The following is a 57,671-nucleotide window of genomic DNA, read 5'->3' as shown; positions in this document are numbered from 1 at the left end:
CGCTCAAGCGGCTTCCTGCATATTGAAATTTATTGAGTACAAATCGTTTTTAAGGAGAAAAAAATGAAATGTCATCGCGTTAATGAGCTGATTGAACTACTGCACCCAGCCTGGCAAAAAGAACCCGATTTAAATCTGGTGCAATTTTTACAAAACCTTGCACAGGAGGCGGGGTTCGAGGGGCAGTTAAATGAACTGACTGATGATATCCTTATTTACCATCTAAAAATGCGTGATGCAGATAAAGAACAAGTCATTCCCGGTTTGAAGAAAGACTATGAAGAGGACTTCAAGACCGCTTTGCTTCGTGCCCGGGGAGTAATTAAAGACTAGTGGAAAGGAATAACACGTTCATGATGCTAACTATTGCACGCGTATCTTTTATGTTGTCTCTGACCCGTTGTGGCTGTGATGAATAGTTCGGTATTTAATTTCCAGACGCTGTTCCCTGCTCTGATCGTGGATGCCTTGCTGGATGTTGGGCTGCGTGTTGATTCTGGCCTGACGGCGTTAAACAGCTATGAAAATCGGGTGTATCAGTTTGCGGATGAAGATCGTAAACGCTTCGTGGTGAAATTTTATCGCCCGGAACGGTGGAGCGCGGCGCAGATTCAGGAAGAGCATATTTTTGCCCAGCAGTTGGCAGAAGATGAAGTCCCTATTGTCGCGCCCATTTTGCTTAATGGTCAGACTCTGAACGTCTACGAAGGATTCCATTTTGCCGTATTCCCTAGCGTAGGTGGTCGGCAGTATGAAATGGATAATGAAGACCAGCTAGAGTGGGTCGGCCGTTTTCTCGGAAGGATTCATCAGACGGGGCAGAAATCGTTATTTACCGAACGTCCAACGATGGGGGTAAATGAATATCTGCATGAACCTTATCGGCTGTTGGAGACATGTCCGCTAATACCGAAAATACATCGACATGATTTTTTACAAGCGACCCGTCAACTGATTGATACAGTTGGAAATTATTGGCATAACGACTGGCGACCACTGCGTCTGCATGGAGATTGTCACCCAGGAAATATTCTGTGGCGAGATGGCCCGCTATTTGTAGATTTGGATGATGCCCGCAATGGCCCGGCAATACAGGATTTATGGATGTTGTTGCACGGTGACCGTCGTGAACAACGTATTCAACTGGATATCTTGTTAGAAGCCTATAGCGAATTTGCGGAATTTCAGGAGAAAGAGCTCGCACTGATTGAGCCGCTTCGTGCGATGCGGCAGATTTATTATTTAGCTTGGGTGGCTCGTCGCTGGGAAGACCCTGCTTTTCCGAAAAATTTCCCCTGGATGACGGATGCTGATTTTTGGTTGAAGCAAACGGCAATATTTATTGGGCAAACTCAGCTGTTACAGGAACCTCCTCTGCAGCTAATGCCAATGTACTGAAATTAAATGGAGAGAGTGAAATTTATGAAAAGATTATGGCTTGCGCTGATTGGCGTCGTTCTGGCATTTAGTGCTTCTGCCGCAGAGTTTTCTGACGGCAAACAATATGTAGAGTTAGATAAACCTGCGACGCAAGAACCTCAGGTTCTCGAGTTCTTCTCGTTCTATTGCCCGCACTGCTATCAATTTGAACAGGTTTACCATGTTCCAGATGCAGTAAAAAAAGCACTGCCAGAAGGGACGAAGATGACACGTTATCACGTGGGCTTCCTGGGCCCATTAGGTAAAAATCTGACTCAGGCCTGGGCTGTGGCCATGGCGCTGGGCGTAGAAGATAAAATTACCCCGCTGATGTTTGATGCCGTTCAGAAAACACAGACCGTACAAAAGCCTGAAGATATTCGTGAAGTCTTTGTTAAAGCTGGCGTGAGTGCGGAAGAGTTTGATGGTGCTCTGAATAGCTTTGTTGTGAAATCTCTGGTTGCCCAGCAGGAAAAAGCGGCTGCAGATTTACAATTACGCGGCGTTCCAGCCATGTTCGTTAACGGTAAATATATGATCAAGAATGATGGTCTTGATACCAGTTCAATGGATGGATATGTAAAACAGTACGCTGACGTAGTGAAATTCCTCATTACCAAGAAGTAATCATTTAATAAGTCATGCGGGTAAAGCCGCATGACTTTATACCTTCCCGCTGTTCATCCTTCTTATCTTTATATCACCCTAATCCCCAATGGCTATTTATATTTTTGTTTATATCCACAAATTGGATGACGGTTTACTGTGCCTTAAAAATAAACACTTTATATTATAACTTCATGAAATTAATGAATATAAAAAAACTCCTCGAGATAACAGAGGAAATTAATAATTAAGTGGATAAAATTATTCACAAAGTTATCCACAGGAAGATCTTGCGAGGATCTATGCAAAATTAGCCAATATCTTACGTTAAGGATCGTCTCTTTCCCTGACCTATGGCATGCTTAGCGCCATGACAGACAACAACGATCACGGCAGGCTATGGCTCAGATTGCAGAAAACCCCTTAATACTGGTAGACGGTTCATCCTATTTGTATCGTGCTTATCACGCCTTTCCACCGTTAACAAACAGCGCGGGAGAAGCAACCGGTGCAATGTATGGCGTACTGAATATGCTACGCAGTTTGCTGCTGCAATATCAGCCCAGCCACGTTGCCGTTGTTTTTGATGCGAAAGGGAAAACGTTTCGCGATGAGCTGTTCGAAAACTATAAGGCTCATCGCCCACCTATGCCGGAGGATCTGCGCGAACAGATAGAACCTCTGCATCAGATGGTGAAAGCGATGGGACTGCCGCTTTTGGCGGTTTCTGGCGTAGAAGCGGATGATGTGATCGGCACGCTCGCTGTTCAGGCGGAAAAAGCAGGTAAGCCAGTGCTGATCAGTACCGGCGATAAAGATATGGCACAGCTGGTGACGCCAAGTGTGACGCTCATTAATACCATGAATAACAGCATTCTTGGCCCACAGGAAGTGTGTGATAAATACGGTATTCCTCCAGAGCTGATTATCGATTTCCTTGCGCTGATGGGAGATGCGTCGGATAACATTCCCGGCGTACCCGGCGTGGGTGAAAAAACGGCGCAGGCGCTATTGCAAGGTCTTGGTGGGCTGGATTCGCTGTATGCCAATCTGGATAAAATTGCCGAGCTTTCTTTCCGTGGTGCGAAAACCATGGCGCCGAAGCTGGAGCAGCATAAAGACGTGGCCTACCTCTCTTATCAGCTTGCCACCATTAAAACGGATGTTGAGTTGGAACTCAGTTGCGATCAGCTCACTGTTAACGAGTTGGATGTGGATGAGCTGCATCGTCTTTTTTCCCGTTATGAATTCAAACGCTGGCTATCAGATGTTGAATCAGGTACCTGGCTGGAAGGGAAAAACAGCAGCCAGCCTGTTCAGGCTGTGAGCAAGGCGGTGGTTGAGCAGGTCGTTGAAGAAGATAACGCCCCTACGCTTTCTGCCGACGGTTATGTCACGATTCTTGATGAGAAAACGCTGCTCGATTGGGTTGAACGTTTAAAACAGGCTGAGGTTTTCGCTTTTGATACGGAAACCGACGGGCTGGATACGCTTACTGCTAACCTGATTGGTCTATCATTTGCGATTAAACCGGGTGAAGCGGCTTATTTGCCGTTGGCACATGACTATCTGGATGCACCGGAACAGCTGGATCGCGACAAGGTGTTGGCTTTGTTCAAACCGCTGCTGGAAGATGAGAAGCTGTTTAAGGTTGGTCAGAATCTCAAATTTGATAAAGGTGTGATGCAGCGGTACGACATCGATTTACGCGGTATCGCGTTTGATACCATGTTGGAATCCTACGTGCTCGACAGCGTGGCGGGCCGCCACGATATGGATAGTCTGGCCGAACGCTATCTGAACCACAAAACCATTACCTTTGAAGAGATCGCGGGTAAGGGGAAAAATCAGCTGACGTTTAATCAGATCGCACTGGAACAGGCTGGGCCTTATGCAGCCGAGGATGCGGACGTCACGCTGCATCTGCATCAGAAGCTGTGGGGGAAACTGCAGCCGCATGCCGACCTGTGTCAGGTCTTCCAGACTATCGATATGCCGCTGGTGCCAGTTTTATCCCGCATCGAGCGTACAGGCGTGCTGATCGATCCTGCGATTCTGGCGGAACACTCAAAAGAGCTAACAACCCGTCTGGCAGAGCTGGAAACACAAGCGTATGAGCTGGCGGGCGAAGAGTTCAATCTCTCATCGACCAAGCAGCTACAGGGCATTCTGTATGAAAAGCAAAAGCTGCCGGTTCTGAAGAAAACGCCAAAAGGCGCGCCGTCAACCAATGAAGAAGTGCTGGCTGAACTGGCGCTGGATTACCCTCTGCCGAAGCTGATCCTGGAATATCGTGGGTTGGCCAAGCTGAAATCTACTTACACCGATAAGCTACCGCTGATGATCAATCCGGCGACAAAGCGTGTGCATACGTCTTATCACCAGGCCGTTACTGCGACCGGGCGTTTGTCTTCCAGCGATCCGAACCTGCAAAATATACCGGTGCGTAATGACGAAGGGCGCCGTATTCGTCAGGCATTTATTGCGCCGAAGGGCTACAGCATTGTGGCGGCGGACTACTCGCAAATCGAACTGCGTATCATGGCGCACTTATCTGGTGATAAAGGGCTGTTGAACGCGTTTGCGAACGGGCTAGATATCCACCGAGCAACGGCGTCAGAAGTGTTTGGCACTGCGCTGGATAAGGTGACATCAGAACAGCGTCGCAGTGCGAAAGCGATCAACTTTGGTTTGATCTACGGCATGAGCGCGTTTGGTCTGTCGCGTCAGTTGAATATTCCCCGTAGCGAATCGCAGAAATACATGAACCTGTATTTTGAACGTTACCCGGGTGTGCAGGATTACATGGAGCGAACGCGCCAACAGGCCGCGGAACATGGCTATGTGTCCACATTGGATGGTCGTCGTCTCTACCTGCCAGATATCCATTCTCGTAATGCGATGGCGCGTAAAGGTGCAGAGCGTGCGGCGATTAACGCCCCGATGCAGGGCACTGCTGCTGACATTATTAAGAAAGCGATGATCGCGATTGACGATTGGCTACAGAAAGACGCGCCGCAGGTGAAAATGATCATGCAGGTTCACGATGAGCTGGTTTTCGAGATCCATGATTCAGTTATTGAGGAATCCATTAGTAAAATCAAAGCATTAATGGAAGGCTGTATGGAATTGAATGTTCCGTTGCAGGTTGACATTGGTTCGGGCATGAACTGGGATGAAGCACATTAATGGCCGATTCTTGTGCTATTTCTGTAATTAAATAACAGTATTGTGTGACCTGGTTTAACTTTGTGTAATCGATAACCATTTTCTATGAAAGTAAACAACAAAAAATCCTTTGTTCCCGTGAAAAAATAGGGTAGAGTTAAAGACGTAGGGTACAGAGGTAAGATGTTCTATCTTTCAGACCTTTTACTTCACGTAATCGGATTTGGCTGAATATTAGCCGCCCCGCTCAGTTTTGAGCGGGGCGTTTTTTATGGAGCTTATCCAGGTTTTTTGCCCTCAAAACATTTTTACCACTTAACACAGTGGTAGCTACGTTGCTAGCAGCAAGGTGTCAGGCGGTTTCGAGGGTGAAAATAACGTCTCTGGTGGGCGATCATTGCGGGAAAGTGGGGCGTGATGCGAGCGATGATACTCTGCACCACGCGAAAGAATTATTCTGCTTCTTGTTCTTCTTCAGCGTGTTCCAGCGTGCTGAACCAATTATCCAATTTCTGCCGTAGCTTATCGACACCGAGTTTTTTCAGTGATGAAAACGCTTCGACCTGAATATCACCCATAAATGGCAAGACAGCCTCGCGAACCATATTCAACTGTGCCTTGCGTGCGCCAGAGGCCAGCTTATCGGCTTTGGTCAGCAGCACTAAGACTGGAAGCTCGACATCGACTGCCCACTGAATCATTTGCTGATCGAGATCTTTCAGCGGATGGCGGATATCCATTAGCACAACCAGCCCCTTCAGGCTGTTACGCTTTTGCAGATATTCACCGAGCGCACGCTGCCATTTGATCTTCATTTGCTCGGGCACTTCGGCATAGCCATAGCCGGGGAGATCGACCAAACGCACGCCGTCGGTCACCTCGAACAGGTTGATCAACTGGGTACGGCCCGGCGTTTTACTGGTTCGTGCCAGGTTCTTCTGATTGGTCAGCGTGTTTAGCGCGCTGGATTTTCCGGCGTTAGAGCGCCCAGCAAAGGCCACTTCAATACCGCTATCTGTTGCCAGATGGCGAATATCCGGGGCGCTGATGATAAAACGCGTCATGTGGTAGTTATATTGCTGGGTCACGATGGTTATCTCTATCTGGATCTCTGTCTGGTTGGGGATTATACCTGTAACTGACAATAAAGGCGGGTTTATCTGCCTCAAAGCTCAGTCGTCTGATGTGGACGCTTTTTTATTCTTGGGCTTTCTGCTAGATTCCGCCGCACTTCCCTTATATCTGTGTACCTGAGAACAACATTATGAACCGACCTGTCAAAGGGGTTGCCGATAAGGCAGGAAAACCCAAAGTAAAAAGAAAGACTCGCGAAGAGTTAGAGCGCGAAGCGCGTGAGCGTAAGAAAGATAAAAAGCATCGCGGTCACGCGGCGGGCAGCCGAACTCAGGAAAAAGCGTCCACCGATCAGCGTTCTGGTCAGCGTAAAGTCGCCGATCCACGTATTGGTAGTAAAAAACCTGTACAGCTTGGCGTGTTAGACAGCGCCATCGAGAAATCGAAGCCTAAGTCGAAGCCTTCTGCTCCTGTGGAGAAAGTCGTTGCTGCCAAGCCGAAAATGTCACCGGAAGAAGAGCTGGAAATGTTAGAAAACGATTCACGTCTGGATGCCTTGTTGGATCGTCTGGATAGCGGTGAAACGCTGAGCGCCAAAGATCAGTCATGGGTTGATGAAACGCTGGATCGCATTGATATCCTGATGGAAGAGCTTGGCATTGAGCTGGGCGATGATGATGAAGAAGAGCAGCAGGAAGATATGTTGCAGCTTTTGAAACGTAATAACCCGAAAGACGCGTTCTAATCAATGAAATGGCTGTTTCTGTTCCTGATATTGCTGGTTGCGTTTTATCTGCTCTGTCTGTTCAGTAAACTATGGCTATTGTCGAAGCGTAAGCACCGTTTGCATCGCGCCCTGTTTAACGGGCGTATGAATCATGCGCGACGCCCAAGACAAAAACGCCGGGAGCGTTTTTGAACGTCACAAGGTGACGGCCCTTAGGGCGAGTCTCAGGGATGAGACGAGTAACAAAACGCCGGGAGCGTTTTTGAACGCCATTGTCGGCGATCTAAAGGAGGGGAAGGATAACCCACCGAGTAAAAACTGGAAGGAGTGAGCGAATATGTTGATACCGTCCGTTGACTGGGATCTGGCCCTGATTCAAAAATATAACTATTCCGGGCCGCGTTATACGTCTTATCCCACAGCGTTAGAATTCAGTGAAGCTTACGATGATCCGGCGTTTCAGCAGGCCATCGCCCGTTATCCCCAGCGACCGCTGTCGCTGTACATCCATATCCCTTTTTGCCATCGGCTGTGCTATTTCTGCGGCTGCAATAAATTGGTTACGCGGCAGCAGCATAAAGCGGATGAGTATCTTGATGTGCTGGAGCAGGAAATTCGCCAGCGTGCGCCGCTATTCACCGGACGAACGGTGACGCAATTGCATTGGGGCGGCGGTACGCCAACCTACCTGAATAAAGCACAAATCAGCCGACTGATGTCACTGCTGCGTGAGCTGTTCTCTTTTTCCGAGCAGGCTGAGCTGTCGCTTGAAGTCGATCCACGAGAAATTGAGCTGGACGTCCTCGATCATTTGCGCGCTGAAGGGTTTAACCGCCTGAGTATGGGCGTTCAGGATTTTAATAAAGACGTTCAGAAGTTGGTCAATCGTGAGCAGGATGAAGATTTTATTTTTGCCCTTATTGAGCGGGCAAAGGCGCTGGGTTTTACCTCAACCAATATCGATTTGATTTATGGCCTGCCGAAGCAAACGCCGGAAAGCTTTGCCTTTACGCTACAGCGCGTTGCGGAATTAAGTCCGCATCGGCTTAGCGTCTTTAACTATGCGCATTTACCGAGCCTGTTCGCGGCACAGCGCAAGATTAAAGAAGCGGATTTACCGAGCGCGGAGCAAAAGCTGGATATTCTGCAACAGACGATTGGGTCACTGACGCAATCGGGCTACCAGTTTATCGGTATGGATCACTTTGCTCGCCCGGACGATGAATTGGCGGTGGCGCAGCGCGAAGGGAAGCTGCATCGCAATTTCCAGGGCTATACGACGCAGGGCGATAGCGATCTACTTGGGATGGGAGTGTCAGCGATTAGTATGATCGGTGATAGTTATGCCCAGAACCAGAAGGAACTGAAGCAGTATTATGCGCAGGTCAAAGATAAAGGAAATGCCCTGTGGCGCGGGCTACAATTGACGCGTGACGACTGCCTTCGCCGCGATGTGATTAAGACGCTCATTTGTAATTTCCAGCTTAGCTATGCGCCGATTGAAGCAGAATATGCGATCGATTTTAAAACCTACTTTGAGCAGGATTTAGCGTTGCTGGCTCCGCTGGTGGCTGATGGGTTGGTGGAGAGTCAGGAAGATGGACTGGTGGTGACGCCGAAAGGACGTTTGCTGATCCGCAATATCTGTATGTGCTTTGACGTCTATCTGCGTAGCAAGCTCAGAACGCAGCAGTTTTCCCGCGTGATTTAGCTTCCTGAAAGCGCCTTACTGGAGATATGTGGCTATTCCGGGAGGAGAAAAGGCTTTAATGACAAGGAGATCGCATGTTTTCAGATAAAGAGATTGCCAGAGAATATAGGGATAAGGCACTTAGCCTCGCTAACCTCATGTATAACGAGGTTAAGGCATTACAGGGCAAAGTGCCTGAAGACGAGCACAAGAAATTTCGTGGCATTGTAGGTAATGGGATTGTGGACGTATTCGATAAGCTGATTAAAGAAATTGAAGCGATGCATCCTGACCTGAAAGTGGCTGATATGCCAGCCTATGCGGACGCCGAAAAACGTAAATAAAAAACAGCCAGTCGGTGCAAACATCGACTGGCTATTCTTGAACGCTTATTGGATCAACTAAAGAAGTTAATCAGTGCAGCACACAAAACGGCGGCAATAGCAGCCTGCGGCGAATGGCTTGCCGCGGAGCCAATTTCAGCGCCATGTGTTGCAACGGAAATCAATGAATCCAGCATGGTGTTCCTCCCGAATCAGCGACACGATCATACTGCTGACTCGAGGCAAGTAAAGTACAAATTAATGACAATTTCGTGCGCCAGATTGTATTTTTTATCACCAGTTTGTTTGTTAACAATTGAGCAATAAAAAAGCAATCTTGCTACTCCATTCCCAGCTCTTTTAATTTACGCGTCAGGGTGTTTCTGCCCCATCCCAGCAACCTTGCTGCTTCCTGTTTATGCCCCTGTGTATGCCGTAGTGCTGTCGTCAGCAATGTCCTTTCCATTTCCGGCTGTGCCTCCGCCAGCAAGTTTTGATGACCGGAACGTAGCGCGCGATCGGCCCATTGTGCCAATAGCGTGGCCCAACTGTCCGGCAGAATATGCACGGTGGAATCCGGTGCCGTGGTCTCGAACAGTTCAGGCGGCAAATCCTGAATCAGCACTTCCTGACCAGCGGCCATGACCGTCAACCAGCGACAGGTGTTTTCCAATTGACGCACGTTGCCGGGCCACGGTAAACGAGTTAGCGCTGTTTCCGCTTCTGGATGCAGATTCTTCGGCTCGACACCCAGTTCTTTGGCCGTAGCCTGCAAGAAATAACGCGCCAGACGAGGGATATCTTCCCGGCGTTCACGCAGCGGGGGCAGGTGAACGCGAATCACGTTCAGGCGGTGAAACAGATCTTCACGAAACTTGCCTTCCTGCACGCGTTGTTCAAGATTTTGGTGTGTTGCCGCGATAATGCGGACATCCACTTTCACCGCTGCATAGCCGCCGACGCGATAAAACTGTCCGTCTGCCAGTACGCGCAACAGGCGTGTTTGCACGTCCAGCGGCATGTCGCCGATTTCATCCAAAAATAGCGTTCCGCCATCGGCCTGTTCAAAGCGGCCCTGACGAATCTGGTTTGCGCCCGTAAACGCGCCTTTTTCATGGCCGAACAGTTCTGATTCAATCAGATCTTTGGGAATGGCGGCCATATTCAGAGCAATAAAAGGGGCTTTGGTACGCGGGCTGTGGCGATGTAGAGCGTGTGCCACCAGTTCTTTACCGGTTCCCGATTCGCCGTTAATCAGCACGCTGATCGATGAGCGAGACAGGCGGCCGATGATGCGGAAGACATCCTGCATCGCGGGCGCTTCGCCAATAATGTCCGTTGTCGGGCCATTGATCGGCTGGTTACGTACCGGCTGCTGCTGCTCCAGATAATGGCTGATCGCGCGCTCAACCAGCGCAACGGCTTCATCAATATCGAACGGCTTCGGCAAATAGTCGAACGCACCCTGTTGGTAAGCGCTGACGGCAGCATCCAAATCGGAATGTGCCGTCATAATGATGACCGGGAGCATCGGGTGGCGCTGTTTGATTTGCTGTAAGAGTGCTAATCCATCCATCCCAGGCATGCGGATGTCGGACAGCAGAACGTCGGGGGTTTGTGTTGCTAACGCATGCAATACCTGATTTCCGTTCTCAAACGTTGCGCAGGTTAAACCCGCACCAGCAAGCGCGCGCTCAAGCACCCAACGGATGGAGCTATCGTCATCGACAATCCAGACTATCCCTCGTTGCATTGTGAACCTCACTGGCGAATGGGCAGGTAAACCGAGAATTCGGTGTGTCCTGGCCAACTGTTAAATTCAATTTTACCAGAGTGCTGGTCGATAAGACTGCGGGCGATGGAAAGCCCTAAACCAGTTCCCCCTTCGCGCCCGCTCACCATCGGGTAAAACAGGGTGTCTTGTAGTTGAGCGGGTACGCCGGGGCCGTCATCTTCCACGTCAATACGGGCGGCGAGACGATAGCGCACGCCGTGTAACGTGAGCTGAAAAGCCGTGCGGGTACGAATCGTAATCGTCCCGCCTTCCTCGCCCAGCGCCTGTAGCGCATTGCGGGTAATATTCAGCAGTACCTGTTCAATCTGGTCAGGGTCGTGCGTCAGCTCTGGCAGACTGGGGTCATAGTCTTTCACCAGCGTCACGTTATCTGGCTTTTCCAGTGACACGAGCTGACAAACGCGTTCGGCGACCTGATGAATGCTTTGGGTGACGTGCAGGCCGGGCTGCTGTGGCCCGAGCAGGCGATCGACCAGATTACGCAGGCGATCCGCCTGTTCGATGATGACCTTGGTATATTCCGTCAGCGCCGGATCGGGCAAGGCCTTTGCAAGCAGCTGCGCGGCACCGCGTAATCCGCCAAGGGGATTTTTTATCTCATGCGCTAAGCCCCGGACTAAATCACGGGCAGCCTGCTGTTGTGCATGTTGAAGCTGTTCCTGACTGAGACGGCGCTGATTATCCATCGGCGCCATTTCCAGCAGGATAAAATCGTTTTGTACCCGCTGAGCGGTGAGCGACATGATGTGCGCTTTACCATCTACGACGATGGTGACTTCGTTATCTGTAAAACCTTGCCCTGAATCCAGACTTTCACGCAGTAAATCGATATTCAGAGAAAAATATCCCAGCAAATCGGGCAGCGGTGTGCCGGATAATTTACGCGAGCTTTGTGCCAGTAATTGCTGTGCTGCCGGGTTGGAATAGTGAATCGCCAGATCGTTATCCAGCAATAAGATGCTGTTTATCAGAGAATTTAGGATCTGCCCAGCATCGGGCAGCGTGCCTGTTGCCATAACGCAGACTCCCGCACCGTCGTGGTGCATTGTAGTGTGAATGATGGATGTTACGTCGCAACGGCCAATGCCGGCGGTGAAAAAAGCCCATCCGAAGATGGGCTGAAGCGTTTCCACGGCAACAAGAACAAACTTCTTAGTATTCTGTTGTTTATCGGTCATGGTTGGGTATCAGCACACCCAACCATGCTGTCGTTATTAAACGCTGTCGTTATTAAACGCTGTCGTTATTAAACGCTGTCGTTATTAAACGCTATAGTACAGTTCGAACTCAACTGGGTGCGGCGTCATACGAACGCGGTCAATCTCAGATTTACGCAGTTCGATGTACGCTTCGATAGCGTCATCGGTGAACACGCCACCACGGGTCAGGAACTCGCGGTCTTCGTTCAGTGCAGCCAAGGCCTCGTCCAGAGAACCTGCAACTTTTGGAATCTCTGCTTCTTCTTCTGGAGGCAGATCGTACAGGTTTTTGTCCATAGCATCGCCAGGGTGGATTTTGTTGATGATGCCGTCGAGGCCAGCCATCAGCAGTGCAGCGAAGCACAGGTATGGGTTAGCTGCTGGATCCGGGAAGCGCGCTTCGATACGACGTGCTTTCGGGCTGGCAACAACCGGAATACGGATTGAAGCAGAACGGTTACGGGCAGAGTAAGCCAGCATAACTGGGGCTTCGTAGCCTGGGACCAGACGCTTGTAGGAGTTGGTGGTTGGGTTCGCCAGGGCGTTGATAGCTTTAGCGTGCTTGATAACACCGCCGATGTAGAACAGAGCCAGTTCAGACAGGCCGCCGTATTTGTCGCCAGCGAACAGGTTAGTACCGTCTTTGGACAGAGACATGTGGCAGTGCATACCAGAACCGTTATCACCGAACATAGGTTTTGGCATGAAGGTCGCAGTTTTACCGTAGGCGTGAGCCACGTTGTGCACGACATATTTGTAGATCTGAATTTCGTCAGCTTTTTTGGTCATGGTGTTGAAGCGGGTAGCCACTTCGTTCTGACCTGCGGTTGCCACTTCGTGGTGGTGAGCTTCAACAACCAGACCCATTTGCTCCATGGTCAGACACATAGCAGAACGGATGTCCTGTGATGAATCGACGGGTGGAACTGGGAAGTAGCCGCCTTTCAGACCTGGACGGTGACCTTTGTTACCGCCTTCGTATTCTTTACCGGAGTTCCAGTAAGCTTCGACGTCGTCGATAGCAACGTGAGAACCGGACGTGCTGCTGCCGAAACGGATGTCATCGAACAGGAAGAATTCTGGCTCAGGCCCGAACAGAACGGTATCGGCAATGCCAGAAGAACGCAGGAAATCTTCCGCACGTTTCGCGATAGAACGCGGGTCGCGGTCATAACCCTGCATGGTGCCTGGCTCAAGGATGTCACAACGAATGATCAGCGTAGAATCTTCGAAGAACGGGTCGATCATCGCCGTGCTAGCATCCGGCATCAGAACCATGTCTGACTCGTTGATACCTTTCCAGCCGCCAATGGAAGAACCATCAAACATTTTACCTTCTTCGAAGAAGTCGGCATTAACTTGATGAGCCGGAATGGTGACGTGCTGCTCTTTACCTTTAGTATCCGTGAAGCGTAAATCAACAAACTTCACTTCGTGCTCATTCAGCATCGTCAAAACATGTTCTGCGGACATACTTGGTTCTCCCGATTGGTCATTTATCGTCGTGGAACGAATATCGTTGTGGATTGATGTTGTTGCCGTGAGTAGACTAAAGCTAAAAGTGTGCCAACTTTTTAAATGTGTGCAATGTGTTGCTACTTGGGGCTTTCTCACGGAAATTCACTGCACCATTATAGTTTAAAGCACCAAAATGGTGCTTTTTATGTGAATTATTGCACTTATTTGGTGCATTTATGTTCTCTTGTAGCGCTTTTGCACCGTGAAAGGGATCACAAAGCAGGCAGCTCTAGGTTGTTTATCATAGATGTTTGTGATCTTGTTTAGTCCCTCGATTAATACGTGTACAATAGCGCGCTATTTCTAAATGCCTGAGGCAAAGCTGTGATCGAAAATTTGCGTAACATCGCCATTATTGCGCACGTTGACCATGGGAAAACCACCCTGGTTGACAAGCTGTTGCAACAATCCGGAACGTTCGGTGAACGTGTCGAAGCAACCGAGCGTGTAATGGACTCCAACGATTTGGAGAAAGAGCGTGGAATTACCATCCTCGCAAAAAATACCGCCATTAATTGGAAAGACTACCGCATTAACATCGTCGATACCCCGGGACACGCCGACTTCGGCGGCGAGGTTGAGCGTGTTATGTCGATGGTTGACTCGGTACTGCTGGTTGTTGATGCGATGGATGGTCCGATGCCGCAGACGCGTTTCGTGACCAAAAAAGCATTTGCCAACGGTCTGAAACCGATTGTGGTTATCAACAAAGTTGACCGTCCTGGCGCGCGTCCTGACTGGGTTGTCGATCAGGTATTCGACCTGTTCGTGAACCTGGATGCGACTGACGAGCAGCTGGATTTCCCGATCATTTATGCTTCTGCGCTGAATGGTATCGCGGGTCTCGACCATACCGACATGGCGGAAGATATGACCCCGCTGTATCAGGCGATTGTCGATCACGTTTCTCCGCCTCAGGTTGAGATGGATGCGCCGTTCCAGATGCAGATTTCTCAGCTGGACTACAACAACTATGTTGGTGTTATCGGTATCGGCCGTATCAAGCGCGGTAAAGTTAAGCCTAACCAGCAAGTGACTATTGTTGATAGCGAAGGCAAAACCCGTAACGGTAAAGTCGGTAAAGTTCTGACTCACCTGGGTCTGGAGCGTATCGACGCGGCTGAAGCGGAAGCAGGCGATATCATCGCGATCACTGGTCTGGGCGAGCTGAACATTTCCGACACCATCTGCGATCCGCAGAATGTCGAAGCGCTGCCAGCACTGAGCGTCGATGAACCTACCGTTACCATGTTCTTCAACGTCAATACTTCACCATTCTGTGGTAAAGAAGGTAAGTATGTCACGTCGCGCCAGATTCTGGAGCGTCTGAACAAAGAGCTGGTACACAACGTTGCCCTGCGCGTTGATGAAACTGAAGACGCTGATGCGTTCCGCGTTTCTGGCCGTGGTGAATTGCACCTGTCGGTTCTGATCGAAAACATGCGTCGTGAAGGCTTTGAACTGGCCGTATCACGTCCAAAAGTTATTAACCGCGTTATCGACGGCCGTAATCAGGAACCGTTTGAAAACGTGACGCTGGACATCGAAGAACAGCACCAGGGGTCAGTCATGCAAGCCATGGGTGAGCGTAAAGGTGATGTGAAAGACATGATTCCAGATGGCAAGGGTCGTATCCGTCTGGATTACCTGATCCCTGCTCGTGGTCTGATCGGTTTCCGTACCGAATTCATGACCATGACGTCTGGTACGGGTCTGCTGTACTCCACGTTCAGCCACTACGATGACGTGCGTCCGGGCGATATCGGCCAGCGTCAGAACGGCGTGCTGATCTCTAACGGTCAGGGTAAAGCCGTCGCGTTTGCGCTGTTCAGCCTGCAGGATCGCGGTAAGCTGTTCCTCGGACACGGTGCAGAAGTGTATGAAGGCCAGATCATCGGTATTCACTCACGTTCTAACGATCTGACAGTAAACTGTCTGACCGGTAAGAAACTGACCAACATGCGTGCATCGGGTACTGATGAAGCTACAACACTGGTTCCGGCGATCAAAATGTCTCTGGAACAAGCGCTGGAGTTCATTGATGACGACGAACTGGTTGAAGTTACGCCACAGTCTATCCGTATTCGTAAGCGTCACCTGACCGAAAACGATCGTAAACGCGCCAGCCGCGGCAGCAAAGACGTCTAATTTCAGACGGATTTGTCTGTTACGCAACAGGGCACCTTCGGGTGCCCTGAATTTTATGCGCTTTCTTCCACTTTAACCTTTCCTTATATTTCCTCCCTGTTCAGTTTCGCCATTTCCCGCTACAGTGAAAATCCTACGATTACGTCAGGAGGTGGCTGCCATGCTGTATATCTTTGATTTAGGTAATGTCGTCATTGATATTGATTTCAAAAGAGTATTAGGCGTCTGGAGTAATCTGAGCAGTGCGCCGCTTGCGACGTTGCAAGAACGTTTTGTGATGGGGGAAGCATTTGAACAGCATGAGCGGGGCGAGATTAGCGATGAAGAATTTGCGACCAGACTGTGTCAGGAAATGGGCATCGCCCTGAGCTTCGAGCAATTCACCGCTGGCTGGCAGGCTATCTTTGTCGCATTGCGTTCTGAGGTTATCGACATCATGCAGCGCCTGCGTCAGGAAGGGCATCGTGTGGTGATTCTGTCGAATACCAATCGCCTCCATTGTTCACACTGGCCGGCGTTGTTCCCAGAAGTGGGGGCTGCGGCCGACAGAATCTATCTGTCACAAGACATTGGACTACGTAAGCCGGAATTGGCGATTTATCAGTATGTCCTGACACAGGAAGGCGTGACGCCAGAACAGGCTGTCTTTTTTGACGATAATGCCGCGAACGTCGATGCCGCACAGAGTTTAGGCATTCACAGCATTCTGGTGACCGATCGTCAGGTGGTGCCGGATTTTTTCGCTATGCAGGCAACGACAGCTAAAGCATGATTGATATCGCAGGGGCGGACACGGCCTCTATTGGGAATGATGACATCAGGAGTAGTTGGGTTTTATGATTGCGCTAATTCAGCGAGTATCCAGCGCCAGCGTTACGGTAGAAGGCAGTGTGGTTGGGGAAATCGATAAAGGTTTGCTGATCTTGCTGGGCGTTGAGCAGGGCGATGACGAACAAAAAGCCACGCGACTCTGCGAGCGTGTGTTGGGTTACCGCATATTCGGTGACGATAACGGGAAAATGAATCTCAATGTTCGTCAGGCTGGCGGCAACGTGCTGGTGGTTTCGCAATTTACGCTGGTGGCTGATACGCAGCGTGGTATGCGACCTGGGTTTTCTCGCGGCGCGCATCCCTCTGAGGCTGACCGTCTCTATCAGTATTTTGTCGGACAGTGCCGTGAGCAAGGCGTGCACACGGAAACAGGGCAGTTTGCGGCGGATATGAAAGTGGCATTGGTGAATGACGGCCCGGTGACGTTCTGGCTACAAACATAGCGTTCTACAAACATAACATTCTACAAACATAACATTCTACAAACATAGTGTTGCAGGCTCCGCCACGGTTATCGCGCTGCGTATCAGTTTGTCAGCGGTCTGATTTTATGAACCCCGATGCAATGGGGCATCTCGGTATAGAGGAAGGGTTATGTATCATCTGAGAGTACCTGAAAGCGCAGAAGAACTGGATGCGTACTATCAATTCCGCTGGGAAATGCTGCGTAAACCTCTGCGCCAGCCGTTAGGCTCCGAGCGTGATGCCTATGATGCCTTGGCACATCACCAAACCGTGGTGGATGAGCAGGGAAGGCTGGTCGCAATTGGCCGTCTTTCCATCAATGCGGATAATGAAGCGGCCATCCGTTTCCTGGCGGTTCATCCCGACGTGCGGGGGAAAGGGTTAGGCACGTTGCTTGCGATTACTCTGGAGTCCGTGGCGCGTCAGGAAGGCGTCAAGCGCGTGGTCTGTAGCGCCCGTGAAGACGCAATGGATTTCTTCTCCAAGCTGGGTTTTGTTAACCAGGGCGAAATCACTGCACCACAAACGACGCCTGTGCGGCACTTTCTGATGATTAAACCGGTGGCGACGCTGGATGATATTTTGCACCGCCCTGACTGGTGCGGACAGCTACAACAGGCCTGGTACGAGCACATCCCTCTGAGTGAAAAGATGGGAGTGCGGATAAGCCAGTACACCGGGAAAAAATTTATCACCACCATGCCTGAAACGGGCAACCAGAACCCGCATCACACGCTTTTTGCCGGCAGCATGTTTTCTCTCGCGACGCTCACCGGTTGGGGACTGATCTGGCTGCTGCTGCGTGAGCGGCACCTCGGCGGAACAATTATTCTGGCGGATGCGCACATTCGTTACAGCACACCGGTGAGTGGCCGACCGAGCGCAGTTGCTGATTTAGGGTCGCTGAGTGGCGATCTTGATCGTCTGGCGCGTGGGCGTAAGGCACGCGTGCAGCTAAATGTCGAGCTCTTCGGTGATGACAGTAAAGGGGCGCTATTTGAAGGGGTATATATCGTGCTGCCTGCTCAACCGGATGCGCCACTGGAAGCAGGCGGGTCGGAGGTGGATTAACTCGCAGTGACCATATTATGATGGCCTTCCTATCGGAACATCACGCTGCATGTTAGCCTGCAGCATTTCGCCATAATAATACACGTGATTCTGACTGTGTGATGTTGCTGACAAAGTCCGTAGAGCGGGAGTAACGGATAGATCGTAAAGACGCTGCAAGTACGTCCATGTAAGCTCGGCTTGCGCCATCCCTGGCGCAAACGCTTTACTCTTCTATTCCGTTACTCCCGTTTCCATTTGGTAAATAGATTTGCCAACGGCCTGGCCCCGTGTATTGAAAGCGCAATCATTCTTGCGCTTCTGTCACGGTTCCCTGATGCATTTGCTGTCTGATTGGGCGATCGTTGCTATCCACACCCTGCAGCGTACCGTTTAGCGTTGGCTTCAGCGGCGTATCGGCGGCAAGCCGCCCATTCAACTGTAATTGCAGATTCGTGTTGCCTGTCGGTGCGGTTGCGGGTTCTGGCCATCCCCAGCGCGTCAGAACATCCAGCGGTACAGCGCGCCCTGTCAGAGACAGGGAGAAATTGCGTGCTGGTTGCTGGCTGATAGTCGCTTTGGCGTCCAGCATGCCATTTTGCGTAAATGCGCTAAGTTCGTTAATGGCGATCTGGTTATCGTCAGCCACCAGTGCCAGTGAAGGACGACGCACATCGACTTTATTGAACGTCGCGTCGCTGGCATTAAGATTCAGCGATCCTGCCCATATTCCCCACTGGTGGTTGCGAGCCAGCAACAGATTACTGCCGTAGCTATCCAGCGCGGTCAGTTGGAAGGGGAAATCAGGGTTGATATCAATCAGCAGGTTGCGATTCGCCGTGAATTTTTGCACATTCACTTCTGCCAGCCAGGATGGCAATGTTGCTTGCCAGCGCTGACGCCAGTCGCCGGGGAGCGTGTATTCCATTCCTGCGACAACAAACTCATTCAGCTGTAAACGGTGGTTACTACGCTGCCAGTTGCCGTTGGTTCGCAGCAGACCCCCTTCCCAGCGCGTAGAAAACTGCTTGATGTTAACGCCCATCGGTGACAAATCCAGATTCACGATAGGGTCGATAAGGTGCATGTTGCCGTTCACAATGTCGGTTGCATTGAACGACAGCGTTCCCCCTTCGCTCTGCCAGTCATTCTGCTTAAATGTGACATTTTGCAGGGCAACATCCAGGTCAATAAACGCCCATCCCGGCCCTTCAATACGGGCATCAATCAGATCAAAACGGTCAACGGTAACAGAAGGCAGTTCGGTCACGGGTTGCCAGAAGGCCTCCGGCGTTCTCTGTGTTTGCAAACGGACATTGCTGAGTCGGAGGTTACCGATCTGCCAACTGCCGTCTTCCGCGCGGCTGGCGTTGCCCGTTAGCTGCCCTTGAGCAATATCTGCACCAAAATTGCTCAAAATCAGCTGGTTATGGTTGATTTCACCCTGAACCAAGACCTGGCTGGCGGGAATATCGTTAAGTTCGAGTGAACGGGCGCTGAGCTGGAACTGCCCCTGCTTGCCCAGTAGATAGCCCGCCTCGGGTTGCCACGGCGTCATCCCGCCGTTGATCTGCTGGCCATTCAGGCACCAGTCACCGTCTTTTGCCTGCAGTGCCATCGTGCGCAGTTGGAGTACATCGGCTTCGATAGGAAGTGTGGCTGACTGTGAGGAAAGATTCAGCGTACCGCCTTCTAATTCCAGACTGGCAAAATGGCGTGGTTCGGTAAGTTGACGCACGCTAAACCCGGCTGAAACCTGCCTGGCGGTGAGCGTCGGCGGCTGGTTTTTCTGACCAAAACTGACATCGGTGAGTTGGATATGATCGGCTGTTGACCAATCATGATTGATTTTTCCCAGTGACAACTGGTAGTCGGTGTTCTGGTTTACCCAATTACTCACCCAGCCTGCCGCCCAACTGGTTTGCAGCAATACGTATACGACCACGAGCGCTAAAAAGGCCAGCAGCAGTAGGGTCAGCAATAATTTCCCGATAAATTTCATCGTGTCAGTCCATGCCAATCGTCAGGGAGAACTGTTCTTATGCCGCAATTTCCCTGAAGGCTCAATAGGTAATGCTGTTACAGACAGTAAAAAGCGAGCGGTGTTGCATCACCGCTCGCTTTTACATGAACTGAACAGAAATTATTGCGGGTTGGCGCTATTTTTCTTCGTGAGGGAAAACCAAATTCAGCACGATTGCGGTAATCCCGCCAGCGGCAATACCGGAAGACAGTAATGTTTTAATCCAATCCGGCGCGAATTGCAGAATCAGCGGCTGCTGAGACACGCCAAGGCCAACGGCCAGCGACAGCGCAATAATCATGATTGCGCGACGGTTCAATGGCTCACGGGACACAATGCGCACACCGGAAGCGGCGATCGTACCAAACATCACGATAGTGGCGCCGCCCAGAACCGGCTCTGGAATATGCTGTACAAATCCACTAACGGCAGGGAACAGCCCCAGTGCGATCAGCATCAGTGAAACCACGAAGCCCACATAGCGGCTGGCAACACCGGTAAGCTGGATAACGCCGTTATTCTGGCCGAAGCAAGAGTTAGGGAAGGTATTGAATACGGCGGAAAGGCAAGAGTTCAGACCGTTTGCCAGCACGCCGCCTTTTAAGCGTTTCATGTACAGCGGGCCTTTGACCGGCTGCTCAGACACATCGGAGGTCGCGGTGATGTCGCCGATGGTTTCTAACGATGTCACCATGAAGACCAGCATCAGTGGGATCAACAGGTTCCAGTCAAAGCCTAAACCGTAATACAGCGGTGTTGGCACCATGATGGCCGTATCGTGTTGCGAAGACGTATTTTCCGGCAGCATTCCCATCATCCAGGCGCCCAGATAGCCCACCGCCATGGCAATCACCAGTGAGGCAACACGCAGATAGGGGTTACGTTGGCGGTTCAGCAGAATGATAGCCAGCAACACCACACCAGCCAGCAGTAAATTCTTGGGTGCGCCGAAGGTGTTATTCCCCATTGCGGCATAGCCGCCGCCGATAGAAGTCAGGCCAACCTGAATCAGCGACAGACCAATGATCATCACCACAATGCCGGAAACCAGCGGGGTGATGATGCGGCGGGTTAAATGCAAAAAACGTGAAAGAATGATTTCGGTGAAGGACGCGACCATCAGTGTACCGAACAGCGCCGCCATCATGGTGGGAACGTCTGCGCCCCCATTTTTCAGCGCCAGTCCACCCATAATCAGTGGTGTCACGAAGTTAAAGCTGGTGCCTTGAATAGACAGCAGACCAGAACCGACGGGTCCCCAGGTTTTAATTTGCAGAATAGAGGCCAGGCCGGAGGCGAAAAGCGACATGCTGATGATGCGCTGCGTATCCTGAGCGGGTAAACCCAATGCCTGACAGATCAGTAGCGCGGGGGTAATCACCGCAACAAACATGGCCAACAGGTGCTGGCTGGCGGCGAACAGCGTTTGCGGCAGCGGCGGCCTGTCTTCAAGACGATAGATGAGTTCACTGCGCTGAGGTGCGGCAGCGGCTTCTGTTTGGGACGTTTCCGTGGTGGTAGTCATGATGTAAGTTGGCGTTCCTGAAACGACAAAGAGCGCATTTTAATGATCTCTTTTCTGAAAGCAAACGTTTGCTAGCTCATCTTTTCGATATGAATTTTGTCTGAATGAGCAAGACCTTATTATTTAAGGGGATATACCCGTCATACTTCAAGCTGCATGTGCGTTGGCCGCGTTCAATCACCCGAATCACTTACTTGAGTAAGCTCATCGGGATTCCTTCGCTTGCCGCCTTCCTGCAACTTGAATTATTTAGTGTATAGTTTTAAAAAATGAAGAAGCGCTGCTGCGATTAGGCGTTGGTGTAGCGTGCGCGCTCGGGTAGCCAGCGTTCGATTAGCGCAATGGCATGCTCGGGATAGTGCTCATGCAGGTGGCGCGCAACGCGCTGTACCTGCGGAATCAGTTCCTGATCGCGCAAGAGATCGGCCACTTTGAACTCGGCATTGCCGGTTTGTCGCGTCCCTAATAATTCGCCTGGCCCACGAATTTCTAGATCGCGCTGAGCGATCACAAAACCATCGTTGCTATCGCGTAGAACCTGAAGCCGTTTTTGTGCGGTTTTGCTCATCGGCGTTTTGTAGAGCAGCACGCAGTGGGATGCCACCGCGCCGCGTCCGACGCGCCCGCGCAACTGGTGCAGTTGCGCCAGGCCCAGGCGCTCCGGGTTTTCAATGATCATCAGGCTGGCATTGGGTACATCCACACCGACCTCGATGACGGTGGTCGCCACCAGCAGTTGCAGTTCGCCCTGTTTGAAGGCCTGCATCACCGCCTGCTTTTCCTGTGCTTTCATGCGGCCGTGAACCAACCCAACCTTGAGATTCGGCAGAGCAGCCTTCAACTCTTCGCTGGTGGCTTCTGCTGCCTGTGCTTCCAGAAGATCGGATTCTTCGATCAGCGTACATACCCAATAGGCCTGCCGCCCTTCCTGCTGACAGGCATTATTCACGCGCCCGATGATGTCGCTGCGGCGTGAATCCGGTATGGCGACTGTGGTGACGGGGGTTCTGCCCGGCGGCAGTTCATCAATGACGGACGTATCCAGATCGGCATAGGCCGTCATCGCCAGCGTGCGGGGAATTGGTGTGGCGGTCATAATCAATTGATGGGGATGAAAGCCCTGTTCTTCGCCTTTTTCCCACAGCGCAAGGCGTTGATGCACGCCAAAGCGGTGCTGTTCATCAATAATGACTAACGCCAGCCCGTTGAATTTCACCTGCTGTTGAAAAATGGCGTGCGTTCCGACCACCATGGAAACCTGACCGCTGGCGATGGCATCCTGCTGCGCCTGACGCGCTTTTCCTTTTTGTTTGCCAGCCAGCCAGCCTACTTCAAGCCCCAGCGGTTCAAACCACTGACGGAAGTTATGAGCGTGCTGTTCGGCCAATAGCTCTGTGGGTGCCATTAGCGCGACCTGTTTGCCATTGGCAATAGCACGTAATGCGGCCAGCGCGGCGACCAGCGTTTTCCCTGAGCCCACATCGCCTTGCACCAGACGCATCATTGGGAAGTCTTTCGCCATATCCACTTCAATCTCCGCCACAACACGATCTTGAGCCTGTGTGGGTTTAAACGGCAGAGCGGCGAGCAGGCGTTGCTTAAGGCCATCTTTCTCCTGTAGCGACGAGGCTTTATGTCGCTGCTCCCCAGCCCGCACGGCGAGCATACTCAGGTTATGCGCCAGCAGTTCTTCCATAATCAGCCGCTGCTGCGCTGGGTGCTTACCGTGTTCCAGCTCGCTGAGCTGCATATCCGGCGGGGGACGATGTAGCGTGCGCAGCGCGTCCGGCAGGCTAATGAGCGATCGGCTCAGGGATTCAGGCAGCAACTCATCGATGGGGTTTGCATCGAGCAATGCCAATGCCTGATCGGTAAGTTTGCGGAGCGTGGCCTGACGAACGCCCTCTGTGGAGGGGTAAACCGGCGTGAGTGATTCCTGTAACTCGACCTGCGTACTATCCCCCTGAACACGATATTCAGGATGGATGATCTCCGCACCGATTTTACCGCGCTTGATTTCGCCATAAGCGGTAACGCGCTGTCCCGGTGCGAGGCTGTTTTTCATCGCGGCGCTGAAATTGAAGAAGCGCATGGTCAGCATGCCGCTGCCGTCGCTGATCTGGCAGGTCAACATGCGACGGCTGCCAAAGGTGATGTCGTTGCGTAGGATTTCACCTTCCACAGTGGCATACATACCGGGAAGGAGGTCACCAATAGGATAAAGATGCGTACGGTCTTCGTAGCGCAGAGGTAAGTGCAGCAGGAGATCCTGCACGGTTTCCAGCCCGAGTCGCGCGAACTTCGCTGCCTGACTTGCACCCACGCCGGTAAGTGTACTCAGCGGTTGGGTGTTAAGCAGGCGGCCTTTCATCAGCACTCCGACGATTGCATCGCGGCCCACCACGGGGTATCCGCGACAATTTGACCCTGATGGTCGATATGAGGGCGAGGCAGCCCTTTACGTTTTGCGACGCGTGCCAGTACCGGATAGCCCCCTTCAAACAGCAGCCGCTGCTGCTCTTCTTCATCCAGCGGGCTGTCTTCGCGCTGATACATGCCTGCTATCTGGCGCTGGCGCTGCGCTTCATACAGGATCAACGCCGAGGCTACGGAGACATTCAGCGATTGCACCATGCCAGTCATCGGAATGATGATATCCCGATCGGCCAGTTTGAGTGCTTCGGCAGTAATACCGGTTTTTTCTTGTCCGAGCAGAATGCAGGTCGGGCGGGTGTAATCAATTTCCCGAAAATCGACCGCGTGCTCAGACAAATTGGTCGCCAGAACCTGCATGCCCTCGGCTTTCAGGTGACCAACCGCATCACCGATATTGCGATGGGTTTTCACCTGCACCCAGCTATTACTGCCCGCAGCCGAGGAAACCAGCGTTTTCATCCGGCTGGTGGGCCAAATCGCATGGACCTGGTGCACGCCGACGGCATCCGCGGTACGGATAACGGCAGAAATGTTATGGGGCTTATGCACCTGCTCCATGCAAATTGTCAGATCGGGCTGACGGCAGTTGAGCATCTCTTTTATGCGTGCATAACGTTGAGGGGTCATGACGATTAATTTCGGTTACGGTTAACTTTGATGACATCCGGCATGACGCGAATTTTACGCATAATATTGGCCAGATGAACGCGATCGAGAGTAGTGAGACGGATAAAGGCGCTGTATACGCGGCCGTCTCTCTCTTCCGTATTGATGCTCTGAATATTGGAGTTAGCGGCGTTGATCGCAGCCGTCAGGTTCGCCAGCGCGCCCTGATGGTTGAACATATCGACTTTGATTTCGGCGATGAACTCTTGTTCCGTCACCTTATCCCATTCTACCGCCATGAATTTTTCAGGTTCTTTCTGATAGCCGCGAATGTTACGACAGGATTCATGGTGAATAACCAACCCTTTACCGGGGCTGACGTGGGCGATGATCGGATCGCCAGGGATAGGGCGGCAGCATTTGGCAAAGGAGATCATGACGCCATCCGCGCCTTTGATCGGCAACTTGCGCAGCCCGGTTGTTCCCAGTTCCGATTGTTCGTTCAGCAGATTTTTCGCCACGACGACGCTCATGGCATTACCCATACCAATTTCCGCCATCAAATCGTCCAGCGTCGCGAGCTTCATGCGCTCAAGCTCAAGCTGAATCGACTTTTCAGGGATGTCAGAAAGTTTACGGCCGTTGCCCAGTGCGTGGTTCAGCAAACGGCGACCGAGGCTCACGGAATCATCACGCTTGAGGTTTTTCAGCATCTGGCGGATTTTGGAGCGCGCTCTGGAGCTGACCACGAAGTTAAGCCATGCGGCATTCGGCCTGGCACCTGGCGCGGTAATGATTTCAACGGTTTGGCCGCTGGTGAGCGACTGTGACAGCGGGTAAGGCTGACGGTCGACGCGCGCGCCGACACAGGCATGGCCGATATCGGTATGTACCGCATAGGCGAAATCGACGGGCGTCGCGCCTGCGGGAAGTTCCACAATGCGGCCTTCCGGCGTGAAGACGTACATCTCGTCAGGGAAGAGGTCTGACTTCACGCTTTCGATAAATTCAAATGAGCTACCGGCACTTTGCTGGAGTTCCAACAGGCTTTGCATCCAGCGTTGGGCGCGTACCTGTGCCGTAGTGCTACTCTCGCCTTCTTTATAGGCCCAGTGCGCGGCAACACCCATTTCCGCCATTTGATCCATGTCGTCAGTGCGAATTTGTACTTCGACCGGTACGCCGTGCGGGCCAATCAGAGACGTGTGCAGTGACTGATAGCCGTTGGCTTTGGGAATGGCGATGTAGTCCTTTACTCGGCCTGGGCGCGGCTTATACAGGCTGTGAACCTGACCGAGCACCCGATAGCAGGTGTCCAACTCTTTCACGATGACCCGGAACGCGTAGATATCCATGATGGAGTGAAAACGCTGTTCTTTCAGGTGCATTTTGCAGTAGATGGAATACAGGTGTTTTTCGCGACCGCTGACGCGGCAGGCAATCCCGGCTTCGGTCAAACGACCTTCGATTTCCGACAGGATTTTTTGAATCATTTCCTTGCGGTTACCGCGTGCGGCCTTGACGACCTCTTTAATGACGCGATAACGGTTCGGATACAGCGCCTCAAAACCCAGTTCTTCCAGCTCGGTTTTGAGGTGATGGATACCCAGCCGATGTGCCAACGGACTGTATATTTCCAGCGTTTCGCGGGCAATGCGGCGGCGCTTGTCCGGGCGCAATGAACCCAGTGTACGCATGTTATGGGTACGGTCTGCGAGTTTGATCAGGATGACGCGAATATCCTGCACCATCGCCATGATCATTTTGCGAAAGTTTTCAGCCTGCGCTTCTTTCTTATCGCGGAACTTCAGTTTGTCCAGCTTGGAAACGCCTTCTACCAGTTCAGCAACACTTTTACCGAAAAGCTGTTCCATGTCCTGATAGGTGGCGGGGGTGTCCTCTATGACATCATGCAGCAGTGCCGCCATCAGCGTTTCGTAATCGAGACGCATCTCCGCCAGAATACAGGCGACGGCAACAGGGTGTGTGATATAGGGTTCACCGCTGGAGCGAGTCTGCCCCTCGTGAGCATCACGTGCAACTAAGTAAGCCTGCTGTAAACGTTTGATCTGATCTTCTGGCAGATAACGTTGAATCAGCAGATTAAGGCTTTCAAAAATGTACAAGGGCGACTCGTGGTGTGATTAACGACGGCCTTCAGCAATCGCGGTAACCGCCTGAATCTCTGCGGCTTCCTGCTCTTGCTGTTCCTGACGGTCACGAACATCCAGAATCTGGTTGTTGATCAGACCTTCTTCGATCTCACGCAGTGCGATCACGGTGTATTTATCGTTTTCTTCAGGAACCAGCGGATCTTTGCCGCCAGTCTGGATTTGACGGGCGCGACGAGCAGCGACCAACACCAGGTCAAAACGGTTACCAATTTTCTCTACAGCGTCTTGAACAGTTACGCGTGCCATAATGTGCTACTCCACAGGAAATAAAATGACTGCGCATCATACTGAAAGAGGCGTCAGTCTGCCAATAGTTTGGTGATTAATGCATCATGCCGAACCTGTTGTCTGCTCAAGCGCAGACGTTCAGCGCGAATAATGGTTTTCAGATCGAGTAACGCCAGATCGAAATCATCATTCACAATCAGGTAATCATACTCGCCGTAGTGCGTCATTTCAGCTACAGCCTGAGACATACGGCGGGCAATGACTTCATCGCTGTCTTGTCCACGGCCACGCAGGCGGCGAGCCAGCTCTTCTTTTGACGGCGGCAGAATGAAAATACTGCGCGCTTTCGGCATCTGGGCACGGATTTGCTTGGCTCCTTGCCAGTCGATATCCAGAAAAACATCAACGCCCGTCGCTAATACCTGCTCAATGGCCGGTCGGGATGTACCGTAGTAATTACCGAAGACTTCAGCGTGTTCCAGAAACTCGTTTTCCTGAATCATACGCTTAAATTCATCGACTTCGACGAAGAAATAGTGTTCGCCGTGATTTTCTCCCGGTCGTTTAGCTCGGGTGGTATGCGAAATCGATACCTGAGTGTCGTAAAGCGGCTGAGTTTTTAATAACGCCTGAATCAGGCTGGATTTCCCGGCTCCACTGGGAGCAGAAACGATATATAACGTGCCTTGAGCCATAATGAAGTTTTATTCATGGTTGCGATGGTGAATGCCGATACGCAGCAGGAGAATGCGTATATCCCCGCATTATACACGTCATTCTTCAAGTTGCATGTGCGTTGGCTTCGCTACTCGGCACACTTGCGTGCGCCTCGCCCCGTTGGGGCCGCTGCAAGCAGCGTTCAAACCTGCTTTTAGCAGGTTTGTCAGTCACCCGAATCACTTACTTGAGTAAGCTCATCGTGATTCCTTACCTTGCCGCCTTCCTGAAACTCGAATTATTTAGTGTATATACACGCCAATATGTCATCAGTCGCGCTGCGATAAATTCTCTGCTGACTGTTTTTTCGTTATGCCATCGGGCAAATCGTTTGCCAACGTGTCTTTTTGAGATTGCGACGCGTGTTCCTGTCTTTTTTACTTGCGCTGCAAACGATAAATCATCTTGCGGTGCGTTTGGCATTTCTCTTTTTTGTGCCTCGTATTTTCCCCTCCATTGCTATGTACTGCGGCCCTTCGCTAATGGAGGGCAGGAGGGATTATGTGGCTCAGGATTCGCGCATTTTTGATCATCATTGTTGTTGGTGGGAGCAGCGGTTTTGCCGCAGCGGCCCAGGTCTGCCCCGATTGGGATAACACGCGATCCAGCAAAGAAATTGATGTGCTACGCCATCAGTTAGAGCGGTGGGATGATGTGTATTACACCGAGGGGAAAAGCCCGATAGAAGATGATGTTTACGATCAACTGCGGGAGCAGCTAAACCAGTGGCTAAGCTGTTTCCAACCCCAAAATAGTGTTCCTGTTCGGTTACCCGATCATGGCAAGCAGCTTCATCCTGTTGCCCATACGGGATTGAAAAAATTGTCTGATCGCGAGCAACTGGTGCAATGGATCGCCCAGCGCGAGGATGTATGGGTTCAGCCAAAAGTTGATGGTGTGGCTGTTACGCTGGTCTATCAGCACGGCAAGCTTGTATCTGTGGTTAGCCGGGGTAACGGCCTGCAAGGTGAAGACTGGACGGAAAAAGTTCGTCTGATTCCGGGAATCCCTCATTTATTGATCGGTGCACCTTCCTCACTGGTATTACAGGGGGAGCTTTTCCTGAAGATGACCGATCATCGGCAGCGTATTCAAGGTGGTGTGAATGCGCGCTCGGTGGTGGCGGGTGAAATGCGTCGTCATCAGCCATCTCCCGTACTGTCGCAGATTGGTCTGTTTGTCTGGGAATGGCCGGATGGCCCAAAAACGATGCCCGAACGTCTGGAGAAGTTGAAGGAAATGGGGTTTGCCATGACGGTGGACTATACCCATGCGATTGGGTCATTCGCCGACGCGGAAAAATGGCGTCATTACTGGTATCACAACCCACTGCCCTTCGTGACGGATGGCGTTGTTATCCGCCAGACTAAAGAGCCGCAGGGGCGCTATTGGCGTAATACTGCGGCCGACTGGGCGATCGCATGGAAATATCCGCCTGTTCATCAGGTTGCGGAAGTGGCTGATGTGGCGTTTTCTGTCGGGCGGACGGGTAAGATCGCCGTGGTGTTAAAACTTAATCCTCTGCAACTGGATGACAAATCGGTTAGTCGGGTGAATGTAGGCTCTCTGTCTCGTTGGAAACAGTGGGATGTGTTGCCCGGTGATCGGGTGAGCGTCAGCCTGGCGGGGCAGGGGATTCCGCGTCTGGATAGTGTGGTATGGCGGGGGACTGAACGGCCAGCCATCGTTTCCCCCAGTGAGCATGATTTCCATGCTTTTAGCTGTTTCCGGTATAGTGTGGTTTGCCAGCAGCAATTTCTGGCGCGCTTAATCTGGTTGAGTGGAGAGCATGGATTAAATCTGGCGGGCATGCGTGACGGGATGTGGCTGCGCCTGATGCAGCATGGTTTACTGGAAGATGTGCTGTCATGGCTATCTCTGACGGAGGCACAGCTTAATGCAGTCAATGGCATGGGCGATAAGCGGGCGCGAGATATCTATCAGCGCTTGCAGTCGACACGACAGATGCCGCTATCTCGCTGGTTACTTGCGCTGGGTATTCCTGTTCCCCGTTCCGCAATTGGTGCATTGGATCAGGTGAGTTGGCTAGCGTTACAGCAATGGACTGCACAACAGTGGCGACAGTTCTCTGGTATTGGGGAGAGACGTGCAGAAGAGATTATGGCGTTCCTCAATCATCCAATTGTTGTAGAGTTAGTCGCACGATTAGATAGCGAAGGCATATACAGATAATCGGTGGTGATTTTTTATAACATGTTGAGATCGCAATTTTTATTGTCTCGTGAATTTATTTACATTAAAAGAACAATTCTTTTCTATGCACTGACTTAATCATAAGTAAATTTACGAATTAAATAGTGTAAGCCTATTTGCTATTTAGGAATATAAAAATTCCTGAGCGTCTGATTGTTTCCGTTGAACTCAGGCTTAGTGATGTTGTCGTATAACTTCAGATAATAAGAAAGATTTGTTGGAGCACTTGTCATAATGAAGTTTGTAGCATCTTTTTCGCAACCCAAGTTATCGTTTATCCTGGCACTCTATATTGGCCTTTTTCTCAATATCTCAGTGTATTATCGTCGATTTGATTATTTTTCAAACTCTACGGGAAATCAGGTTCCAACATTTATTCCCGCTCTTGTAGAATTGACGGCGAGTATCCTATTCACTTTTTTCCTGATGAGGATTATTTCGCTCGGTGGACGTCGTTTTTATCGGATTATCGCGACTCTTTTGGTGTTGATTTCCGTTGCTGCAAGCTATTACATGACATTTTTTAATGTCGTGATTGGTTATGGCATTATTGCGGCGGTTATGACCACAGATATTGACCTTTCTAAAGAAGTTGTTGGTTTGAGTTTTTTCCTGTGGATGCTGGCGGTGAGTGCGCTACCGCTGTTTTTGATCTGGAAGAACTCGCTGCGCCATACGCTGATCGAACAGCTTACATCGCCTGGAAAGCGTTTAATGCCTCTTTTGGTTCTTGTTGCTGTTGTTGCGTTGGTTTGGATGCCGCTTCGCTATATGGACAACATTCAGTCGGTGTCTGAGCGGAAATCTAATGTGGATTTGCCGAGCTATGGCGGCGTAGTGGCACACTCGTATCTTCCTTCTAACTGGTTGTCTGCATTAGGGTTATTTGCCTACACCAAGTATGACGAGAGCCAGGATTCTTCCAATCTTTTCGATCCGGCTCAGCATTTCACCTATGTCCCGCCGAAAGGCATTGATGATACCTATGTGATTTTCATTATCGGTGAAACAACCCGCTGGGACCATATGGGGCTATTAGGCTACGAGCGAGACACGACGCCAAAGCTATCGAAAGAAAAAAATCTGGTCGCATTCCGTGGTCAGTCATGTGATACCTCAACCAAGCTTTCCATGCGCTGTATGTTTGTGCGAGAAGGCGGAACGGAAGACAACCCGCAGCGAACGCTGAAAGAACAGAATATCTTTGCTGTACTGAAAGAGCTGGGCTTTACCTCCGAGTTGTTTGCTATGCAAAGCGAGGTGTGGTTTTACAATAGTATTGAAGCGAATAACTACTCTTTCCGCGAAATGATTGCGTCAGAGAAGCAAAATGACGGTAAATCGGTGGAAGATATGTTGCTGGTTGATGAGGTTAAGGAGTCGCTGGCACGTTATCCCAAAGGTAAACACCTGATTGTGCTGCATACTAAAGGTTCTCACTATCTGTATTCCATGCGATACCCTCGCAGCTATGCGCGCTATCAGCCAGAGTGTATGGGGGTTGATGCTTCCTGTACGCGTGAGCAGTTGATTAATGCCTTCGATAATAGCGTGCTGTATACCGATAGCTTTATTGATAGCGTGATTGATCAGGTTCGGGATAAGAAAGCGATTATATTTTATTCTGCCGATCACGGGGAATCGATTGATGATAATTATCATTTGCACGGCACACCGCGTGAAATGGCGCCGCCGGAACAGTTCCGTTCACCGATGATGGTATGGACCTCGGATAAATTCTTGGCTGACACTGATAATCTGTATGCGTTTGAGCAGTTGAAAGCGCAACAGCGCGTTGGCAAAACACATCGCCATGAAGAACTGTTTGACACAGTTCTCGGTTGTCTGGGATACACGTCGCCTGACGGCGGTATTAACCCTAAAAATAACTGGTGTCAGAAACCTGCTATACCCTAAATAATTCGAGTTTCAGGACAAAATGCTAGCGTTTTGAACAGCGCTTGCGCTGACTCCGAAGGGGAGAGGCCATAAGGCCGAATAACGCGGCAAGCGGGGGAATCCCGATGAGCTTACTCAGGTAAGTGATTCGGGTGACTGACAAACCTGCTAAAAGCAGGTTTGAACGCTGCTTGCAGCGGCCCCAACGGGGCGAGGCGCACGCAAGTGTGCCGAGTAGCGTAGCCAACGCACATGCAACTTGAAGTATGACGGGTATAATTGACATGAATCACGGACAAGGACGTCGGTTTCAGGCTGTCAATACACGGGATGGACACTTTAACGGCAGCCGAAATCCTTTTGCTAAAAAGGTATTGACGCTTCAATGGGGTAGCAGTAAGATGCGCCCGCATTCGGCGAGTAGCGCAGCTTGGTAGCGCAACTGGTTTGGGACCAGTGGGTCGGAGGTTCGAATCCTCTCTCGCCGACCACTTTCTTCTTCTGTAAATCATTCTCCATTCCTTTTTGAATATCGTCTATTCACACTACTCATTTATGAAGTTTTTCGCTTATAAAATCGTCATTTTTTAAAATGAGTCCCTCATAAAAACAGAGTTTTATTTCGGTGTTTTCTGGCGTCTTTTATTGTCATTGTTTAAAAATAATACTGACTTTACCTCGCCGTATTTAAATGTAAGTTTATGTGCGGTCAACATTTGAGATATTCAAATTACGCCAGTAGCAAACTGGGCCATTAATATTGGCGTCGGTTATCGTTTCTGATTTATACCCGTCACACTCAAAGCTGCTTGTGCGTTGGCAATAATCGGCTCATTTCTGAGCCTCGCCCTAGCGGGCCAACGCTTTGTGTTGTTCAAAACGATAACGTTTTGTCACGTAACTCGAATTATTTAGGGTATATATGACATAGAAAATCGGTGGATAAATTTCTGCCGGTTAGTCGTTCTTCTTCCCTTCTTCATTTTTATTCATAAAACTTTCTATCGATTTATTGCCATTGTAGTGAAGCCAGACGAGAAACGATTCATTGTCCATCGGCTTAGCGTAAAGGAACCCCTGAATATATTTGACGCCGCGCTGCTGTAAATACATGAGCTGCTGCTCGGTTTCTACGCCCTCTGCTACGGATTGAAGGTTGATGCGATGACTCAAGTTAATAATGGCATCAAGAATGGGTGCTTCTTCATCCGGTGATGAAATTGTGCTAACGAATCCCTGATCTATTTTCAGACAATCCAGTGGGAAGTTTTGCAGATAAGAGAGTGAACAGTGCCCGGTGCCAAAGTCATCAATAGCAATCATAAAGCCATCTTCACGCAACTGATGCAGGCGCTGTATGATTTCAGGGCCGTTGCTGATGAGATTGCGTTCTGTCAGTTCCAGCGTAATGCTTAATGAATGCGAGGCAACTTTCTCGGCGAAGCTGTGTACGTCTGAGACAAAACTGGGGTGGTGCAAGTGCTCGGCTGAAACGTTGAGTCCCAGATGAAACCCCGGTTTGACCTGCCAACTGGCAATATCTGACGCGACCAGGTCAAATAAATGCCGGGTGATGGGAATGATCATACTTTCTGCTTCGGCAGCAGAGATAAATACATCGGGTCTGATCCACTTCCCATTGCTGCGTCGCCAGCGCAGTAGTGTCTCAACGCCGGTGCAGGTTCGCGATTCTGCATCATAGATGGGCTGGTAATAGACGGAAAATTCACCGTTAGCGATGCCCTTACGGATTTCGTCGCGGAATAATAATTTACGTTTTTGCCAGTACCACATCGCCGTAGTGAATAGCAGAGAGAGAATGATCGCCAGTGGCAGAAACGTGAAGAATGCCTGCTTCCAGCTCGCTATTTCTTGAGAAGCTGGGGCGGTGATATTGAGGGCAAGGGGGAAGCGACTCGACTTGATTTCAAGCGCAGAGGTAGAAAATAGGCCAGTGCGTGGTGTAATTACCGGGCCAGTTTGAATCGGGTGGCCGTTATCCATTTGCAGGCTAAGTTGGTAACCGCGAATTTTGCTAATCGCAATCATGAGGTCGATCAGATATTGCGCATCGACCATGGCGTAAGCGCCATAACCCGTAATGGGCATCTGCACGAAGATCAGCGCCGGACGTTCTCTCACGTTCTCGGAGCCTGAAATCGAGAGGCTCCAGCGTTCAGAATGGTTCACTGGTAGCGACTGTTGAATGACGTGGCTTATTGGCATCAGCGTGTTGCCAAATGTTGAAGAGCAATAGACGTCGGTATTATGGATAACGCCGATAGCACGAAAGTAAGAAAAGACCGAACCAAGACGTTGCAGTTCGTCGCCGATAACGTCGCAGGGCTGACCATGAAAGCGCTGGAGGCGGTCCACCATATTCCATGCCTGTGTCGAAATATTCTCGGCATGATTCATCGCGATTTGCGCGGTGGATTCCAGATCACGCTTTACCATTAATCTGGATTCAACAAACGTGAACAGCAATCCAAGCAGCAGCGGCAGCATGCCTGCGATCAGTAGCTGCAACAGATTGATGTTATGTTTGCTACGTCTGGGACTCATCCACATCTCCTTTCTGGCAGCCAAGGCCTATGTAGAGGCGTCCTTTTCTCCGTGAGTTAAAGGAGAGCGCTGAATAGAGGTTATTATAGTGCTTATTTGCAGAAAGGCAGCGCTTGCGCGCACGCCCATGCTGAACTCCATGCCCATTGGAAGTTATAGCCGCCGAGCCAGCCGGTCACATCGACCACTTCACCGATGAAATACAGCCCTGGAACCGCATTGGCCTCCATCGTTTTGGAGGACAGCGAGCGGGTGTCAACGCCGCCGATGGTCACTTCGGCCGTGCGGTAGCCTTCTGTACCGTTTGGCTGTACGCGCCACTGTTGCAGGCTCTGTTCCATCTGCATTTGCTGTGTGCTGTTGAGCTGCTTCAACGTGACGTCCGGCAGTTGCCCTAACGCTTGCAGGCATTCAACCAGTCGTTTAGGCAGCCACTGTGCCAGCGTGTTTTTCAAACTTTGGTTTGGGTGCGCGGTACGCTCGTCATTAATGAGCTGGGTGAGGTCGCGATCGGGCAGCAGATTGATGGTGACGAATTCACCCGCCTGCCAGTAGCTGGAGATCTGCAAAATAGCCGGGCCAGAGAGCCCGCGGTGCGTAAACAGAATGTTTTCACGGAACGCCACGCCGTTTTCCGCGGTGACGATGGTTGGCACGGAGACGCCGGAGAGCGTTTGCAGTTGTTCGAGCAGCGGCTTGTGCAGCGTGAAGGGCACCAGTGCAGCGCGAGTGGGGAGTACGTTGATACCGAACTGTGCGGCGAGCTGGTAACCGAACGGCGTCGCGCCCAGACCGGGCATAGACAAGCCGCCGCTGGCAACGACCAGCGATGCGCTCTGGAATGATGTGCCGTTGTTTAGCTGGATGGTGAACAGATCGTCTGATTTCTCTACCGAGGTGACTTCACTGCGCAGACGGAGAGTGACGTTAGCCCGTTCACACTCTGTTACCAGCATGTCCACGATTTGCTGTGCGGTATCATCGCAGAATAGCTGACCGAGCGTTTTCTCGTGGTAAGCGATGTGGTGGCTGTTGACCAGGCTGATGAAATCCCATTGGGTATAACGCGCCAGTGCCGATTTGCAAAAGTGAGGATTGTGAGACAGATACGCCGCGGGTTCTGCATACATATTGGTAAAGTTGCAGCGACCGCCGCCGGACATCAATATTTTCCTGCCAGCCTTTTTGCCATTATCGAGCAGTAGCACACGCAGTCCGCGTTGTCCCGCTTGTGCCGCACAAAACATGCCTGCTGCACCAGCACCGATGATGACAGCGTCAAACTGTTCCACAATGCATTTCTCCGATGAGTGAATAGATTTTCTTGGATGGCCGCAAGCATAAGCCACGGGGCGGCAAATTGTAGTGTTGGTTTTTGTTCGATACCAGCGTAACAATTTGCGTATTTTAGTAATAATATATAATTATTTGATTTTTATTGATTAAGTGATTTCCCCTCCGATCCCCATTACAGATTAAGTCAAAAAAAAGTCATATTTTGCTTTTCCCGACCCCTGCTTGTCGCCGATAATGCGCCGCGTTCATGACCACTAAATGGCCTAACGTTTATGCTACATTTATTTGCCGGACTGGATTACTACACCGGCCTGATGTTGATATTGGCTTTGTTGTTTGTACTTATGTATGAAGCCATTAACGGTTTTCACGATACTGCGAATGCCGTTGCCACTGTTATTTATACCCGCGCTATGCGCGCAGAGTTTGCCGTTGTTATGGCGGGTATCTTTAATTTCTTCGGTGTATTGCTGGGCGGCCTGAGCGTAGCCTATGCGATTGTTCACCTTCTCCCCACGGATTTACTGCTGAACGTGAGTTCGGCGCACGGCTTGGCAATGGTGTTTTCCATGCTGCTGGCCGCCATTATCTGGAACCTGGGTACCTGGTATTTCGGTATTCCTGCCTCCAGTTCTCACACGCTGATCGGCTCCATTATTGGTATTGGTTTGACTAACGCGCTGCTGACGAATACCTCCGTCGTGGATGCGTTGAACGTGCCAAAAATGATCAGCATTTTCCTGTCGCTGTTGCTATCGCCGATTGTGGGGATGGTGGTTGCGGGCCTGATGCTGCTGGTGCTGCGTCGGTTCTGGAACAACAGTAAAAAGCGTAAACGTGTGCACCTGACGCCTGTCGATCGCGAAAAGCAGGACGGCAAACGTAAGCCGCCATTCTGGACGCGTACCGCGCTGATTTTATCGGCGATTGGGGTGAGCTTCTCTCACGGGGCAAACGACGGTCAGAAAGGTATCGGCTTGATTATGCTGGTGCTGATTGGCGTTGCGCCAGCCGGGTTCATTGTCAACATGAACGCGTCTGGCTATGACATCAGCCGTACCCGCGATGCCGTTGTCAATTTGCAGGAATATTACAAGCAGCACGGCGATGCGTTGACGCACGTTATCGACCTGTCTCCGCCTGTGATTCCTGCGCCGGAAAACACGATTCCCGGCAACGGTCAGAAAGCGTTTCACTGCGACAGTTCACGCGTAATGATTGCGATTGAACGTACACAGGGCCTGCTAAATAACCTGAAAAGTTACGACCAGTTAAACCCTGACGATCGTAGCCGTGTGCGTCGTCTGCTGATGTGTATCTCAGACACGATGGATCGGGTGATCAAGCTGCCAGAAACATCGGGTGAAGATAAACGCTATCTGAGCAACCTGCGTAAAGACATGCTGCAGACGGTTGAGTATGCGCCTCTCTGGATTATCGTCGCTGTCGCCTTGGCGCTGTCTCTGGGCACGATGGTGGGCTGGAAACGCGTGGCTGTGACCATCGGTGAGAAGATTGGTAAGAAAGGCATGACCTACGCACAGGGCGTTTCAGCGCAGGTGACGGCAGCTCTGTCGATTGGTGTTGCCAGCTACACCGGTATGCCGGTTTCCACCACGCACGTATTGTCCTCGGCGGTTGCCGGGACGATGATTGCTGACGGTGGTGGCGTACAGGGCAAAACGATAAGAAGTATTCTGCTGGCCTGGGTGTTGACGCTGCCAATCTCAATGTTGATGTCCGGTACGCTGTACTGGCTGGCATTGAAGCTGATTTAACCGTCATAAAAAAAGGCGATTCTGTGGGGAATCGCCTTTTTACTTTTTATCGACGTTCATGGCGTTAATACCGATGGATAGTGTTAATACCGATAATAGTGTTAATACCGATAATAGTGTTAATACTCGTGATGGTGTCAGTCCCAACGTTTAATACCAGATCGTCATGGCAACCAGACTGATAACGATAAGGCCACACAGGGCGGTCGTAAGCAGAAACTGTCCCCGCACCCGCTCGCAACGGCGAATAAACTCAGGGTCGTGATGATCAAGATAGCGTTGCGCGTAGATATAGCGTACCAGCCGGATTTGTTTACTTGGCTGGCCGTGCGATGTAAAGAAGCCACCCCCGTCAACGTATTGGTAAAGCAGCGGGTCACAGTCACGCAAAATCAGCAGTAACACGCGTAATGAAGAGTAGTACCTCGCCATATTGATGATGCAGACGATACATAAAGCCCAGAAAAGCGCAAATGTACTAATCATGCTTCCCTCCCGGTCGTTCTATTCGTCAGATTCGATGGTCATACATTCCCGTTGTCCACCTGTCACCGATGACAAGCGTTACTATTTACCCGCGACGCTTATCTACGACGTTTATCTGTGACATTTTTCTACGAATAGTTATGCCACGCGCTTGCGCACGATTTTATTGTCATTTTGGCTAGCCAACGGCATCACGGCTAGCCCCATTCTTGTTTTCCATCCCAGGGTGCAGCGGACAGGCTCACCGCTCCCTATTTCTAGTGTAGAAGAAGAATGTTCGTTTGTGCCAGAGAGGCAGGCGCAATCAGCATGAAGGACGATTTTCGACGAGATAATGCCCTTTCTGAAAGGAGAAGCTACGCGATCTCACTGTGAAAAGGAGCGGTTTCTACTACACTTATCAATAGAATTAACAGGTTTGAAAACGGGTTGTGATCGACTGAACAGTCCGATAGCGCGGATGGGTGCTATCCTATAATCCGCTGTTAAGTATCAGATTGGCAGGGGAAATATCTGCTAACCCTTAATTAGTCTTTACGGAAGGAGTCTTATTATGGCTTACAAACACATCCTTATTGCTGTTGACCTTTCTCCAGAAAGCAAAGTGTTAGTGGAAAAAGCCGTTTCAATGGCGAGACCGTACAATGCGAAAGTTTCGTTAATCCACGTTGATGTGAACTACTCCGATCTCTACACGGGGCTTATCGACGTCAATCTGGGCGACATGCAACAGCGTATCTCCGAAGAAACCCAGAACGCGTTAACCGAGCTGTCACAGAACGCGGGCTACCCCATCAGTGAGACGCTGAGCGGCAGCGGCGATTTAGGACAAGTGCTGGTTGATGCGATTAAGAAATACGACGCCGATCTGGTGCTGTGCGGCCACCATCAGGACTTCTGGAGCAAACTGATGTCTTCGGCGCGCCAGCTAATTAATACCGTGCATGTCGATATGCTCATCGTGCCGCTGCGTGATGATGAAGACGAATAAAAATTAGCTTTTTTTGCATTTTTTTTCAGTGATGAAAGGCACGGCTTCCAGGCTGTGCCTTTTGTTATATAACAAAAACTTATGGAAAATTTTCCTTCCTGAATCGTCGAAAAACCCTTCCTATCTCGTTGGATTTTAACGTTTATCTGAAAAGAAAACGCTTGCTTAAATATCCATCGCCAGTGTTATAGTCCAGAGGACACAACGTCATTTTCACCGATCCCACAAGCTTCTGCGTGTCTAAAAATAAAGAAGCAGAAGGGAGCTTATTCGTTCAATCAGGAGCTGTTCATGGCACAAATCGTATCTCTGGCGAGTTTTCTTGATTCTGTTCAACAACGCGATCCGCATCAGCCTGAATTTCTACAGGCTGTTAATGAAGTGCTTTCCACTCTGTGGCCTTTTCTGGAGCAGAACCCTCACTATGCGGATTACAGCCTGCTGGAGCGATTGGTAGAACCAGAACGTGTGATTCAGTTTCGCGTCGCGTGGACGGACGACAAAGGTCAGGTACAGGTGAACCGCGCCTGGCGTGTCCAGTTCAGCTCCGCCATCGGGCCGTACAAAGGCGGCATGCGTTTCCACCCGTCCGTTAACCTGTCGATTCTGAAATTCCTCGGGTTCGAGCAGACGTTCAAGAATGCGCTGACGACGCTGCCAATGGGCGGTGGCAAAGGTGGTTCGGACTTTAATCCGAAAGGGAAAAGCCAGGGCGAAATCATGCGTTTCTGTCAGGCGCTGATGACGGAACTGTATCGTCATTTGGGCGCGGATACGGACGTTCCGGCGGGTGATATCGGTGTGGGTGGTCGCGAAGTCGGTTTCATGACCGGTATGATGAAGAAGCTGACCAACAACACCGCGTGTGTCTTCACCGGTAAAGGGCTGTCGTTCGGCGGCAGTCTGATCCGTCCTGAAGCGACGGGCTACGGCCTGATTTACTTCACGGAAGCGATGCTGAAACGCCACGGTCTGAGCTTTGAAGGCATGCGCGTTGCGGTGTCCGGCTCCGGTAATGTGGCGCAGTATGCGATTGAAAAAGCGATGGAGCTGGGGGCGCGTGTGGTCACGGCATCGGATTCCAACGGCACGGTGGTGGATGAGAACGGGTTTACCCCAGAGAAACTGGCGCTGCTGGAAGAGATCAAAAATAAACGCTATGGTCGCGTGGAAGATTATGCGCGTGAAGCGAAGCTGACCTACCTTGCAGGTAAAACGCCGTGGGAAGTGCCGGTAGACATCGCACTGCCGTGCGCCACGCAGAATGAGCTGGACCTGCCAGCGGCACAGACGCTGATTGCTAACGGGGTGAAAGCCGTGGCAGAAGGCGCGAACATGCCAACGACGATCCCGGCGACCGATGCGTTCCTGGATGCGGGCGTGCTGTTTGCACCGGGCAAAGCGGCCAACGCAGGCGGCGTAGCGACATCCGGGCTGGAAATGGCGCAGAACGCGGCGCGTTTGGGCTGGAAAGCCGAGAAGGTGGATGCGCGTCTGCATCACATCATGCTGGATATTCACACTGCATGTGTGCAGTACGGCGGCGAAGGCAACCAGACTAACTATGTGCGCGGTGCCAACGTGGCGGGCTTTGTAAAAGTGGCCGACGCGATGCTGGCGCAGGGCGTCGTGTAACGCCTGCTTTACTTAAAGCGCCTGTATTTGCAGGCGTTTTGATTTCTCACTTATTTCTCTAAGTTTTAGCGACATTTCTTGCTGGACACCGCTTCCTGCCTTTCTTTATCTTAATCAGCATTACGTATCGTTGGTATTCTGTTCCTGCCTTCTGGTACAACCCGTTCTCTTCAAGGCTTACACCATTGTGAAAATCAAACATCTTCCTTTCGATCAGAATCGTAATGGCTGGTCGGCAGATCTTATCGATAAACCGAATTACCCGCAGCAGCGCGGAAAAACAACGGCGGACTGGCTGGTGATCGGCGCTGGCTATGCGGGGATCGCCTTTGCACAGCGTCTGGCTGAACAGCGCCCGGATAAACACATTATCCTGCTGGATGCGGGTGAGATTGGCGACAATGCCTCTGGGCGTAACTCCGGTTTCGTCATCGATTTACCGCACAACATCGGTAGCTCGACGGCCGAGCTGGAAAAAGCGGCGGCTTATCGTCGCCTGTTGCAGTCCGGCGTGGCGCATCTGAAAGACAAGGTGGATCGCCATGCTATCGCGTGTGACTGGAGCGTGGCGGGGAAATATCACTGCGCGGTCAGTTCGACGTTTAACGGCCTGATCGATACTTATGTCCGCGAATTGAATGATTTGGGTGAACCCTATCAGGTGGTGGAAAAAGACGAACTGGCTCGCCGCCTCGGCACGTCTTTCTATCACCGTGCCGTGTATACCCCTAATTGTATTCTGCTAAACCCGGCGGCGCTGGTGGTCGGGCTGGTGGCGAATCTGCCGAAGAACGTGACGGTTTACGCCCATTCACCCGCGCTGAATATCGAAACCGGATCGCGCATTCGTGTGGAAACGCCGTACGGCGAGATTCAGGCGGATAAGCTGATGATGGCGATTAACGGCGCGGCGCGCGGCCTGCCGCTGTTCAATGGTCGGGTGTTTGCCGTGGCGACCTTCGCGACGCTGACGGAACCGCTAAATGCGGAACAGCGAGCACGGATTGGCGATATGCCAGACTGGGGCGTGACGCCGGTTAATGCACTGGCCAGCGCGACGCTACGCTATACGCGCGACCATCGTTTCCTGATTCGGGAACATGTAAAATTTGCCCCGGAACTGGTCAATAGCGCGGTAGAAACCGGACGCCACGCGCGTCGCCATGCTGCTATTTTTGCCCGGATGTTCCCGCAGTTGAGTGATGTGAAGATGGCGCATACCTGGTCAGGCTTGATTAGCGTAACGCGCAACGGCGCGCCAATTTGGGGGCAGCTAAGCGACAATGTGTACGCGTCCGCAGGCTGTAACGGGGCGGGGCTGTCGAAGCAAACCGCTGCTGGACATATTCTGGCGGATTTGGCGCTGGGTGAAGACAACCCGCTGATTGGCGATATGCAATCGCTCGGGCAGGCGAACTACCTGCCGCCACGCCCTTTCCTGGATGTGGGGGTGAACGGTTACCTGACGAGCGAACGCTGGAAAGCCCGCAGCGAGAGATAATGTCTGTTAATTAATCGCCGCGATGATCGTTAGCTGATCGTTCAGACGTTGTTTGGTTAACGCGTTGGTGGCGCTGTCGCGCTGTTGCGTCAGTTCCGCCACGCGTTTCTCCCGCTGCGTGGCATCCGGCAGCAGTAACGATTTCACGTTGATGGATTGTACGTTGCTGTAGCGGCCATCGTCTGACGTCGGCACGCTGATTTTTCCGCTGTTGAGCAGCGATTCGACAATGTGGCGCTCGCGCTCATAGCCCTGCAATCCCGCCAGCTTCCAGCGCTGCGGCACCGTACCTTCGTATTGGCCTTTTTTCACCTCGGTCAGATAACGGATGGTTAGGTTACGAATCGTGCCTGCTTCTTCGCCATATTTCGCTTTGGTATCCGACAGCACCGGGAACTGCATACCTTCCAGTACGCCGCCTTTCTGCGTCAGGTGGCCCATGCGGTAGCTGTTCATGCCCAGACGAATCGGCATGTCATCGTTAACCGGCGTGCCGTTATTCATTTTCAGGTCGGTAATGCGCTGCCCGGCGGGTTTTGTCAGGTCGATGGTGTACGTCACGCCGTCGAAGAAATCGTTGGTGGAATACTTGGACGCGCGGCGCTGCGGATTAAAGCTGTAAGTCACATCGCCGTCCTGTAGCTGATTGAAGTAACCTGCCGACCACTCCATGTATTTCTTCAGTTCTTTTCCGGTGAGCTGATAAACCGTGATCTCGCCGCCAGCGTATTGATAGTTAAAGGCAATGTCCTTGGCGGAGATAGTGCCGACGTTTAGCTTGGGCCGATCGTTATCAATTTGCAGCGCGATCACCTGCGCTTTGGGGGCGTAATGGCGGCTGGCCTCCTGGAACAGGGCGCTGATACCCGTGTCCTGTACGTGTACCTGAGGAATGCCTTTCACGGCATCTTGCGGCACCAGATCGTGCCCGAGGAGCTGCGCAATCGGACGGTTGGCGTTAGTGCGCAGGGTATTGTGATAAGGCTCGTAGATATCTTCCATCTTGCGGTCAGAATCCACGTCCTTAATCGAATAGGTATAGCTGTCCTTATTGATCAGCACGTATTTGCCGTTCTGTTGTTCAAACTGCAAATCGATGCGCGACAGTGCGCGACCGTATTTGTCTGGTTCGGTGACGATCACGCCATTTATCACCTCTTTATCCACTTTTACGTGCATATGGCCCGCGACGATAGCGGCTAATTCTGGGTTCGCACGAGCAATGTCGCCCACGCCGGTGCCCGGCCGCTGGTTCTCGTTATCGATGCCCATATGGGCGACCAGCACGATGGCGTCGACCTTATCGTGAATTTGCTGGATAACGGTTTTTACCGCTCCAACGGGATCGGTGAAGTTCAGCCCTTTCACGCGGTCAGTGCCTTTGGCGAACTCTGCGGTCATCGGCGTATCCATACCGATGATGCCAATCTTCACGCCCTGTCGTTCGACTATTTTATAGGCCGGTAAGTAAGGTTTACCGCTCTCCCAAAAAATGTTGCCCGCCAGCGCGGTGCCGTTGAACTGATCAAGCGAGGTGGAAAGTACGTTCAGGCCGAAATCGAACTCGTGGTTGCCCAGCACCCAAACGTCATAATTCAGGGCGTTAAAACCGAGGATCATCGGGCTGGTTTTGTCATTTTTGAAGGTTTCGACAAAGTTGCCCTGAATGGTATCGCCCGCATCAACCAGAATCACGTTAGGCTGCTGTGCGCGAACCTTATGCACCTGCGTCGCGATCTGGCTCAGGCTGCCTGCCATGTTGGCGGTATCGGTGGCGTAATCCCAGGGAACAAAGGTACCGTGCAGGTCGGATGTCCCCAGAATCGTAATATTAACGGGTTCCTGAACGGCCATAGCAGAAGTACTCAAACAAAGCAGAAGTGACAGAAGTGTTTTTTTCATTATGTCATCTTAGTGTCATAAAAGGTGATGCGCGGAATTATGCGATTTGCTTCTCACTTGTGCTACAGACTTTGCAAAAGCAGCGTAGGAAATGCGAAGCAGGCTAAGTTTTTAATCGCCGATACGCTTAGCATCGCGGTGACGAGATTTTTCAGGTGGGAAGATAGAAATCGAAGCGGTGGCTTTTGGTTTCCAGCATGGATTGTGCCGGTACGCCCGCCAGCGGCGACGCATAGTCTGGTCGTTTTACCACGACGCGTTTTTTTGCCAGCGCGCGTGCGGGCTCCAGCAGCGCGTCGGCGTCGTCATCTGCGCCAACCAGCGACTGAAACACGCGCATCTCTTTCTTCACCAGCGCGCTCTTTTGTTTATGCGGGAACATCGGATCGAGATAAACCACATCCGGCGGCGGCGTGATATCGCGTAGTGCGGTCATGCTCGACGCGTGTAGCAGCGTCAGCCGCTCTTGTAGCCACGGGCCAATTTCTGCGTCCCGATAGCCACGCTGCAACCCGTCGTCCAGCAGAGCCGCAACGACCGGATTGCGCTCCACCATGCGTACCCGACAGCCTAATGCTGCCAGTATAAAAGCATCGCGACCCAGCCCGGCCGTCGCATCCACGACATCCGGCAGGTAATCTTTTTTGATACCCACTGCTTTAGCGACCGCCTCGCCGCGTCCGCCGCCAAAGCGACGACGATGCGCCATGGTTCCTGCAACGAAATCCACGAAGATAGCCCCGAGTTTCGGTTCATCCTGCTTGCGCAATTCCAGACGTTCCGCGGTCAGCACCAGCGCCATTACCGCATCGGGATCGGAAACCAGCCCCCAGCGTGCGGCCAGAGAAGATAAGGCGCCACTATCGGCGCCTTCTTCTGCGATTAAGCAGATGCTCATCCTTTGATGCCGTAATGCGCGAGCATGGCGTCCAACTGCGGTTCGCGGCCACGGAAGCGTTTGAACAACTCCATTGGCTCTTCGGAACCGCCACGAGTCAGGATGTTGTCCAGGAACGACTGGCCGGTTTCACGGTTGAAGATCCCTTCTTCTTCGAAGCGGGAATAGGCATCGGCTGCCAACACGTCGGCCCACAGATAGCTATAATAGCCTGCGGCATAGCCGCCCGCGAAGATATGGCTGAACGCATGCGGGAAGCGGCCCCAGCTTGGGCTTGGCACCACGGCCACCTGCGCTTTGATGTCGGCCAGTGTTGGCAGAATCTGAGCGCCTTTGGCAGGATCAAACTCGGCATGCAGGCGGAAATCGAACAAGCCGAATTCCAACTGACGCAGAATGAACAGCGCGGCCTGATAGTTTTTCGCCGCCAGCATTTTATCCAGCAGTTCCTGCGGCAGCGGTTCACCGGTTTCGTGGTGGCCGGAAATAAAGGCCAGCGCTTCCGGTTCCCAGCACCAGTTTTCCATGAACTGGCTCGGCAGTTCGACTGCATCCCACGGTACGCCGTTAATGCCCGCGACACCGGCGGTATCGATCTGGGTCAGCATGTGGTGCAGGCCGTGGCCGAATTCGTGGAACAGCGTGGTGACTTCGTCGTGAGTAAACAGGGCCGGTTTGCCGTTGACCGGACGGTTGAAGTTACAGACCAGATAGGCGACCGGTTTTTGCAGTTCGCCGTTGCCTTTACGCAGTTTACCCGCGCAGTCATCCATCCAGGCGCCGCCGCGTTTGTGCTCGCGGGCGTACAAATCGAGGTAGAAGCTGCCGCGCAGTTCACCGCTTTCATCGAACAGATCGAAGAAGCGGACATCCGGATGCCAGACATCCACGTCTTTACGCTCTTTGGCAGTGATGCCAAAGATGCGCTTAACCACTTCGAACAGGCCGTTCACCGCGCGGTTTTCCGGGAAGTACGGGCGAAGCTGTTCATCGCTGATGGAATACCGATGCTGCTTTTGCTGCTCGCTGTAGTAGGTGATATCCCAGGCTTGCAATTCATCCACGCCGTAGTGTTCTTTAGCGAAGGCGTGCAGCCGCGCGAGTTCTTCTTCAGCCTGTGGACGGGCGCGTTTCGCCAGATCGGTCAGGAAATCGAGCACCTGCTGCGGGTTTTCCGCCATTTTGGTCGCCAGCGACTTGTGCGCATAGCTATCGAAGCCCAACAGTTGTGCCAGCTCGTGACGCAGCGCCAGCTTTTCCGCCATCACTTCACTGTTGTCCCACTTGCCCGCGTTCGGCCCCTGATCGGACGCACGGGTGCTGTAGGCGCGGTACATCTCTTCACGTAGCGCCTGATTGGTGCAGTAGGTCATTACTGGCAGGTAGCTTGGGATATCCAGCGTCAGCAGCCAGCCGTCTTGTTCTTTGGCTTCGGCCTGCGCTTTGGCCGCTGCCAGCGCGCTTTCCGGCATGCCATCCAGTTCTGCGACGTCGGTAATCAGCTTGCTCCAGCCCATGGTGGCATCCAGCACGTTGTTGCTGTACTGCGAACCGAGTTCGGACAGGCGAGCGGAAATTTCGCCGTAGCGTTTCTGTTTTTCCGGTGACAGGCCGATACCGGACAGTTCAAAATCGCGCAGCGCGTTATCAACGGATTTCTTCTGCGCCACGCTCAGCGCAGCGTAGTGCTCGCCGTCGCGCAGGCTGCGATAGGCCTGATAGAGACCGGCATGTTGGCCGACCCAGGTGCTGTGTTCAGACAGCAGCGGCAGGCATTGCTCATAAGCACCGCGCAGCTCCGGGCTGTTCTTCACGGCGTTCAAATGGCTGATGGGGGAAAAAATGCGGCTAAGACGATCGTCGCTGTCTGCCAGCGGCTGGCACAGATTATCCCAGGTAAACGGCCCCGCTTGCGCCACCACGCGTTCTACCGTCTCGCGGCATTCATCCAGTGCGGATTGCACCGCAGGGACAATATCTTCCGTTTTGATGCTGGAGAACGGGGGCAGGGTAAATGAGGTCAGTAATGGATTCGTCATGGTGCCGTCCTGATAATTGTGGGTGATCTCGTTGCCGATCGATTCTTCGTTTTGCCGTTCCAGACTGGCTGCTGCGGGCAATCCGTTACAGAGAGAAATTCGGCAAGGCGGATATCTACTGCGGATTACTGACTAAGATGGGGTCAAGCGCCGTGAAAATCAATGGTGGAGGGGTTGCCGTTCGTTGCCGAAGGTGCGTTTTGCGGTTGCGGAGAAGCCCCATTGGGCGCCTGAACACGGCTGCTCACGTCGCGTTGAAGAGGTTTTCCTGAAAATTTTTGCACTTTTCCTGCCCGATTTTGTTTTTCGCGTGACCTACTTGATGTGTCTTTTTTTTCAATATTTCAGGGGAATGACAATGGCGATAAACAATCATGATGGCGGGTGCATCGCGCATAAACCTGCCTTAACGGTGGCACGGGCAGTGCATCTGGCACTGTCTGGCGTGTTGATATTGAGTACCGGAACGGTCAGTTCGGCGCTGGCGGCGGAAACGGCCGCCTTGGCGGTGGCACCGGCCATGACGTTTTCCATTCCGGCGGGGCCGCTAGGATCCTCGTTACAGGCTGTTGCCAGCCGCGCCAATGTCATTCTCACGTTTTCTCCCGATCAAACGCAGAATAAAACCAGCGGGAGTGTGCAGGGAACCTATACCGTTCAGGCCGCTTTCGCGGCCGCGCTGGCGGGAACGGGGCTGAGTGCGGTACAGACGGCCACAGGCTATCGGCTGGAATCCGCGCTTGCCGCCGAGGGAAGCGACGGCAGCCTGATGATCCCGACGCTGTCGGTGGTTGGTGGCACCTCGGACAGCGCCGCCGCCGGACGTTCCGTGTTGCGTCAGGCCGACGTTGATCGCGTGCAGGCTGATAATATTGCCAGCCTGCTTGATAAACTCCCCGGCGTCTCGATGGCCGGATCTCCCCGTCCGGGAGGCCAGAGCCTGAACATCTGGGGCATGGGCGATATGGAAGACGTCAAAGTCGTGCTGGACGGTGCGCCGAAAGGCTTTGAGAAATACCGTCAGGGCTCGGTATTTATTGAGCCTGAGCTGATTAAGCGGATCGATGTCGATAAAGGGCCGCATGATATTCGCAGCGGTAACGGTGGCTTCGGCGGCACCATTCATGTTGATACCAAAGACGCCAGCGACCTGCTGTTGCCGGGTGAAAATTTCGGTGGGATGGTCAAATACAGCTATCACACTAACGATCGGCAAAATATCTACAGCGGCGCGCTGTATGGCCGCACGGAAGAGGGGATGGCAGACGGCCTGCTCTACATGAGCAAGCGCGATGGCGACAATATTGAACGCCCTGATGGCTCGCGCTTTGTCTACTCCACCAGCGACATGGCGTCCTACTTACTGAAGACCAACATCTACCTGACGGATGCTCAGACGCTGACGCTCTCCGCCATGCGCTCCGAATCTGACGGCTGGCAGCCATTTGCCGCTAAGCGTGACGATATGGCGACGCCTACGCAGTCGGAAATCGATCGCTATGGCTGGGAAGAGGCCTGGCGGCGCAAGCTGGTTTACCGCGATCAGATCGATAAAAACTACTCGCTGAAATGGAACATTGCGCCAGAGGATCAGCCGTGGCTGAATCTGACGGCGTCATTTGCGACATCGAAAACTGAACAGCACGATAGACGTCCTGATTCAGCTTCGCAGGGTAGCTATCTGGGCACGCTGGGGAATGAAAGCTGGGTAAGCTATAAAGATCAGCTCGCGGAAGTCAGTAATGAAAGCCAGTTCTCCACCGGCCCGCTCGATCATAAGCTGCTGGTGGGGATGCGCTGGCACCAGCATAAGCGCAATACACTTATCTACTATCCGTCAGAAAAGAACAATGCTAGCTACAACTATGGCTATTTCCAGCCTTACTACATGCCAGCGGGCGATCAGGAAACCCGCAGCCTGTATGTACAGGATGCGGTGACGCTGGGCAGCGTGACAATTACGCCGGGCGTGCGATATGACCATGTGACGAACACGGGGAAACCTAACTTTGCGCCACGTTATAACAGCAGCATTCCAGCCGCGGGGCATGACTACAGCAGCGTGACTTATACTGGTTGGTCACCGCGTATTGGGGCGTTGTGGAAAGCGACGGATAACCTCTCGCTCTTTGCCGATGCCAGCCGTACCTGGCGCGCGCCTGTCGTCGATGAGCAATATGAAGTGCAATCTGCGGCGTCTAGCGTGCCGGGAACCAGTCGTAATCTGCAAGTGGAAAGCATCAAAGCATTTCGTTTGGGAGCGATACTCGATTTCAATAACCTGATGCAGGAAGAGGACAGTCTACAAATCCGCACCACGCTGTTCCGTAACCGCGGGAAAAACGAAATTTTCTACCGTCGCGGTATCTTGTGTGAAGCGCAGACGCAGAGCGGTACATCATCATCTTGTGGGCAGCCGCTCTCTAACTATCGTAATCTGCCAGGCTATACCATCGAAGGGGTTGAGATTGAATCCTTCTACGACAGCCGCTGGCTGTTTGGCAGCCTGTCCTTCTCCTCGATTCGCGGCGAGCGCGATGCGTCACCACGTAACCCGTGGGGCAATAAAACCTGGATTGCTGAAATCCCGCCAACCACAGCACACGCTACGCTGGGCACCAAAATTCCGAGCCTGGATATGGCGGTAGGCTGGACGGGGGATTTTGTGCGTAAGCAGGATCGTTCACCTGCCGATGGCGATCCACTGGCCGATATTTGGGCGTTACCGAAGAGTAAGGGATATGTGCTGCATGGCCTGTTCGCAAGCTGGCAGCCGCAGGCGATAAAAGGATTTGAGGCACGGGTGACGGTTGATAATCTGCTGAATACCGATTACTACCCGTATCTGGGCGAATCCGTGTCCGGCGTAGGGCGCAATGTAAAAATCAGCGTGTTACAACGTTTCTAGTCGCGGTATGTGGGGCGGATATCCTGTCCGCCCGTTAGCGAGGGTGTGTTACAGGGACGTAATGCAAATTCAGCAAATTTGCATAATTTCCGTTTCGGAACTTGACAGTCAGAGTGAAAAAACATAAATAAGAACGATTATCATTCTTATATTTAAATGGCGCTCTGGAGTAAAGTTCGATGGTGAGGAAAGCGACGGCCAGCGTTAATGACTTTGCTCAACAGCTCTACTTCGATCACCACCGCTGGTTGTATAACTGGTTGCGCCATAAATTGGACTGTGCCCAGCACGCGGAAGACCTGGCACAGGACACGTTCCTTAGCGTGCTGATGAACCCGGAGCTGCTCACGATTCGCCAGCCGCGCCCGTTTCTGGCCACCGTGGCGCGCCGTTTAGTCGCCAATCATTATCGTCGTAAAAAGATTGAAGATGCCTATCTGGAGGCGTTGAGTACGCAGCCGGATGTTTGTATGCCATCCCCGGAAACGCGTCTGCTAACCCTCGAAATTCTTGAACAGCTTGATACTGCATTGGACGGCCTGCCCGCGCCGGTCAGGGAAGCATTTTTACTGGCACACCTCCACGGTATGCGCTACAGCGATATCGCCGAACGTTTACGCGTTTCCAGCAGTTCAGTGAAGCAGTATCTGCAACGCGCCAATCTCCAGTGTTTCTTTGCGCTGCCGCTATGAACGATCGCACTTTTTATCGTGACAGACAGGGGCTGCCGATTCAGCCGGACAGCGCACGTGAAGCGGTGGCGTGGCTGACGCAACTGATGTCCGACAGCGTTACAGAACAGGATCGCTGTGAGTGGCAGCACTGGCGAGATGCTTCGCCGGATAACGAACAGGCGTGGCAGCATATTGAATTCGTGTGTGCCAATTTGGGCCAGCTTAACGCGCGGGCTGCCCATCAGAGCCTGTCGACGCTTAACGGTATGCCGCGCCGCAGCGTGCTCAAAACGCTGGCTGTTCTCTGTCTGACTGGAGGCGCTGGCGTGGCTGGATCGCGCACCGGCCTCTGGCAGTCGCTGACGGCGGATTACCAGACGCAGGTCGGTGAACAGCGCCATGCGGTGTTGGACGATGGCACGACGCTGCTGCTGAATACGCAGACGGCGCTGAATGTGGCCTACGGCGACGATCTACGCCAGCTCACGCTGATTCGCGGTGAAGTCATGATCGAAACCGGTCAGGCAGAGAAGGCCGCGTTGTATCCGCGCCCTTTCATCGTGACGACGGCACAGGGAAAGGTGCAGGCGCTGGGGACGCGTTTCAATCTGCGCGTGCAGGATGAGCATACGCAGGTGGCGGTGTATGACGGTGCGGTGAGGCTTCATCCGCAGCGGAATGGCCAGGATGTACAAGTGGTAAAAAGCGGGCAGACCGCGACGTTCACTACGCAACGCTGCGGCCAGATAGAGACGGCGAAGGCCGAGCCTGCGTGGGTGAAAGGACAGCTGCTGGCGGATAATCAGCGTCTGGTGGATTTTGTTGATGAACTGAGCCGTTACCGCAGCGGCGTGATTCGCTGCCAGCCGGAGGTGGAGAGTCTGCGGTTTTCCGGCGTCTTCCCGCTGTCGGATACCGATAATATTTTAGCCGCGCTGGTGGAGGCGCTTCCGGTGCAGGTGCGTTATTTTTCTCGTTACTGGGTTCAGATTGCTGCGCGATAAAATATCCTGCCAAAACGTAATAACATTACTTTTTATGCTGTTTTCACTTTTTTTCTGCCCGATCTCTGTCGTTGAACGACCTACCATTATCAGTTGCTTTTTTATGCCTAACGATGTGATGAAGAACGCATGATGATCTTCCTGAAACCCCATTCATTGAGTTTGTTTCCCCTGTCTCCACGGTGCGGGGCGGTAGGCTAATGGTTGCACAGACGCTGAAATACAATACGATTCGGCCTGCCACGACGGTTCGTTGGGGGAGCGGTTCGCTGCTGGCGTTGGCGCTACATGCAGGGCTGATTGTCTGGATTAGCTATCATGCGCTTGATTCCTCCATTGAGGCACCGCCGCCCGCCATGATGTTAATGGTGGCGGATAGCGTGCAGTCCACGCCCAGCCCTCAGGATGCACCTGTCGGCCCGCAGCAGACGCTGTCTACGCCGCAAGAGGCGTCAGCCGAACCGGAGAAAATGACGCAGGATGAGCCACCGCTTGCGCCTGCACTCAAGCCAGTGATTGCCACGGCGCAAAAGGAAAAGCCGCAGCCGCAGAAAAAAGTGCAGAAAAAAAGGGAGAAGCCGGTACAGGAGATGACGCCGCAGGAAGAGATTGCACCATCAGAAAAACCGCCCGCTCCCGTGACCAGCGCACCGCTGCCGGGCAGCAGTCAGCAAGTCGCTGCACCCTATAACAGCGATGCCGCGCAAATGCGTAAAGGCGTGGTGGATTGGAGCAGTAAGCTGCTGGCACACCTGAGCCGCTATAAGCGTTACCCTGTGCAGGCGGCGCGGCAGCGATTACAGGGCGTCGCTCAGATTCGCGTGACGTTAGATCGAACCGGAAATGTGCTGGCTGTCTCGTTAGCCAGCAGCAGCGGGGTGATGCCGCTGGATAAGGAGTCTGTCGCCTTACCGCAACGTGCACAGCCACTTCCGGCTCCGCCAGCAGAAGTGATTGGGGATAACGCGCAACTCACCATCACGATCCCCATTAGCTTCGATTTACGGGAAGCCAGCCGCTAACGGCATGAACTAGCGTGCGATGTGGGCATCATAGCCTGCATAAAAAAACCGAATCGCATATGGGTTGCCTTGTTCAGTAAAGAACTCTGCGACCCTCTCTCGTTCCAGCCCGTAGCGGCGTGACAACAGCCCTGCTTCAAAGGCGGCCTGCTGACGGTCACCTTTGGTTTCCGCCAGATTGTGAGCATAGCCGCAGATATAGCCGCGCCGATAATCGTAGCAGTAAGGGTGGATGTCATTGGTAGATTTTGGGCTGGCGGCTCTCAGCCCAGCGAGGACGCCCCGCTCAAAATGGTTTCCCATGATAGTGCTCCGTGAATGATCGTTATATATTTAATGATATAACGCTTATTTATCACTCACCAGATCTGTTGAAAATTATTCCCGATGCTCCCTGGGGTATACACATACTTCTTCTGCCTGAATATCGGTAGCATCTAATCGAACGAAAAATGAGCATTTTTCACAATTTACTGATTTAAGAAGATAAAAACAGCCGGTTCGCTGGGAGGCGCGTTTGGTGGGATATTTTCTGCCGCAGACGGTTATACTCGTCATACTTCAAGTTGCATGTGCGTTGGCTGGACAAATTCGTTCCCGACGAATTTGTCTTTCTCTTGCCGCTTGCCTGAAACTCGAATTATTTAAAGTATATACTGTCAGTTAATCGACGTTATTTATGAAAACTTCACCGGAAAGCAAGCATGCTAAGTTACCGCCACAGTTTCCATGCCGGCAATCACGCCGACGTGCTGAAACACACCGTTCAGAGCCTGATCATCACTGCCCTGAAAGAGAAAGAAAAACCTTTCCTGTATCTGGATACCCACGCGGGTGCTGGCCGCTATCAGCTCAGCGGCGAACATGCTGAGCGCACGGGGGAGTATCTGGATGGCATCGCGAAAATCTGGCAGCGTGACGATATTCCGGCTGAACTCGACCCTTACATGCAGGCGGTGCGCACCTATAACCATAATGGACAGCTGCGCTATTACCCTGGCTCTCCGCTGATTGCGCGCCAGCTGCTGCGTGAGCAGGACAAACTTCATCTGACCGAGCTGCACCCCAGCGATTTCCCGCTACTGCGCAATGAATTTCAGAAAGATTCGCGCGCCAAAGTGCTGCGTGACGATGGCTACCAGCAGTTGAAATCCCAGTTGCCGCCACTTTCCCGCCGCGGTTTCATGCTGATCGACCCACCGTATGAGTTGAAAACGGACTATCAGGCCGTGGTGAAAGGCATTCAGGAAGGACATAAACGTTTTGCCACCGGCGTCTTTGCGCTGTGGTATCCAGTGGTGCTGCGTCAGCACATCAAACGTATGCTGAAAGAGCTGGAAGCCACGGGCATTCGCAATATCCTGCAAATTGAGCTGGCGGTGCTGCCGGACAGCGATCGCTACGGCATGACGGCGTCTGGCATGATTGTGATTAACCCGCCGTGGAAGCTGGCAGCGCAGATGAAGAGCGTGCTGCCGTGGCTGCATAGCGTGCTGGTACCGGAAGGCACCGGCCATACGCTGGTGGAGCAAATCGTACCGGAGTAATACGCACGGTTGTGGTGGGAAACACGGTCAGTTTTTCCTATCGCAACCATAGGCATAACCTTTATGAGGCGTATGGCTCTGGCGTTACACTCTAGGCAAATTTTATTCACTTAAGCATGGATACACTGATGACCAAACACTATGACTACCTTGCTATTGGCGGCGGCAGCGGCGGTATTGCGTCTATCAACCGCGCGGCGATGTATGGACAAAAATGTGCGTTGATCGAAGCAAAATATCTGGGCGGCACCTGCGTCAATGTCGGCTGTGTGCCGAAGAAAGTGATGTGGCATGCGGCGCAGATTGCCGAAGCGATCCATCAGTACGGGCCGGATTACGGGTTTGACACCACGGTGAACCAGTTTAACTGGGGCACGTTGGTCAAGAACCGTAGCGCCTACATCGATCGCATCCACCAGTCTTACGATAATGTGCTGGGTAAGAACAAGGTCGATGTCATCCACGGTTTTGCCCGCTTTGTCGATGCGCACACGGTGGAAGTGAACGGTGAGAAAATTACGGCTGACCATATCCTGATCGCGACGGGCGGTCGTCCGGTTCACCCTGACATTCCTGGCGCAGAGTACGGTATCGATTCCGACGGTTTCTTTGAGCTGGATGCGTTGCCGAAGCGCACTGCCATTGTTGGCGCAGGCTATATCGCGGTAGAGGTTGCTGGCGTGCTGAACGGACTGGGTTCTGAAACTCACCTGTTTGTGCGTAAGCACGCGCCGCTGCGCAGCTTTGATCCGCTGATTATCGATACGCTGGTGGAAGTGATGAACACCGAAGGGCCGACGCTGCATACCGAATCGATCCCGAAAGCGATTGTGAAGAATGCGGATGGCAGCCTGACGCTGGAACTGGAAAACGGTCAGTCACAAACCGTCGATTGCCTGATTTGGGCGATTGGCCGCGAACCCGCGACGGATAACCTGAACCTAAGCGTCACCGGTGTGGAACTGAACGACAAAGGCTACATCAACGTCGATAAATTCCAGAACACCAACGTTCCTGGCATTTACGCCGTTGGCGATAACACTGGTGCGGTTGAGCTAACGCCGGTTGCCGTGGCAGCGGGGCGTCGTTTATCCGAGCGCCTGTTTAACAACAAGCCGGATGAGCATCTGGACTACAGCAACATCCCGACCGTTGTCTTCAGCCACCCGCCGATCGGTACTGTCGGACTGACCGAGCCACAGGCGCGTGAACAGTATGGTGACGATCAGGTGAAAGTGTATAAATCTGCCTTCACCGCGATGTACACCGCCGTTACGCAGCACCGCCAGCCGTGCCGCATGAAGCTGGTTTGTGTGGGTAAAGAGGAAAAAATCGTCGGCATTCACGGCATCGGTTTTGGTATGGACGAAATGCTGCAAGGTTTTGCGGTCGCCGTCAAAATGGGCGCGACCAAGAAAGACTTCGACAACACCGTCGCCATCCACCCAACAGCGTCGGAAGAGTTTGTCACGATGCGGTAAAGAAGGCGGGTCTACAGCTTTTCTGGAAAACGAAAACATGCTGGTTGAATAGTGAACTATTTGGCCAGCATTTTTTATGCTCAGCCTAACGCGACTATCTCATCCGCTCACTTGCCAGATGATAAACGCCACTGCGCTCACGTTTGCCTACCGCCACCACGGCGATAACCAATACGTCGTCAATAACCTCATAAACCAAACGAAAGCCTGACGCTCGGAGCTTTATTCTGTAGCAGTCCTTCATCCCTCGTAACTTTGCCGAAGGAATATGGGGATTTTCGCAGCATTTTTTTAGTTTTTTGGCGAATTGCTGCTGAATGGTTTTATCGAGCTTGAGCCATTCTTTTAGCGCATCTTCCCTGAATTTGACGCTATAACTCATAGGAAACTATCCAAATCCACGTCAACCAGCGGCTGGTTTTTACGTTCGCCGATCAGCTTAACCAATTCCTGATCGTCCAGCGCATCCAGCATTTTTTCGTAGAGATCCGCAGGAATGCAATAAAACGCAGGCTGGTTGCGGTTCAAGATAGCCACAGGCAGGCCATCACCAGCATTGACCGTCGCCATTGGATTCTTTTTCAGCTCACTGACGCTGGCACTGGTATCACTCAATATAATATTCGGCATGACAGACCTCTAATGACCGGTTAATAGGTCTTTAAAATAAGCAATCGAAGACCTGTTAACAAGTCTTTTGATGGTTTTTTTATGCCCGCTCCGAGTGGCCTCCTGCCTACGTTGTGAAGACAATGCTGCTTTTATCACGGCATTCACCTGAATGGTGATAATGATTATCGTTAGTGTTTTGTTTATGGTAAGTTGCGGTAATGGGTTTTATCCCGCTGACTGATTTTTCCTTACAAAACATACGGCTTTCTCACTATGTCTTTAGCTACCCGTACAACGTCTTCAGCCTATCGGTTGTTCAACTTACGCTTAGAGAGTAAGACGTTACTCTCGCCTTCATTAGCTCGCTGTGTGTTTACCGGCCCGGAAGTGCGCCAGATGAAACTGGACGCGCCGGATCAGCGCATCAAGCTGCTGTTCGCCAGTGAAAGCGGGGAGCTGACGCCGATGGCCGTGAGCGATACCTGGTATCAGGACTATCTGGCGCTACCGCGCGAGCGTCGTCCGATTTTACGTACCTATACGCTGCGCTCTGTCTCACGCGAGTTACAGCAGGCAACAATCGATTTTGTGCTGCATGGCGATACCGGGCCGGCCTCAAGCTGGGCGAATCATGCTAAGCCGGGCGATACGCTACAGATTGTCGCACCCAATGCAGAGGCCGATGGCGACAGCGGCGGCTATGAGTGGGCACCACACGAGGGCGTTGAACAAGTGCTGCTGATTGCGGATGAAACGGCGCTGCCAGCGGCCATGGGGATTCTTGAACAACTGGCGACTCAGCCTTCTCCGCCGTCGGTACAGGCTTTTTTTGAAGTGCCGAAAGCGGCTGACTGCGTGACATCGGGTGATTTCCCGTTTGCTCCGATTCACTGGCTGCCGCGTGAGGAAACCGGTAGCACAGTATGGGGCGAACGCCTGCTGGCTGCGGTGCAACAGGACGTGAAGATTCCCGCCAGCGCCTGTACCAACCATGATGAAATCGCACAGGAAACGCCGGAAGACGAGCTATTATGGGAACGGGCAACGGCGCATCGTCCGTTTTACGCCTGGGCAGCGGGAGAGTCTTCTGCCATCAAACGGCTGCGCCGCTATCTGCTCGACGAGCGCCATCTCGATAAAGAGACGATCAACTTTATGGCTTACTGGTCGCACCGCTAAGAGAAAACGTCAGGAGGGATATTCCCTCCTGCGCTTATGCATGAATAGGATTAATGCTCTGGCCAGAACGGTTCGCCTAGTGTCAGCATCAGTCGGTTGGCCCATGAGAAGAAGGCGGCTGACTGCACCACATCGACGATCTCCAGCGTATCTAACCCCTGCTCTTGCAGTTGCTTCAGGTCGTTTGCGTTGACCTGCGCGGGTGTGGCGGAAAGGCGAGCCGAGAAATCGATAATCGCCTGCCAGCGCGGACTTTGGCCGATACCTAAATCGCCACCGGGAACCACATCCAGCAGTCGCTGTACGTCGTTGTCTTGT

The 57,671-nt window shown here is 52.1% G+C and carries 49 protein-coding genes and 1 tRNA gene (1 of these 50 cut by a window edge); 28 read left to right on the top strand and 22 right to left on the bottom strand.

What is annotated here, in order from left to right; genetic code table 11:
* Positions 1 to 63: 63 nt before the first annotated feature.
* From O1Q74_RS19880 to O1Q74_RS20430, 5 genes are all read left to right on the top strand, one after another.
* A complete protein-coding gene (locus O1Q74_RS19880) occupies positions 64 to 333 on the top strand; it encodes a YihD family protein (RefSeq protein WP_005968263.1) in 270 nt (89 codons plus the stop codon).
* Positions 334 to 411: 78 nt separating this feature from the next.
* Positions 412 to 1,398: a serine/threonine protein kinase gene (locus O1Q74_RS19875; RefSeq protein ID WP_271875226.1), complete on the top strand. Its 987-nt coding sequence runs from the start codon at positions 412 to 414 to the stop codon at positions 1,396 to 1,398.
* 24 nt (positions 1,399 to 1,422) lie between these two features.
* Complete coding sequence (dsbA, locus tag O1Q74_RS19870; RefSeq protein WP_271875224.1) at positions 1,423 to 2,046, top strand: thiol:disulfide interchange protein DsbA; 624 nt, start codon at positions 1,423 to 1,425, stop codon at positions 2,044 to 2,046.
* A gap of 378 nt (positions 2,047 to 2,424) precedes the next feature.
* Entirely contained in the window at positions 2,425 to 5,214 is a 2,790-nt protein-coding gene (gene polA, locus O1Q74_RS19865; protein WP_271875222.1) for a DNA polymerase I, read from the top strand.
* 162 nt (positions 5,215 to 5,376) lie between these two features.
* On the top strand, positions 5,377 to 5,424 hold the full coding sequence (locus O1Q74_RS20430; RefSeq protein WP_071892919.1) for a spot 42 RNA, inhibition of DNA synthesis: 48 nt from the start codon (positions 5,377 to 5,379) through the stop codon (positions 5,422 to 5,424).
* Positions 5,425 to 5,645: 221 nt separating this feature from the next.
* On the opposite strand, the gene yihA is transcribed toward O1Q74_RS20430, so the two are convergent.
* Positions 5,646 to 6,281: a ribosome biogenesis GTP-binding protein YihA/YsxC gene (yihA, locus tag O1Q74_RS19860; RefSeq protein ID WP_015842306.1), complete on the bottom strand. Its 636-nt coding sequence runs from the start codon at positions 6,279 to 6,281 to the stop codon at positions 5,646 to 5,648.
* A gap of 176 nt (positions 6,282 to 6,457) precedes the next feature.
* Here yihA and yihI point away from each other — a divergent pair, with 176 nt between their 5' ends.
* The 4 genes from yihI to O1Q74_RS19840 all read left to right on the top strand — a co-directional run bounded on the left by yihI (position 6,458) and on the right by O1Q74_RS19840 (position 9,028).
* The gene (gene yihI, locus O1Q74_RS19855) at positions 6,458 to 7,012 is read left to right on the top strand and encodes a Der GTPase-activating protein YihI (RefSeq protein ID WP_271875219.1); all 555 of its coding nucleotides are present in this window, start codon (positions 6,458 to 6,460) and stop codon (positions 7,010 to 7,012) included.
* A gap of 3 nt (positions 7,013 to 7,015) precedes the next feature.
* On the top strand, positions 7,016 to 7,186 hold the full coding sequence (locus tag O1Q74_RS19850) for a hypothetical protein (RefSeq protein ID WP_271875218.1): 171 nt from the start codon (positions 7,016 to 7,018) through the stop codon (positions 7,184 to 7,186).
* Between the two features lie 145 nt (positions 7,187 to 7,331).
* The gene (hemN, locus tag O1Q74_RS19845) at positions 7,332 to 8,705 is read left to right on the top strand and encodes an oxygen-independent coproporphyrinogen III oxidase (protein WP_271875216.1); all 1,374 of its coding nucleotides are present in this window, start codon (positions 7,332 to 7,334) and stop codon (positions 8,703 to 8,705) included.
* Between the two features lie 74 nt (positions 8,706 to 8,779).
* Positions 8,780 to 9,028: a hypothetical protein gene (locus O1Q74_RS19840; RefSeq protein WP_271875214.1), complete on the top strand. Its 249-nt coding sequence runs from the start codon at positions 8,780 to 8,782 to the stop codon at positions 9,026 to 9,028.
* A gap of 53 nt (positions 9,029 to 9,081) precedes the next feature.
* Here the strand turns inward: O1Q74_RS19840 and O1Q74_RS19835 are convergent, their stop codons facing one another.
* The 3 genes from O1Q74_RS19835 to glnL all read right to left on the bottom strand — a co-directional run bounded on the left by O1Q74_RS19835 (position 9,082) and on the right by glnL (position 11,818).
* Positions 9,082 to 9,204 carry a YshB family small membrane protein gene (locus O1Q74_RS19835; protein WP_015842303.1) on the bottom strand — a complete coding sequence of 41 codons (123 nt, stop codon included), beginning with the start codon at positions 9,202 to 9,204 and terminating at the stop codon, positions 9,082 to 9,084.
* A gap of 143 nt (positions 9,205 to 9,347) precedes the next feature.
* Entirely contained in the window at positions 9,348 to 10,760 is a 1,413-nt protein-coding gene (glnG, locus tag O1Q74_RS19830) for a nitrogen regulation protein NR(I) (RefSeq protein WP_010298133.1), read from the bottom strand.
* A gap of 8 nt (positions 10,761 to 10,768) precedes the next feature.
* Complete coding sequence (glnL, locus tag O1Q74_RS19825; RefSeq protein ID WP_010298136.1) at positions 10,769 to 11,818, bottom strand: nitrogen regulation protein NR(II); 1,050 nt, start codon at positions 11,816 to 11,818, stop codon at positions 10,769 to 10,771.
* Positions 11,819 to 11,854: 36 nt separating this feature from the next.
* On the opposite strand from glnL, the gene O1Q74_RS19820 reads away from it, so the two are divergent.
* Entirely contained in the window at positions 11,855 to 12,052 is a 198-nt protein-coding gene (locus tag O1Q74_RS19820) for a hypothetical protein (RefSeq protein WP_271875208.1), read from the top strand.
* A gap of 12 nt (positions 12,053 to 12,064) precedes the next feature.
* On the opposite strand, the gene glnA is transcribed toward O1Q74_RS19820, so the two are convergent.
* Positions 12,065 to 13,474, bottom strand: a complete 1,410-nt coding sequence (gene glnA, locus O1Q74_RS19815; protein ID WP_015842300.1) for a glutamate--ammonia ligase — start codon at positions 13,472 to 13,474, stop codon at positions 12,065 to 12,067.
* A 369-nt stretch (positions 13,475 to 13,843) separates the two neighbouring features.
* On the opposite strand from glnA, the gene typA reads away from it, so the two are divergent.
* The 4 genes from typA to fabY all read left to right on the top strand — a co-directional run bounded on the left by typA (position 13,844) and on the right by fabY (position 18,034).
* Positions 13,844 to 15,667: a ribosome-dependent GTPase TypA gene (typA, locus tag O1Q74_RS19810; RefSeq protein ID WP_271875205.1), complete on the top strand. Its 1,824-nt coding sequence runs from the start codon at positions 13,844 to 13,846 to the stop codon at positions 15,665 to 15,667.
* 160 nt (positions 15,668 to 15,827) lie between these two features.
* Positions 15,828 to 16,439, top strand: coding sequence for a glucose-1-phosphatase (gene yihX, locus O1Q74_RS19805; RefSeq protein WP_271875203.1), 612 nt, complete (start codon positions 15,828 to 15,830; stop codon positions 16,437 to 16,439).
* Between the two features lie 64 nt (positions 16,440 to 16,503).
* Positions 16,504 to 16,941, top strand: coding sequence for a D-aminoacyl-tRNA deacylase (gene dtd, locus O1Q74_RS19800; protein WP_263058378.1), 438 nt, complete (start codon positions 16,504 to 16,506; stop codon positions 16,939 to 16,941).
* A gap of 151 nt (positions 16,942 to 17,092) precedes the next feature.
* Positions 17,093 to 18,034 carry a fatty acid biosynthesis protein FabY gene (gene fabY / locus O1Q74_RS19795; protein WP_263058377.1) on the top strand — a complete coding sequence of 314 codons (942 nt, stop codon included), beginning with the start codon at positions 17,093 to 17,095 and terminating at the stop codon, positions 18,032 to 18,034.
* A gap of 286 nt (positions 18,035 to 18,320) precedes the next feature.
* Here fabY and O1Q74_RS19790 read toward each other — a convergent pair whose 3' ends face one another.
* The 7 genes from O1Q74_RS19790 to gmk all read right to left on the bottom strand — a co-directional run bounded on the left by O1Q74_RS19790 (position 18,321) and on the right by gmk (position 27,700).
* On the bottom strand, positions 18,321 to 20,015 hold the full coding sequence (locus O1Q74_RS19790; RefSeq protein WP_271875202.1) for an AsmA family protein: 1,695 nt from the start codon (positions 20,013 to 20,015) through the stop codon (positions 18,321 to 18,323).
* Between the two features lie 157 nt (positions 20,016 to 20,172).
* On the bottom strand, positions 20,173 to 21,561 hold the full coding sequence (locus tag O1Q74_RS19785; protein WP_271875201.1) for a nucleobase:cation symporter-2 family protein: 1,389 nt from the start codon (positions 21,559 to 21,561) through the stop codon (positions 20,173 to 20,175).
* A gap of 289 nt (positions 21,562 to 21,850) precedes the next feature.
* Positions 21,851 to 23,932 (bottom strand): ATP-dependent DNA helicase RecG, encoded by a 2,082-nt coding sequence (gene recG / locus O1Q74_RS19780; RefSeq protein ID WP_271875199.1) that lies wholly within the window; start codon positions 23,930 to 23,932, stop codon positions 21,851 to 21,853.
* Positions 23,932 to 24,624: a tRNA (guanosine(18)-2'-O)-methyltransferase TrmH gene (gene trmH / locus O1Q74_RS19775; RefSeq protein WP_225086302.1), complete on the bottom strand. Its 693-nt coding sequence runs from the start codon at positions 24,622 to 24,624 to the stop codon at positions 23,932 to 23,934. Before trmH ends, recG begins: the two co-directional genes overlap by 1 nt.
* 5 nt (positions 24,625 to 24,629) lie before the next feature.
* Positions 24,630 to 26,729 (bottom strand): bifunctional GTP diphosphokinase/guanosine-3',5'-bis pyrophosphate 3'-pyrophosphohydrolase, encoded by a 2,100-nt coding sequence (spoT, locus tag O1Q74_RS19770; protein WP_137741149.1) that lies wholly within the window; start codon positions 26,727 to 26,729, stop codon positions 24,630 to 24,632.
* Positions 26,730 to 26,747: 18 nt separating this feature from the next.
* The gene (gene rpoZ, locus O1Q74_RS19765; RefSeq protein ID WP_005968230.1) at positions 26,748 to 27,023 is read right to left on the bottom strand and encodes a DNA-directed RNA polymerase subunit omega; all 276 of its coding nucleotides are present in this window, start codon (positions 27,021 to 27,023) and stop codon (positions 26,748 to 26,750) included.
* 53 nt (positions 27,024 to 27,076) lie between these two features.
* A complete protein-coding gene (gene gmk / locus O1Q74_RS19760; RefSeq protein WP_271875188.1) occupies positions 27,077 to 27,700 on the bottom strand; it encodes a guanylate kinase in 624 nt (207 codons plus the stop codon).
* 523 nt (positions 27,701 to 28,223) lie between these two features.
* Between gmk and ligB the strand changes: the two genes are divergently transcribed.
* From ligB to O1Q74_RS19745, 3 genes are all read left to right on the top strand, one after another.
* Entirely contained in the window at positions 28,224 to 29,915 is a 1,692-nt protein-coding gene (gene ligB, locus O1Q74_RS19755) for an NAD-dependent DNA ligase LigB (protein WP_271875186.1), read from the top strand.
* Between the two features lie 255 nt (positions 29,916 to 30,170).
* On the top strand, positions 30,171 to 31,853 hold the full coding sequence (eptB, locus tag O1Q74_RS19750; protein WP_271875185.1) for a kdo(2)-lipid A phosphoethanolamine 7''-transferase: 1,683 nt from the start codon (positions 30,171 to 30,173) through the stop codon (positions 31,851 to 31,853).
* A gap of 396 nt (positions 31,854 to 32,249) precedes the next feature.
* Positions 32,250 to 32,326: transfer RNA gene (locus O1Q74_RS19745), tRNA-Pro, on the top strand.
* A 466-nt stretch (positions 32,327 to 32,792) separates the two neighbouring features.
* On the opposite strand, the gene O1Q74_RS19740 is transcribed toward O1Q74_RS19745, so the two are convergent.
* Both O1Q74_RS19740 and O1Q74_RS19735 read right to left on the bottom strand, forming a co-directional pair.
* A complete protein-coding gene (locus O1Q74_RS19740) occupies positions 32,793 to 34,400 on the bottom strand; it encodes an EAL domain-containing protein (protein ID WP_271875183.1) in 1,608 nt (535 codons plus the stop codon).
* Positions 34,401 to 34,492: 92 nt separating this feature from the next.
* Positions 34,493 to 35,692: an NAD(P)/FAD-dependent oxidoreductase gene (locus O1Q74_RS19735; RefSeq protein ID WP_271875182.1), complete on the bottom strand. Its 1,200-nt coding sequence runs from the start codon at positions 35,690 to 35,692 to the stop codon at positions 34,493 to 34,495.
* 276 nt (positions 35,693 to 35,968) lie between these two features.
* Here O1Q74_RS19735 and pitA point away from each other — a divergent pair, with 276 nt between their 5' ends.
* A complete protein-coding gene (gene pitA, locus O1Q74_RS19730; RefSeq protein ID WP_271875180.1) occupies positions 35,969 to 37,474 on the top strand; it encodes an inorganic phosphate transporter PitA in 1,506 nt (501 codons plus the stop codon).
* A 150-nt stretch (positions 37,475 to 37,624) separates the two neighbouring features.
* On the opposite strand, the gene uspB is transcribed toward pitA, so the two are convergent.
* A complete protein-coding gene (uspB, locus tag O1Q74_RS19725) occupies positions 37,625 to 37,960 on the bottom strand; it encodes a universal stress protein UspB (RefSeq protein ID WP_271875178.1) in 336 nt (111 codons plus the stop codon).
* A gap of 553 nt (positions 37,961 to 38,513) precedes the next feature.
* Between uspB and uspA the strand changes: the two genes are divergently transcribed.
* From uspA to O1Q74_RS19710, 3 genes are all read left to right on the top strand, one after another.
* Positions 38,514 to 38,951 carry a universal stress protein UspA gene (uspA, locus tag O1Q74_RS19720; RefSeq protein ID WP_015842285.1) on the top strand — a complete coding sequence of 146 codons (438 nt, stop codon included), beginning with the start codon at positions 38,514 to 38,516 and terminating at the stop codon, positions 38,949 to 38,951.
* 291 nt (positions 38,952 to 39,242) lie between these two features.
* Positions 39,243 to 40,586, top strand: coding sequence for an NADP-specific glutamate dehydrogenase (gdhA, locus tag O1Q74_RS19715; RefSeq protein WP_015842284.1), 1,344 nt, complete (start codon positions 39,243 to 39,245; stop codon positions 40,584 to 40,586).
* A gap of 187 nt (positions 40,587 to 40,773) precedes the next feature.
* Positions 40,774 to 42,087, top strand: a complete 1,314-nt coding sequence (locus O1Q74_RS19710; protein WP_271875176.1) for an NAD(P)/FAD-dependent oxidoreductase — start codon at positions 40,774 to 40,776, stop codon at positions 42,085 to 42,087.
* 6 nt (positions 42,088 to 42,093) lie between these two features.
* Here O1Q74_RS19710 and O1Q74_RS19705 read toward each other — a convergent pair whose 3' ends face one another.
* The 3 genes from O1Q74_RS19705 to prlC form a co-directional block, all read right to left on the bottom strand.
* Positions 42,094 to 43,989, bottom strand: coding sequence for a bifunctional metallophosphatase/5'-nucleotidase (locus O1Q74_RS19705; protein ID WP_271875174.1), 1,896 nt, complete (start codon positions 43,987 to 43,989; stop codon positions 42,094 to 42,096).
* Between the two features lie 151 nt (positions 43,990 to 44,140).
* The gene (gene rsmJ / locus O1Q74_RS19700) at positions 44,141 to 44,887 is read right to left on the bottom strand and encodes a 16S rRNA (guanine(1516)-N(2))-methyltransferase RsmJ (RefSeq protein WP_271875172.1); all 747 of its coding nucleotides are present in this window, start codon (positions 44,885 to 44,887) and stop codon (positions 44,141 to 44,143) included.
* The gene (gene prlC, locus O1Q74_RS19695; protein ID WP_271875170.1) at positions 44,884 to 46,926 is read right to left on the bottom strand and encodes an oligopeptidase A; all 2,043 of its coding nucleotides are present in this window, start codon (positions 46,924 to 46,926) and stop codon (positions 44,884 to 44,886) included. Before prlC ends, rsmJ begins: the two co-directional genes overlap by 4 nt.
* Positions 46,927 to 47,284: 358 nt before the next feature.
* On the opposite strand from prlC, the gene O1Q74_RS19690 reads away from it, so the two are divergent.
* The 4 genes from O1Q74_RS19690 to O1Q74_RS19675 all read left to right on the top strand — a co-directional run bounded on the left by O1Q74_RS19690 (position 47,285) and on the right by O1Q74_RS19675 (position 52,534).
* Complete coding sequence (locus tag O1Q74_RS19690; protein ID WP_271875168.1) at positions 47,285 to 49,834, top strand: TonB-dependent hemoglobin/transferrin/lactoferrin family receptor; 2,550 nt, start codon at positions 47,285 to 47,287, stop codon at positions 49,832 to 49,834.
* A 179-nt stretch (positions 49,835 to 50,013) separates the two neighbouring features.
* On the top strand, positions 50,014 to 50,526 hold the full coding sequence (locus O1Q74_RS19685; protein WP_271875167.1) for a sigma-70 family RNA polymerase sigma factor: 513 nt from the start codon (positions 50,014 to 50,016) through the stop codon (positions 50,524 to 50,526).
* Complete coding sequence (locus O1Q74_RS19680) at positions 50,523 to 51,512, top strand: FecR domain-containing protein (protein ID WP_271875165.1); 990 nt, start codon at positions 50,523 to 50,525, stop codon at positions 51,510 to 51,512. Before O1Q74_RS19685 ends, O1Q74_RS19680 begins: the two co-directional genes overlap by 4 nt.
* A 200-nt stretch (positions 51,513 to 51,712) precedes the next feature.
* Positions 51,713 to 52,534, top strand: coding sequence for an energy transducer TonB (locus O1Q74_RS19675; protein WP_271875163.1), 822 nt, complete (start codon positions 51,713 to 51,715; stop codon positions 52,532 to 52,534).
* Between the two features lie 9 nt (positions 52,535 to 52,543).
* On the opposite strand, the gene O1Q74_RS19670 is transcribed toward O1Q74_RS19675, so the two are convergent.
* Positions 52,544 to 52,837 carry a DUF2623 family protein gene (locus O1Q74_RS19670; protein WP_271875161.1) on the bottom strand — a complete coding sequence of 98 codons (294 nt, stop codon included), beginning with the start codon at positions 52,835 to 52,837 and terminating at the stop codon, positions 52,544 to 52,546.
* Positions 52,838 to 53,238: 401 nt separating this feature from the next.
* Here O1Q74_RS19670 and O1Q74_RS19665 point away from each other — a divergent pair, with 401 nt between their 5' ends.
* Together O1Q74_RS19665 and gorA are read left to right on the top strand one after the other, a co-directional pair.
* Positions 53,239 to 54,081 carry a 23S rRNA (adenine(2030)-N(6))-methyltransferase RlmJ gene (locus tag O1Q74_RS19665; protein ID WP_271875159.1) on the top strand — a complete coding sequence of 281 codons (843 nt, stop codon included), beginning with the start codon at positions 53,239 to 53,241 and terminating at the stop codon, positions 54,079 to 54,081.
* A 128-nt stretch (positions 54,082 to 54,209) separates the two neighbouring features.
* Positions 54,210 to 55,562: a glutathione-disulfide reductase gene (gorA, locus tag O1Q74_RS19660; RefSeq protein WP_271875158.1), complete on the top strand. Its 1,353-nt coding sequence runs from the start codon at positions 54,210 to 54,212 to the stop codon at positions 55,560 to 55,562.
* Positions 55,563 to 55,656: 94 nt separating this feature from the next.
* On the opposite strand, the gene O1Q74_RS19655 is transcribed toward gorA, so the two are convergent.
* Both O1Q74_RS19655 and O1Q74_RS19650 read right to left on the bottom strand, forming a co-directional pair.
* Positions 55,657 to 55,944 (bottom strand): type II toxin-antitoxin system RelE family toxin, encoded by a 288-nt coding sequence (locus tag O1Q74_RS19655; RefSeq protein ID WP_271875157.1) that lies wholly within the window; start codon positions 55,942 to 55,944, stop codon positions 55,657 to 55,659.
* Positions 55,941 to 56,192: a type II toxin-antitoxin system Phd/YefM family antitoxin gene (locus O1Q74_RS19650; protein ID WP_010281712.1), complete on the bottom strand. Its 252-nt coding sequence runs from the start codon at positions 56,190 to 56,192 to the stop codon at positions 55,941 to 55,943. Before O1Q74_RS19650 ends, O1Q74_RS19655 begins: the two co-directional genes overlap by 4 nt.
* Positions 56,193 to 56,447: 255 nt before the next feature.
* Here O1Q74_RS19650 and O1Q74_RS19645 point away from each other — a divergent pair, with 255 nt between their 5' ends.
* Positions 56,448 to 57,353, top strand: a complete 906-nt coding sequence (locus O1Q74_RS19645; protein ID WP_271875154.1) for a siderophore-interacting protein — start codon at positions 56,448 to 56,450, stop codon at positions 57,351 to 57,353.
* A gap of 50 nt (positions 57,354 to 57,403) precedes the next feature.
* Here the strand turns inward: O1Q74_RS19645 and O1Q74_RS19640 are convergent, their stop codons facing one another.
* Positions 57,404 to 57,671, bottom strand: partial view of an alkylhydroperoxidase domain protein gene (locus O1Q74_RS19640; RefSeq protein ID WP_271875153.1) — the 3' end only. It continues 866 nt past the right edge of the window; only the last 268 of its 1,134 coding nucleotides appear in the window; its start codon lies beyond the right edge, outside the window — the gene reads right to left on this strand; its stop codon occupies positions 57,404 to 57,406.

Source organism: Pectobacterium sp. A5351, assembly GCF_028335745.1.
Classification (GTDB): domain Bacteria; phylum Pseudomonadota; class Gammaproteobacteria; order Enterobacterales; family Enterobacteriaceae; genus Pectobacterium.
This window is presented reverse-complemented; position numbering and strand designations above follow the sequence as displayed.

Coding starts and splice junctions, on each gene's coding strand:
- O1Q74_RS19880 (WP_005968263.1), top strand. CDS start 64: ATGAAATGTCATCGCGTTAATGAGCTGATTGAACTACTGCACCCAGCC.
- O1Q74_RS19875 (WP_271875226.1), top strand. CDS start 412: ATGAATAGTTCGGTATTTAATTTCCAGACGCTGTTCCCTGCTCTGATC.
- dsbA (WP_271875224.1), top strand. CDS start 1,423: ATGAAAAGATTATGGCTTGCGCTGATTGGCGTCGTTCTGGCATTTAGT.
- polA (WP_271875222.1), top strand. CDS start 2,425: ATGGCTCAGATTGCAGAAAACCCCTTAATACTGGTAGACGGTTCATCC.
- yihI (WP_271875219.1), top strand. CDS start 6,458: ATGAACCGACCTGTCAAAGGGGTTGCCGATAAGGCAGGAAAACCCAAA.
- O1Q74_RS19850 (WP_271875218.1), top strand. CDS start 7,016: ATGAAATGGCTGTTTCTGTTCCTGATATTGCTGGTTGCGTTTTATCTG.
- hemN (WP_271875216.1), top strand. CDS start 7,332: ATGTTGATACCGTCCGTTGACTGGGATCTGGCCCTGATTCAAAAATAT.
- O1Q74_RS19840 (WP_271875214.1), top strand. CDS start 8,780: ATGTTTTCAGATAAAGAGATTGCCAGAGAATATAGGGATAAGGCACTT.
- O1Q74_RS19835 (WP_015842303.1), bottom strand. CDS start 9,204: ATGCTGGATTCATTGATTTCCGTTGCAACACATGGCGCTGAAATTGGC.
- glnG (WP_010298133.1), bottom strand. CDS start 10,760: ATGCAACGAGGGATAGTCTGGATTGTCGATGACGATAGCTCCATCCGT.
- glnL (WP_010298136.1), bottom strand. CDS start 11,818: ATGGCAACAGGCACGCTGCCCGATGCTGGGCAGATCCTAAATTCTCTG.
- glnA (WP_015842300.1), bottom strand. CDS start 13,474: ATGTCCGCAGAACATGTTTTGACGATGCTGAATGAGCACGAAGTGAAG.
- yihX (WP_271875203.1), top strand. CDS start 15,828: ATGCTGTATATCTTTGATTTAGGTAATGTCGTCATTGATATTGATTTC.
- dtd (WP_263058378.1), top strand. CDS start 16,504: ATGATTGCGCTAATTCAGCGAGTATCCAGCGCCAGCGTTACGGTAGAA.
- fabY (WP_263058377.1), top strand. CDS start 17,093: ATGTATCATCTGAGAGTACCTGAAAGCGCAGAAGAACTGGATGCGTAC.
- O1Q74_RS19790 (WP_271875202.1), bottom strand. CDS start 20,015: ATGAAATTTATCGGGAAATTATTGCTGACCCTACTGCTGCTGGCCTTT.
- O1Q74_RS19785 (WP_271875201.1), bottom strand. CDS start 21,561: ATGACTACCACCACGGAAACGTCCCAAACAGAAGCCGCTGCCGCACCT.
- recG (WP_271875199.1), bottom strand. CDS start 23,932: ATGAAAGGCCGCCTGCTTAACACCCAACCGCTGAGTACACTTACCGGC.
- trmH (WP_225086302.1), bottom strand. CDS start 24,624: ATGACCCCTCAACGTTATGCACGCATAAAAGAGATGCTCAACTGCCGT.
- rpoZ (WP_005968230.1), bottom strand. CDS start 27,023: ATGGCACGCGTAACTGTTCAAGACGCTGTAGAGAAAATTGGTAACCGT.
- gmk (WP_271875188.1), bottom strand. CDS start 27,700: ATGGCTCAAGGCACGTTATATATCGTTTCTGCTCCCAGTGGAGCCGGG.
- ligB (WP_271875186.1), top strand. CDS start 28,224: ATGTGGCTCAGGATTCGCGCATTTTTGATCATCATTGTTGTTGGTGGG.
- eptB (WP_271875185.1), top strand. CDS start 30,171: ATGAAGTTTGTAGCATCTTTTTCGCAACCCAAGTTATCGTTTATCCTG.
- O1Q74_RS19740 (WP_271875183.1), bottom strand. CDS start 34,400: ATGAGTCCCAGACGTAGCAAACATAACATCAATCTGTTGCAGCTACTG.
- pitA (WP_271875180.1), top strand. CDS start 35,969: ATGCTACATTTATTTGCCGGACTGGATTACTACACCGGCCTGATGTTG.
- uspB (WP_271875178.1), bottom strand. CDS start 37,960: ATGATTAGTACATTTGCGCTTTTCTGGGCTTTATGTATCGTCTGCATC.
- uspA (WP_015842285.1), top strand. CDS start 38,514: ATGGCTTACAAACACATCCTTATTGCTGTTGACCTTTCTCCAGAAAGC.
- gdhA (WP_015842284.1), top strand. CDS start 39,243: ATGGCACAAATCGTATCTCTGGCGAGTTTTCTTGATTCTGTTCAACAA.
- O1Q74_RS19705 (WP_271875174.1), bottom strand. CDS start 43,989: ATGAAAAAAACACTTCTGTCACTTCTGCTTTGTTTGAGTACTTCTGCT.
- rsmJ (WP_271875172.1), bottom strand. CDS start 44,887: ATGAGCATCTGCTTAATCGCAGAAGAAGGCGCCGATAGTGGCGCCTTA.
- prlC (WP_271875170.1), bottom strand. CDS start 46,926: ATGACGAATCCATTACTGACCTCATTTACCCTGCCCCCGTTCTCCAGC.
- O1Q74_RS19690 (WP_271875168.1), top strand. CDS start 47,285: ATGGCGATAAACAATCATGATGGCGGGTGCATCGCGCATAAACCTGCC.
- O1Q74_RS19685 (WP_271875167.1), top strand. CDS start 50,014: ATGGTGAGGAAAGCGACGGCCAGCGTTAATGACTTTGCTCAACAGCTC.
- O1Q74_RS19680 (WP_271875165.1), top strand. CDS start 50,523: ATGAACGATCGCACTTTTTATCGTGACAGACAGGGGCTGCCGATTCAG.
- O1Q74_RS19675 (WP_271875163.1), top strand. CDS start 51,713: ATGGTTGCACAGACGCTGAAATACAATACGATTCGGCCTGCCACGACG.
- O1Q74_RS19670 (WP_271875161.1), bottom strand. CDS start 52,837: ATGGGAAACCATTTTGAGCGGGGCGTCCTCGCTGGGCTGAGAGCCGCC.
- O1Q74_RS19665 (WP_271875159.1), top strand. CDS start 53,239: ATGCTAAGTTACCGCCACAGTTTCCATGCCGGCAATCACGCCGACGTG.
- gorA (WP_271875158.1), top strand. CDS start 54,210: ATGACCAAACACTATGACTACCTTGCTATTGGCGGCGGCAGCGGCGGT.
- O1Q74_RS19655 (WP_271875157.1), bottom strand. CDS start 55,944: ATGAGTTATAGCGTCAAATTCAGGGAAGATGCGCTAAAAGAATGGCTC.
- O1Q74_RS19650 (WP_010281712.1), bottom strand. CDS start 56,192: ATGCCGAATATTATATTGAGTGATACCAGTGCCAGCGTCAGTGAGCTG.
- O1Q74_RS19645 (WP_271875154.1), top strand. CDS start 56,448: ATGTCTTTAGCTACCCGTACAACGTCTTCAGCCTATCGGTTGTTCAAC.